This window comes from Rhodococcus sp. NPDC059968 (assembly GCF_042738615.1).
Classification (GTDB): domain Bacteria; phylum Actinomycetota; class Actinomycetes; order Mycobacteriales; family Mycobacteriaceae; genus Rhodococcus_F.
Map to the genome: position 1 here is coordinate 111,859 of NZ_JBHWUE010000010.1, position 44,598 is coordinate 156,456.

The following is a 44,598-nucleotide window of genomic DNA, read 5'->3' on the forward strand; positions in this document are numbered from 1 at the left end:
AGTCGGTGCAACGCAGACCCACGGTGCCGTCCCACGTCGACAACGAGGACGCGAAGGCCGGATCAGCGGAGAGGGATTCGCGCAGACGCTCTCCCCAGGCGGGCGTGCAGAAGTCGACAGCCGGATCGAATCGGACATTGGACGGTTCGGGCGAACGCCACGTCTCGATTCCCTCCTCGCGTATCGACCCGGCCTCGTCGACGAGCCGCAGGTGGCGATCGAACACAGCTCCGTCCTCGGACTGTTCGACGCGTGTGACGACCGACTCGACGTGGACGACATCGTCGCCCGTCACCGCGGACTGCGAATTCCATTGCAGTCCTGCGCGTGTGGCGCCGGGCGTCGTCGGCGGAGCGAGTACTCCTGCCACGACGATTCCCGTCAACGATGCTTCCGGCAGGGGCAGTCCGAGTTCGGAGACTCGCCGGGCGTCGCTCACAGTGCGATCGCCGACGGCGATGCTTGTGGTGAGTGTGCTCATTCGGCAGTCCTTCCCAGGAGTTCGTCGGAGATGATCCGCATCTGGATCTCGCTGGTGCCCTCGAAGATCTTCGTCAACCGCGCATCCCGCCAGTGCCGCTCCACCTGAAAATCGGTGGTGTACCCGGCGCCGCCGTGAATCTGCACCGCCTCACTGGTCACCCGTTCGGCCATCTCCGTCGCCACCAACTTGCACATCGACGCCTCCAACGAACACCGCCGCCCGGTATCGATATCGGTGGCCACCGAATACATCAACTGCCGCGCCGCCTCGATGTCGGCGGCCATCTTCGCCACTTTGAACCGCAGATGCTGAAAGTCCGCCAGCTCGTGCCCGAACTGACGGCGGGTATGCAGGTACGCGATCGAATCCTCCAACGCGCCCCGCGCCAGACCAATCGCCCGGGCCGCGGTATGCGCCCGCCCCACCTCCAGACCGGACACCGCCAGATAGAAACCCTTGCCCTCCTCACCGAGCATCGCCGTCGCCGGTACCCGGAAATTGTCGAACGAGAGCTCCCACGTGCTCCACCCGAAATACCCGATCTTGCGGATCTTCGTTCCGCTGATCCCTTCGGGGAATCCGCCGCGCTGCTTGTCGATCAGGAACGCGCTGATCCCCCGGTGTGGCTTCGCCGGATCCTTGTGCGGATCGGTACGCGCGAACAGCACCAGGTAGTCGGCCTCGTCGGCGTACGTGCACCACATCTTCGTGCCGCTGATCACCCAGTCGTCACCGTCCCGGGTGGCACGGCACGAAATGTTCGCGACGTCGGATCCGGCCTCGGCCTCCGACAACGCGTACGCACCCAGGTACTCGCCGCGGGCGACCTTCGGCAGCAACGCCGCCTCCTGCTCCGGGGTGAACCCGCCGCCCATCCCGTTGCCGCGGGCCAGCAGCCCCGACACGCTCATCCACGCCCGGGACAACTCCTCCGCGACCAGGCAGTACTCGAACACGCCGAGGCCGAGACCGCCGTGCTCCTCGGGGATCATGATCCCGAAGAACCCGACCTCGGCCATCGCCTTCTTCAACGTGTCCGGGATGGTGCCCCGCACCGGGTCGAGTTCGTTCGCGACCGGGAGCACCTGCGTCATCGCGAAGTCGCGTGCCAGGTCGCGGATCGCCACTCGGTCCTCGGTCAGATACCGCGGCGAATCGGTACGCGGCTGCGACGGCCTGTGAGTCATGGACACTCCTCATCCACTCGAACTACGGGGCGCGACACGGGAGAACTCGCGGTTCCGCCCTCGCATCACATTAACGCTTGTTCACCCAGTAGAGCACGGACGGGATCACACCGTCAATGCCGAATCCGCCCAATTCAGGCGGGACGGTATCCCACCAGGTTGAGCGCGTAGACGCCGTACGAGTCCGCGACCGCCTGCACGGACAGCGGCCCGTCCGGCCGATACCACAGGGCGATTCCCGCGCACATGGTCAGCACGGCGGTCACCGCCTGGTGAACATGGGGGACGTCGAAGTCGCCGCCGGCCACGCCCGCCTCCGCGATGGTGACGAACAGGTGCTCCTGCGCATCGCGCGAGCCCACGACCCGTTTGCGATCGACCTCGTCGAGATAGCGCAGTTCGGTGTTGGCCACGAGGCACGCGCGCTGATTGCGTGCGGTGTACAGCGAATGCGCGACCACCGCGGCCGTCCACTGCTCCGCCGGCGCGGAGCCCGCCCTCCGCAGGGCCGTCCGGGTGGCGGTGAACTGCTCGTCACTGGCCGACCGCAGAATCTCGACCAGGAGTTCGTCCTTGTTCTCGAAATGGTTGTACACATTGGCGGCACTGCAGCCCGCACGCTTGGCGATGGTGCGCATGGTCGCCGCATGAAACCCGGCCGTGTAGAACTCCTCCAGCGCCGCGTCCAGAATCCGCTGCCGAACCGGGGCAATCACCGCACCACTTGACCGAGTGTTCACCCCTCGGAGGGTAGGTGCCGCGTGCGGCGCGGGCAACACACCCACCGGAAAATGCAGTTCACCAGCCTCCCCTCGCGTCGACCGAGGTGAACCGTGCACGGTGTTGACCGTCGGCATGACGTCCGTTATGGTCCACATCACGTGAACGGTTGTTAATGACTGGTTCGCACATTCCGCTCATCACACCGTGGAGGTATGCCACCTTGAGCACCCTCGAAGACCGAATCCGCCGCCTCGAAGACCTGGAGGCCATCCGGTACCTCGACGCGCAGTACTGCCGCCATCTCGACGACGGCAACTGGGACGCCCTGATGGATCTGTTCACCGACGACGGCGAATTCGACGGGCTGTCCAACCCGAAGGGCAAGGGCGAGATGCGGGCGTTCTTCGCCGGCCTCGCCCCCGGTGGGCTCACCGCGTTCTGGCACTTCATCACCAACCTGGAGATTCATCTCGACGGCGACCGCGCCACCGTCCGCTCGTTCCTGTGGCAACCCTGCGTATCCGACGGCAATGCCTCCATCGCCGCCGGCCGCTACACGGACGAGGCCGTCAAAGTCGACGGTCGCTGGTTTTATCGCGTCAAGCAAGTGCGCTTCCACTACTTCGGTCCGCTCGCGGAGGGCTGGGACGAGAACCAGTTCGCCCTCGACTCGGCGCGACGTGCGGCGGTGAACGCGTGACCACCGACTCTCCTACCACCGCGGCGAGCGCAGCCGTCTGGTCACCGATTCTCGCGTTGCCGGAGTTCGTCGAACTGCGGCGACGACGCCGGGCCGTCACCACCGGACTCGGCCTGATCGCGATCGCATTGTTCTCGGGCTTCCTCGTCGGATTCGCCTACTTCCCCGAATTCCTCGGTGCCAACACGGCGTTCGGCATTCCGCTGTCGCTGTGGGTGGTGTTCTCCCAGTTCGCCGGCACCTGGGTGCTCGTATTCGCGTACTTCCGGCTCTCCCGCACCTACATCCAACCCGCCGCCGATGCCGCCGTCCTGGCCATCGCGCAACGTGATCAGGAGCATGCCTCATGACCGGCGACGCCGATTTCCTCGCCATCGGCATCTGTGCCGCCGTCATCTCGCTCACGCTGTGGGTGACGTTCGCCGCGTCGCGCCGAAGCCGTAGCGCCACCGGGTTCTTCGCTGCGGGACGCTCGATCACCGGCTGGCAGAACGGTTTCGCGATCGCCGGTGAATTCATCTCCGCCGGCAGTTTCCTGGGCACCACGGGGTTGATCTTCTACAAGGGCGTCGACGGCGCCGTCATCCTGTGCACGTCCGTGGTCTCCTTCCTCCCGGTTCTCTTCCTCCTCGCCGAGAAGATGCGAAACGTCGGAAAGTTCACTCTCGCGGATGTTCTGGTGTTCCGGACCGGCGCACGTCGCGTCCGGGTGGTGGTTGCGCTCTCCACCATCGTCACCGGCACGTTCGTGCTGCTCGCCCAGCTCGTGGCGGCGGGCGTCCTGCTCGAGTCCGTCTCGGGGATCCCGTTCGGTCTGTCCGTCGTGGTGGCCGGTTCGCTCATGGGCATCTACGTCTTCGTCGGCGGAATGCTGGCGACCACGTGGGTTCAGGTGATCAAGTCGTCCATTCTGTCGATCCTGGCGATCGTGGTGTGCCTCGGGATCCTCGCGAAGTTCGGCTTCAGCGTCCCCGGCATGCTCGGGGCGGCAACCTCGAACGCGTCGGCCGGCGATGCGATCCTCTCGCCGGGCCTGATCTTCGGACAGACCGGTGCGATCAACCTGATCTCGTACTCGCTGGCGTTCGCGCTCGGCACGGCCGGTATGGCGCACATCCTGATCCGCTTCTTCACCGTCCCCGAGGCCGCGACGGCGCGAAAGTCGCTCGGCTGGACCGTCGCGCTGTGCAGCATCTTCTACCTGATCGTCATCGTCATGGGCTTCGGCACCGCAGCACTTCTCGGTCCCGACGGGGCGGATCGTGTCGGCGCCGGCGGCAATCTCGCCGCACCCACGCTGGTCACGGAGCTCGGCGGAGGCGTCGGCACCATCGGTGGATCGATCGCGCTGGCCATGGTGGCGGCCGTCGCATTCGCCAGCATCGTCGCCGTCGTCGCGGGCGTCGTGATCTCGGCTGCGGGAACGTTCGCCCACGACGTGTGGCCCACCCTCACCCGCCGGAAGTCCGCCGACGCCGGCACGGAGACGGCGGATGCCCGCGAGGCGAAGGTCGCCCGGTACGCGGCGGTCGCGTTCAGCGTCGTCGCGATCGGACTGACGATGGCAATTGGCGACACCACGAACATCACCTACTTCATGGGAATGGCCTTCATGGTCGCCGGCAGTGCGCACCTGCCCAGCCTGCTGCTCAGTCTCAACTGGCGCCGGTTCAACAGCACGGGCGCCGTGTGGGGCATCTCGGTGGGATTGACCTCCACCGTGGTCAGCCTGATGTTCACGGAGGCGCTCTGGCTGGGTAGTGGTCCGGCGCCGCTCACCATTCAGTTGCCGGTGATCATCACGATGCCGCTCGGGCTGGCCGCCGCCGTGATCGGCTCCCTCGCCGGCGAACGCCTTCGCGGACGGCCGGCGGATCGAGACGAGAAGTTCGCCGAGATGCTGGTGCGTGCCGAGACCGGTATCGGCGCGGAACTCGCCGAGAAGCACTAGGTTTCACGCTCGACCGGTGCCCTCGCCTTCACGGCGGGGGCACCGTCCGTGAGGTGTGTCCGCCGCGACCCTGGACAGTGTTTGTACCTATCGGTACAGTCTGTACTGAAAGGTACAATACCCTCCCCGAAGGAGCGCACACCATGTCCGTTCGCCCACCCGTCCCCCCGTTCACACTCGACACCGCGATCGCGAAGGTTCGCGCCGCCGAGGACGGCTGGAATTCCCGTGATCCGGAGAAGGTCGCGCAGGCTTACACCGAGGACAGTTGGTGGCGCAATCGGTCCACCTTTCTGCAGGGACGCCGCGAGATCGTCGACTTCCTCGCCGGGAAGTGGGACCGCGAGCTGGAATACCGTCTGATCAAGGAGCTGTGGGCGCACGACGGGAATCGGATCGCAGTCCGGTTCGCGTACGAGTTCCACAACACGGACGGGCAGTGGTTCCGCGCGTACGGAAACGAGAACTGGCAGTTCGACGAGAACGGTCTGATGCGGTGGCGCCACGCCAGCATCAACGACCTGCCGATCGACGAATCCGACCGCGAGTTCTTCTGGGACATGTCCGGCGTGCGACCGTCGGATCATTCCGGGCTGAGCGATCTCGGACTCTAGGAGAAGTCATGCCCCGAGCGGTAGCCGAGCGCGGCGACGTCGTCCCCGTGCTGGCCGAGGTGTTCCGATCCCACGGGTTCGACGGCGCGAGCCTGGCCGTCATCACCGAGCACACCGGGCTCGGCAAAGGCAGCCTGTACAACTTCTTCCCCCGCGGCAAGGACGAGATGGCCGAGGCCGTCCTCGACGAGGTCGACACCTGGTTCCAGACCGCCGTGTACCGGCCGCTGCATGGGTCCGAGCCCGCCGCCGCCCGTCTCGAGCGGATGTTCGACGACGTCGAGACGTACTTCCGGTCGGGTCGCCGAATCTGTCTGTTCGGCGCGTTCGCGCTCGGCCTCGAGCGTGACCGCTTCGCCCACCGGGTCCGCGCCTACTTCACCGACTGGGTCGATTCCCTCGCCGGCGCCCTCGCCGACGCCGGCCACGGCAGGCAGTCGCGTCCACTCGCCGAGGAGGTCGTCGCCGGGATCCAGGGCGCACTGGTCCTGGCGCGCGCCCTGGACGACCCCGACAGCTTCACCCGCATCCTCACCCGGCTCCGCCGCGCGGTCGGGGATCCGACGGAATCGCGCGCGTAGGATTCGTCACGGAATGCGTCAACTCGAGAAGTGAGGCAGCCGTGATCTTCATCGTCGTCAACTTCACCGTGAAACCGGACCACGCCGACGGCTGGCTCGACCTGGTGCAGCCGTTCACCGAGGCGACCCGAAACGAACCGGGCAACCTGTGGTTCTACTGGTCGCGCGCGGTGGAGGATCCGAACCTGTACGTCCTCGTCGAAGCGTTCCGCGACGACGACGCCGCCGTCGCCCACGTGCAGAGCGAGCATTTCCAGAACGCCCTGCGCGAGCTGAAGCCCGCCCTCGCGCAGACACCGCGGATCATCAACACCAAGATCGACGGCACCGAGTGGTCGCTGATGGGTGAACTCGAAGTCGACTGACCCCGTCCGGCTTCACCCTGAAGTCGCGTGCACCGCGCGTTAGCCTGGACACGTGGCTTCCGATTTCACCGAACTCGACGCAGTGATCTTCGACTTCTCCGGCACGCTGTTCCGGCTGGAGGAGGACGACAGCTGGATGGCCGGCCTCACCGACCACGAAGGTGAACCGTTCGACCTCCACCAGCAGGCCGAGCTGATGCGGCGCATGACGGCACCGGTCGGTCAGACCGTCGAGATGGACGCCGCCGAGCACCATGCGTGGACCAACCGCGACCTCGACCCTCGGTTCCACCGGCAGGCGTACCTCGACGTTCTGCGCAAGTCCGGGGTCGCGCACGAGGACCAGGCGGTCGGGCTGTACGAGCGGCTGATCGACCCGGGATGCTGGAGCGCATACCCCGACACCGCGGAAGTGCTTGCGTCACTGAAGGACCGTGGAATCAAGGTCGCGGTGCTGAGCAACATACCGTTCGACATCCGGCCCGCGTTCGCAGATCTGGGAGTCGAGCATCTGGTCGACGAGTTCGTGCTGTCGTTCGAGGTGGGTGCGATCAAACCGGACCCGAAGATCTTCGAGCACGCCCTCGCCGCACTCGGTTCCGCACCCGAACGGACTCTGATGGTCGGCGACAGCGAGGAAGCCGACGGTGCGGCACGAAAGGTGGGCTGCGCGTTCGCACTCGTCGAACCCGTTCCCCTCGCGGAGCGCCCCGACGGTCTTCGTAATGCGCTCAGTGCCTTCGGCCTGTGAGTACTTATTAACCACGGGCGGTTAATAAGTACTCACGGGCGCGAAGCGCGGCCGGTGACGAGGGGCAGGTCGAGTGCGGTCACCAGCCCGGGCTTCGCCTCGACCACTGCGGGCACCGAATTCACCAGCCGCATCGCGGTGACGATCATCCCCGACACGTTGTGGTCGCCGTGCTCGCCATGGTGGTTGAACTCGACGGTCATCACGGGCTCGCCCGTGATGTCGATGCGGTAGCACCCGTCGCCGCGAGTGGGTTTCGGCCAGTCCGGTTTCTGTTCGGGGTGGGTGCGGGTGACGTGCTCGAGGACCACGCGCGGCACCCCGTCGACCGTGCCGACGACTTCGAACCGCACCGCCGCCGCAGTTCCCTTCGCGATGTGGCACGACAGAATGTCGAGGTCCTCCTCGGCGGGGATGCGTTCGAACTTCTCCACCAACGGTTCGTCGAGCGTCAGGCCCACTCCCGCGGCGATCTGGCGGACGACGCTCCCCCACGCCAGCGACAGCACGCCCGGCTGGAACAGCATCGGCGTCTCCTCGACTGGTTTGCCGAAACCGAAGATGTCGCTCATCACCACCGGCTGGTAGTAGGTGGAGTAGTCAGCGATCTCGGAGCATCGCACCTCGTCGATCCGCTGTGACAGGCTCGTCATGGCCAGCGGGAGAACGTCGTTCGCGAACCCGGGGTCGATGCCGTTCACGTGAAGACTCGCGCCTCCCTGTTCGCCGGCGGCGCGGATGCGGTCGACGAGCTCGTCCGGGACCACCCCGATCGGGTACTGCAACAGAACGGGTCCCGAGGACACGACGTTGATGCCGGCCTCGAGGAACGAGATCAGGTCCTCGATGGCGTCGAAGATGCGGTCGTCCGTCATCGCGGTGTGCACGATGCAGTCCGGTTTCAGGGCGAGAAGTACCGCCTTGTCGTCGGTCGCCTTCACGCCGAGTTCTCTTCCGAGGCCCGCCAACTCCCCGGCGTCCTTCCCGACCTTCTCCGGGTTAGACACCCACACGCCGACCAGTTCGAGGTCGTCGCGGGCGTCGATCCCTGCGATGGCGTGACGCCCGACCGTACCGGTGGACCATTCGACGACGCGGTAGCTCATGAGTTCTCTCCGAGTTCCAGAAGTAGTACCCCTCCCGCGAATGTAACAGGTTCTAGTTTGCGCTGGTGCGCGATTGCAGAACAGTTCGCGAGGCACAATGCGGGTGTGCCGGATCTGGAACTGCCGACGAACCTCATGCGAGAAATGACCGAGCTCGCCGCGCCGCGCCGAACGTGGCTGGCCGACCTCCCCGCCGTCGTCGAGACGGTGAGTCGGGAGTGCTCGCTGGAGGTCGGTCGCCCGTTCCAGCCCGGCGGCGTGACGTCCTGGACGGCACCCGCACGCACCGCCGCCGGTGAACGCGTAGTGCTGAAGGTCGGCTGGCGACACGACGAGGCGCTGCACGAGGCGGACGGACTCGCGGCGTGGAACGGCGACGGCGCCGTCCGACTGCTCGCCCACCGCGTGCTCGACCACACCACGGCGCTGCTCCTCGAAGCCTGCGAACCCGGCACCCCGCTGTCCGACATCCGGCCACCCGAGGAACAGGACGTCGTGATCGCCGGGTTGCTGCGCAGGCTGTGGATCGAACCAGCCGCCGACAGCCCGTTCCGCCCACTCACCAGCATGTGTGACGTGTGGGCCGACGAGTTCGAGGAGAAACTCACACGCGCACCGCACTTGGATCCGGGCCTCGCGCGAACCGGCATGGAACAGTTCCGCGAACTACCGCGGACGGCAACTCAGTCGCGGCTACTGTGCACGGACCTTCACCCCGACAACGTACTGTCCGCCCGCCACGTCGCCGCCATGCTTCGCCCGTGAGTACTTATTAACCACGGGCGGTTAATACAGTAAGTACTCACGGGCCCCGATCTGCACCAGCCTCGCTTCCACCGCACGCATCTAAGCTGGGGCGATGAGCGAAGCCGGCGCGCAGCGAGTGGGTGTTCTCGACGTCGTGGCCTTCGCCTGTGAGATCGCGATGCTGGCCCTGCTCGCCGTCGCGGGTTGGTCGCTCGCGAACTCGACGGTCGTTCAGGTGGTTCTCGCGACGCTCCTCCCGGTGGCTGCGGCCGTGCTCTGGGGCGTCGCCATGGCACCGAAATCGCGTCGGCGACTACGCAACCCAGCTCGACTGTTCGCCCAGACCGCGCTGTTCGCGGTGACCGGCGTCCTCGTCGCACTCGCCGGTCACCCATGGTGGGGGCTGGTCTTCGCCGTCGTTGCGACAGCAACGTTCGCGGCGCGCTCGCGGACGCCGGAGTAGACGACTACCAGCGATACCCGAGCAGGCCGAGGACGAATTCGAGCCAGTCGGGAAGTCCGGGGTCGCGGAACATCGAGGGCCTCCTCAGCACGGCGAAACGGTGTCGAACTCTCTATCGGCAGCGAAGACCCCGGCGTTAGAGCGCTGCACGTCGTGGGGTTTACAAATCTTCATATTTGCCTAGACCCTGGATCCAAGTGCGTGTACTGTCCAAATAAGAGTGAGCTGGTTCATACCGGCACGGCTACTGGACGAGGAGGTTCGGATCGTGACGACGTCGAGTATCGGCAGGATGGCAGGAGAGGCACCACCGGAAGTGTGGCGTGACCGCAAGCGCTACCTGTGGTTGATGGGATTGATTCCCCCGACCGCACTGTTCCTCGCTGCGGGGCTCGTGTGGGCATTCAACCAACTCGGATGGTCGGCGGCAGCTCCGGTGTGGTGGTGGATCGGCGCCCTGCTGTTGTTCGGACTGCTTCCGCTCCTCGACCGGTTCTTCGGGCCCGACGGCCAGAACCCTCCCGAGGAAGTGATGGAGCAGCTCGAGAACGACAGGTACTACCGGTACTGCACCTACGTGTTCATCCCGTTCCAGCTGGCGAGCCTGGTCTTCGCGTGCTACCTCTGGTCGGCGGACAACCTCTCCTGGCTCGGCATCGACGGCGGCCTCGGACCGGTGTCGAAGATCGGCGTCGCGTTCAGCGTCGCCGTCATGGGCGGCATCGGCATCAACACCGCACACGAGATGGGTCACAAGAAGACCGAACTCGAACGGTGGCTGGCCAAGATCACTCTCGCACAGACCTTCTACGGCCACTTCTACATCGAGCACAACCGGGGCCACCACGTCCGGGTCGCCACACCGGAGGACCCGGCGAGTTCACGGTTCGGAGAAAGCTTCTGGACGTTCCTGCCCCGCAGCGTCTGGGGAAGCCTGAAGTCCTCCTGGGAGCTCGAGAAGGCGCGGATGCAGCGACTCGGCAAGAGCACCTGGAGCATTCACAACGACGTGCTCAATGCCTGGCTCATGTCGGTGGTGCTGTTCGGTGCGCTCATCGCCCTATTCGGTCCGGTCGTCATCCCGTTCCTGATCATTCAGGCCGTCTACGGTTTCTCTCTCCTCGAGACGGTCAACTACCTCGAGCATTACGGCTTGATGCGTCAGAAGACCGCCAGCGGCCGCTACGAGCGCTGCGCTCCCGCACACAGCTGGAACTCCGACCACATCGTGACCAACACCTTCCTGTACCACCTGCAGCGCCACAGTGACCATCACGCGAACCCCACCCGGCGCTATCAGACGCTCCGGAGCATGGACGGCGCCCCCAACCTGCCCAGCGGTTACGCCAGCATGATTACGCTCGCGTATTTCCCGCCGCTCTGGCGCAAGGTGATGGATCACCGCGTGCTCGGCCACTACGACGGCGACATCACCCGTGTGAACATCCAACCCGGCAAGCGCGAGAAGGTGCTGGCCAAGTACAGCGGCGGGGTTCGGTGATGGCCGCCTACCAATGCCCGGTCTGCGACTACGTCTACGACGAGGCGTCCGGCGCCCCGCGTGAGGGATTCCCCGCCGGCACCGCCTGGGCCGATGTGCCCGACGAATGGTGCTGCCCCGACTGCGGGGTCCGCGAAAAGATCGATTTCGACCCGAAGGTGGCGTGACATGAGTACCGATTTCAAGCTTTACCGCTGCGTCCAATGCGGATTCGAATACGACGAGGCCGAGGGCTGGCCGGAGGACGGCATCGAGCCCGGCACCAGGTGGGACGACATTCCCGAGGACTGGTCGTGCCCCGACTGCGGGGCCGCAAAGGCCGACTTCGACATGGCCGAGGTCAGCCGGGTATGAGTCCTTCCACGGAACTGTCGACGGTCGTCATCGTCGGGTCCGGCATCGCCGGGGCGAGCGCTGCGATGACACTCCGCTCGGAAGGGTTCACCGGGCGCATCGTCCTGATCGGCGAAGAACCCGCGGAGCCGTATCGGCGTCCGACGGTGTCGAAGGACCTGCTGTCGGGTGCCACGTCCACGGAGAAGACCGCGCTGAAGCCGGACTCCTTCTGGAAGGAAAGAGATATCGAATTGATTACCGGTACAACGGCAGTCGACCTCGATACCGGGCGGAAGTCGCTGACGCTCTCCTCCGGAGAAACACTGTCGTACAGTGCTCTGCTGCTCGCGACCGGAGGCCGGGCCCGAAAACTCGGGGGTGCCTCCGGTGCGCACGTCTTCACTCTGCGGTCGACGGCCGACGCCGATTCCCTGCGCGAGTCGATTCGACGCACCGGTTCCCTGCTCGTGATCGGCGGGGGACTCATCGGATGTGAGGTCGCGGCCACGGCGCGGTCACTCGGTGCGGAGGTCACCGTCCTCGAACGGGACCCGTCGCTCCTCAGTCGAATTGTGCCCCCGGAAATCTCGACGATGATCGCTTCGCTGCACTCCGAGAACGACGTCGACGTCTGCACGGATGTCGCACTGTCGTCGCTCGACGTGATCGACGACGGCTCCGCCCGCGCCACGGCGGACGACGGTCGCAGCTGGAGTGCCGGCACCGTCCTCGTCTCGGTCGGCACCGTCCCCGAGGTGACGCTCGCGGTCGCGGCGGGACTGCGCGTTCACAACGGCATCACCGTCGATGGGCAGTTTCGCACCTCGACCGACGGCGTCTACGCGGCCGGAGACGCGGCGAACATCCCCGGTGCGCGTGACGACGAGCGATACCGTTCCGAACACTGGAACGGCGCTCAGGCACAAGGGATTGCCGCCGCGCACTCCATCCTCGGGAAGCCCATGCCGTTCACCGACGTTCCATGGGGGTGGTCCACGCAATACGGCCACACCGTGCAGTTCGCCGGCGCGACCCGATTCGACGACGACTACGTGATCCGCGGTTCGATCGCCGATCGCGATTTCACCGCGGTCGCGGTGCGTAAGGACACGCCGGTCGGGGTCATCTCCGTGGGCCGCCCGAAAGACCTCCGCACCGTGCGCACGATGATCGCCCAGGGCCGTCGGGTCGACTGTGCCGCGTTGGCGGACGAATCGGTTGCTCTTACCGCCGACGAACGGGAAGGTCGGGTCGCGGCCGCCCGCTAGCATCGAGGTCATGTCCGAAGACGACCGCACCGAGCGACAGAGTCGATACCGGCTGGCCGCAACGTCGCTGATGCGGGAGACAACACTCGATGCGCTCCGGGAACTGCTGCTCGAACGTCCATGGCCGACAATCACCATGACCGACGTCGCGGGCGCCGCGGGGCTGAGCAGGCAGACGATCTACAAAGAGTTCCGATCGCGGCGCGGCCTGGCGGAGGGGTACGCACTTCGGCTGACCGACAGCCTCGTCACCGTCATCGAATCCGCTCTGTACGAGAACCCCGGCGACGCGACAACTGCTCTGCGACACGGATATGCGACGTTCTTCGAACTCAGCGGAGCCGATCCCCTGGTGATGTCGCTGCACCAGGGGAAGGCACCCGAAGATCTGCTGCGCCTGATCACGACGGACAGCAACATCATCATCCGGCCCGCGGCCGAACGGCTCGCACAGACGTTGCAACGGTCGTGGGTGAACTCGTCCCCGGACGACGCGGGCATCATCGCGCACGCCATCGTCCGGCTCGCCCTGAGCTTCATCGCCAACCCACCCGAAGACACCGCGGCGGCGTCGGCGAACACCGCCCGACTGTTCGCACCGTTCGTTGCGGCTCCGCCACCCGTGAGTACTTATTAACCGCCCGACGTTAATAAGTACTCACGGGGGCGTCAGCCCAAAGGGGTGCCGACGTAGTTCTCGGCGATGAGTGTGCGGCCGGCGACGGAGCGGGTGACCATGTCGAGTTCGGCGACCTGCCGCTTGTGGCCGAATCCGGTGTCGTCGGGGAGTCGGTGCAGCATCGAGGACATCCACCAGGAGAAGTGCTGGGTCCGCCACACGCGCGGGAGGACGCTGTCGGTGTAACCCTCGAGCCCGGCCCGGCTGCGGGTGGCGAAGTACTCGGCCATCGCCTTGGACAGGAAGTACACGTCGGCGATCGCCAGGTTCATGCCCTTGGCGCCGGTGGGGGGCACGGTGTGGGCGGCGTCGCCGGCGAGGAAAAGGTTGCCGTGCTGCATGGGTTCGCACACGAAGCTGCGGAACTGCAGGATCGACTTCTGGAAGATCTTGCCGTCCTTGATTTCCGCGCCTTCGCCGTCGACGCGGGCGTGCAGTTCCGACCAGATGCGGTCGTCGGACCAGTTGTCGACGGAGTCGTCCGGGTCGACCTGCAGGTAGTGCCGCTGGACCTCCGGGGTGCGGGTGCTGATGAGCGCGAAGCCGCGCGGGTGGTTGGCGTAGATCAGTTCCTCGGACGACGGCGGGGCCTCGGCGAGGATGCCGAACCAGGCGAACGGGTACTGACGGAAGTGGTCGGTGCGGACGGTGGTCTCGGGGATGAGACCGCGGGTCGTGGTCCGCGATCCGTCGCAGCCGGCGACGAGCGCGCAGGTGAGCGTCTGCTCGTTGCCGTCGGCGTCGGCGTAGGTGATCTTCGGGTTATCGGACGTGTGGCCCAGAACCTGCACGTCGGAGACGCCGAAGCGGATGTCACCGTCGTCTTCGAGACGCCGGGCGATGAGGTCCTTGAGGACCTCGTGCTGCGGGTAGACGGTGACGGCGCGGCCGCCCGTCAGTTCGTCGAAGTCGATGCGGTGGCCGCGTCCGCCGAACCGCAGTTCGATGCCGTGGTGGGTGAGTCCCTCACGCTTGAGGCGGTCGCCGAGTCCGGTGTCGACCATCAGGTCGACGGTGTTCTGTTCGAGCACACCGGCCCGGATGGTGCCCTCCACCTCCTCGCGGGTGCGGCTTTCGAGCACGACGGAATCGATGCCCTTCAGGTGCAGGAGATGGGACAACATCAGTCCTGCGGGACCCCCGCCGACGATCCCGACCTGTGTGTTCATGAGCAGACTCCTCGCGTAGTTCGTGACACCAGTCACTGTCCTGCGGAGAAGCGGCCCGCAACACCCCCTCTTTCACTGAGTGAAAGATGAGCTACGCGACGCCGCGGGAAATGCCTCGCGCAGCCGCCCGCACCGCCGGGATCAGAGGCGCGGGATCCTTCTCCGCCGGAACCACGACGGACACCGCAGCCACCACCTCACCCGTCGACCGCGACACCGGCGCGGCCACGGCCAGCGTCCCGACGTTGAGGTGCTCACGGCACGTGACCCAACCGGTCCGGCGGATGTCGTCGAGGGTGCTGCGCAGGCGATGTTCGGTGGTGATGGTGGACGGGGTGAAGCGTTCGAGGCCGGCGGCGAGGACGGCGTCGAGCAGGTCCGTGCCACCGAACGCCAGCAGCACGAGGCCGCCGCTCGACGCGTGTAGCGGCAGCCGGCCCCCCGCCCTCCCGACGACCGTCACGGCGCCGCGCGCCGACAGCCGTTCGATGTAGAGCGCTTCCAGATCCTCCCGGACCACGAGTTGCACGTTCTCGCGCGTCGCCTCGTACAGATCCTCGAGGTACGGCAGCGCCACCTGCCGGAGTCCGTGGGCGCGGGGCGCGAGCGCACCCAACTCCCACAGCCGCACCCCGATCTCGTAGTGCCCGTCGTCGACGCGTTCGAGGGCGCCGTTGTCGACCAGTTGACGGCACAGCCGGTGCACCGTCGGCAGCGGCAGTCCGGTGCGGCGACTCAGCTCCGACTGCGACAGCCGCGGGCGCTCCGAGGTGAACGAACCCAGCACCAGGAAGGCGCGTCCCAGCATGCTGCGGTCGTCTTCGGACATGCCGCCAGTATCCCGGTCACCACCAGCGGGTGGCCATGCCGATCTGCCGGTCGAGTTCGGGGACGAGACTCCGGACGTACGTCGCGGAGAGGTGATGCGAATCGTGGTACACGAGGATGTTTCCCTGCACGACGCGGCAGATCGCCACGTCACAGACGGCATCCGTGAGGTCGAGCGGATACACCGAGGGCAGGTCGCGGGCCGCCTCGAGCGTGGGGTTGTCCGGTGCCAGCACGTCGTCGCGGGGCAATCCGCAGCTGTCGGCGTCGCCGCCGTCGGCCAGGCAGTCGACGGCCGAATACGGGACGCCGTCGCGGTGCAGCCACGGGGTGTCGCGAATGCCGAGGAACGGGAGCCCGAAGTCTGCGAGCCGCGCCCACAGGCCCACGTAGTCGTCGGGAGTGACGTCGCCGGCGCCCTCCTCGTTGGGCCGCGAGGACGTCGAGAACACCCAGTCCGGCCGGTGATCACGGAGACGGTCGAGGACGTCGCGGGACCAGTCGCCGCAGTCGGGATACGGCTCGCCGGCGAGCAGCGGAACGTCCGCGACGGTCAGCGGGCACCCCATCTTGAGATACGTCTCGACGCGGATACCGCGCTGTTGCCCGATGCGATCGAGCGCGGGCACCCAGTGCTCGGCGTGGGAACTGCCCACCACGGCGATCGTCCGGTCGGCGGTGAGGTCGCCGTACACGCAGGTGACGACGTCGCGGGTGCTCAGATCGGAGATGCAGCCGTCGAGGGTCGGCTGCGGAAGATCGCCCGGCGCCTCGAGCAGGGTGGGTCGCATGTCCGTGCGCGGCGCGAACGCGCCGTCGGTCAACGACGCCGCACCCGGGTACAGCCACGGGTCCAGCTCGCCGACCCGGGCGGTGGTCTCGGGGTTGCGGACGAGATACACGTGCCAGCCGGATGCGGTCCCCACGACGGCGACGCCGAGGATCGCGACCAGCGCGGTGAGCAACCGGCTCGGACGGGCAGACCCCGTCTGGAACCGCGCTTCGATCAGCCGCTGGGTGAGCCACGCCAGCACCAGCGACACGAGGATCACCGCGAGTCCGCCGAGCGCTCCGACCGCGGGCCGCTCCCGCCACGTGAGGTAGAAGATGAGGATCGGCCAGTGCCACAGGTACAGCGAATACGCCAGGCCACCGAGTTCGACGAACGGCCGCGACGCCATCATCGTCACGATCCCCGGCTGCTCGGAGGGACCGGCGCCCGCGAGGATGAGCGCCACCGCCGCGCCGACCGGGATCAGGGCCGCCGGGCCGGGGAACAGGGCCGCGCCGTCGACGAGGAATCCGCACCCGAGGACCACGGCGAATCCCGCGACGGCGAGGACCACGCGACACCACCGGGGCAGCGCGATGCGATGGAGGACGAGCGCGAGCAGCGCACCCGCGAGCAACTCCCACAGTCGCGCGAACGTGTCGAAGTACGCCCACGACTGCCGGTCCTGCGACAGCGCGGCCGCGTAGGTGAAGGACGCGACGAACCCCGCACCGAGCACACCGCCGAGGAGTGGACGCACGAGACCGGTCCGGCGGCGGCACGTCCACGCGATCCCGGCCACCACCGCGAGGGCGAGCAGATAGAACTGCCCCTGCACGGACATCGACCACAGGTGCTGAAGCGGACTGACCGACGAGTCGGCGGCGGCGTAGTCGGACGCCGTCCGGGCCAGCTGCCAGTTCTGCACGTACAGCAGCGACGCGAGGAGTTGGTCCGCGATCCCCGACCACTGCGTGAACGGCCGCTGGATCACGGTCACGACCGCGGTCGCGGCCGACACCACCACGAGCGCGGGCAGCAGCCGGCGGGCGGTGCGACGCAAGACGGCGGGAATCGACGGACCCGAGTCCGCGCCCACGCGTCGCACGAGCATGCCGGTGAAGAAGAACCCCGAGAGGACCAGGAAGATGTCGACGCCGCCGGACACCCGCCCGAACCACACGTGATAGACCACGACAAGCGCGATCGCGATTCCGCGCAGACCGTCGAGGTCGTACCGGTAGCCGCTCGCAGCCGACGGTGGCGCCGCGGCGTGGCTCGGACGGCTCGCAGCCACCTGGGGGTTGGGTCTCACAATCCGTCCTGGCTCATCGACTCGGTACCCGGTCGATTATCCACACGGGGTTTACCAAGCCTTGACCAACCCGTGGCGACATTGGGCGCACGCCCAGGGACGGCGGACCGCCAGGGTGTGGAGTGGCCGATGTTTGACAGGCAACTATGGCGCGCCACACAATGAGTCCGCGTATAGAACTAGAGTTCGCATTGCGAACGCCCCTTGCGAATCACCGCCGAATGTCGAGGACATCATGACCACTTCCCAACGAAGCGCCGCCCGCGCCTCCACCGCCCTCTGGGTCGCGCCCCTCTGCTGGGTGGCCGTGCTGCTCGACGGTTTCGACCTGGTCGTCCTCGGCGCCGTCATCCCTTCACTCCTCGACTACGAGGACTGGGGGCTGACCACCGGAACGATCACGTTCATCTCGACATTCGGCCTGGTCGGCATGACCATCGGCGCCCTGGTCATCGGCACGCTCACCGACGTCATCGGACGCCGGCGGGCCCTCCTCTTCGCCGTTGCGGCGTTCTCCGTCCTCACGCTCCTCTGCGCGGTGGCGCCCAACCCGTTCGTCTTCGGACTGTTCCGCTTCCTCGCGGGAGTCGGACTCGGCGGCGCGCTGCCGACCGCACTGGCCCTGGTCAACGAGTTCACGAAGAAACAGGGCGGCGGCTCCGCGTCGACGCTGCTGATGACCGGTTACCACGTGGGTGCCGTCGCGACGGCGGCGCTGGCGATCGTCCTGATCGAACCGTTCGGCTGGCGTTCGATGTTCGTCGTCGGCGCCCTGCCCGCAGTGATCCTGATTCCGCTGATGCTGCGGTACCTTCCCGAATCTCCCTCGTATCTGCTGGCGCACGGCAAGCGCGCCGAGGCCGAGGCCATCGCGAAGCAGTACGGCCTCGAACTGGAAGCGGCACCCGCCGCCGATGCTCCCGTTGCGGTCTCGGCCAACCCGGTGCGCGCCCTGTTCTCGCGTCCGTTCCTGCGCAACAGCATCGCCATCTGGGTCACCTCGTTCATGGGACTGCTGCTCGTCTACGGCCTCAACACGTGGCTGCCGACGATCATGCGCGAGGCGGGTTACAACCTGGGCGCGTCGCTGACATTCCTGCTGATCCTCAATGCCGGTGCGGTGGTCGGACTGCTGATCGCGGGCGGCGTCGCCAACAAGATCGGCCCGCGCACGGCAGCCATCATCTGGTTCGCGGGCGCCGCCGTGTTTCTCGCGCTGCTCAGCGTCAAGGTGTCGTTCGGCATCTACGCCCTGGTGTTCCTCGCCGGCTGCTTCGTGTTCAGCGCACAGGTTCTCGTCTACGCGTTCACGAGCGCCAACCACCCGCCGCAGATCCGTGCCACGGCTCTCGGCTGGTCGGCCGGCGTCGGCCGGGTGGGCGCGATCTGCGGTCCGATCCTCGGCGGTGTCCTGCTCGGCGCGGGCTACGCGGTTCCGTGGGGCTTCTACGCATTCGCCCTGGTAGGACTGTTCGGAGCGATCGCCATCTCGTCGACCCGGACGGTGCGCTGAACTCCTGACGGCCGTTCGATGAGTTTCGGGCGTGGGCGCGGTCTATATCGGCGAGGATGAATCGACGAGGACCTGCGAGAGGAACGTGCCATGAAACCGATCACCCCCTGCCTCTGGTTCGACACCGAAGGTGAAGAGGCCGCGAAGTTCTACACGTCCCTGTTTCCGAATTCGCGGATCACGGAGGTCACCCACTACGGTCCGAACACTCCCGGCCCGGAGGGACAGGTGCTGACGGTGTCCTTCGAGATCAACGGACAACCGTTCATCGCGCTCAACGGCGGCCCGCAGTTCACGTTCGACGAGGCCATCTCTTTCGAGATCCTCTGTAAGGATCAGGCGGAAGTGGACCGGTACTGGGACGCCCTCACCGGCGACGGCGGCGAGGAAAGCCAATGCGGTTGGGTCAAGGACCGTTTCGGCGTCTCCTGGCAGGTGGTCCCCGAGCGGCTGTACGAACTCATGCGCGACCCGGACACCGACAAGGCGCAGCGTGCCATGCAGGCCATGCTGAAGATGCGCAAACTCGACGTCGCCGAACTCGAGAAGGCGTTCGAGCAGGCGTGACGCCTGCCGACGAGGAGGTGAACGGCATGGCCGAGGACGGCAAGACCCACATCAACGGTGTGCACACGGTGGCGGTCCCCGTGACGGATCAGGATCGGGCGCTCGAATTCTATGTGGGCACACTCGGTTTCGAACGCCGTATGGATGCGGAGTTCAGCCCCGGACAGCGGTGGGTAGAGGTGGCGCCACCGGGATCGGCGACGTCGATCGCGCTCGTGCCTGCACGCGACGGCGTCCCCGCGGGCGTCGAGACGGGCATCCGCCTCACCACCTCGGACGCCGACGCCGACCATGCGACCCTGTCGGCGAACGGCGTCGACGTGGACGCGGAGGTCATGCGGATGGGCGACTACGTGCCGCCCATGTTCTACTTCCGGGATCCGGACGGCAACAAGCTCGTCATCATCGAAGTGGGGTGAGCTGCACCCCCGACGACAGGGTCAGCACCTGGTCGGCGCGTTCCGCGTCGTGGGATTCGTGCGTGGCCACGACGACGATCGCTCCCCGCGCGGCCTCTTCGCCGACGACGTCGCCGATCACGGCGCGGGCTTCCGCGTCGAGACCGGTGGTGGGCTCGTCGAGGAGCAGCAGGTCGCCGCGTTGCACGAGCGCCTGCGCGAGCAGGGCGCGTTGACGCTGTCCGCCCGACAGTGTGCCGATCCGCCGCCCGCCGAGGTCCGCGATACCGAGCCTGTCCAGCGCCTCGTCGACGGCGCCGCGGTCGCCGGGAGTGAGCCGTCGCCACAATCCGCGTCGATGCCAGGCCCCCATTGCCGCCACCTCGCGCACGGTCAGCGGTAGCTGATCACTCACCGCATTGCGTTGCGGCACATACGCCATGCCCAACCCCCTCGTTCCGTCGATTCGTCCCGTCGTCGGGCGCGCGATGCCCGCCAGGCACTGCAGGAGCGTCGACTTCCCCGACCCGTTGTGCCCCACGACGGCCGTGACGGTGCCCGGCGCGAGCCGCGCGCTCACGCCGTTCAACGCGGGGGTCGCGCCATATCGGACCACGATTTCGCTTACGACAATCATTATCGTTAGAGTAGCAGAGTGCAGTGGCTACTCGACCCCCTGATGGTTTCCTTCGTCCGGCGCGCGCTCTTCGCGGGAATGCTGGTGTCCGTCCTCTGCGCACTGGTGGGCACGTGGGTCGTGTTGCGCGGCATGGCCTTCATGAGCGAGGCCATCTCACACGGCATGCTGCCCGGAGTGGCCGTCGCCTATCTCGCCGGCGCGAATCTCCTCGTCGGCGCGGCTGCGAGTGCGGTCGTCATGATCCTCGGCGTCGCCTGGGTCTCGAAGAACTCGCGACTGTCCGAGGACACCGGGATCGGCCTGCTGTTCGTCGGCATGCTCACGCTGGGTGTCGTGATCGTCTCGCGCGCAAAGTCGTTCGCGGTCGATCTCACAGCCTTCCTGTTCGGCGACGTCCTGTCGGCGACGCGGGGAGATCTGATCTGGCTCGCGGCGGCGGCCACGGTCGCCGGGATCGTCTCCGTGATCGCGTACCGCCCCTTCGTCGCCCTCGTCTTCGACGAACGCAAGGCCCACACCCTGGGTCTGCAGCCGCGGTGGGCGCACCTCGCGCTCCTGACACTGGTGGTCCTCGCGGTGGTCGCCTCGTTCCGCATCGTCGGCACCCTGCTCGTGTTCGGCCTCCTCGTCGCCCCGTCCGCCACCGCAGCACTGTTCGGCAGGTCGATCGGCGCGACGATGGTCATTGCCGTGCTCCTCGGCTGGTCCGCCACGTTCGCCGGGTTGATCGTGTCGTGGAATGCCGACACCGCCGCGGGCGCGACGATCGCCGGAATCGCCGTGCTCCAGTTCTTCGTCGCGGCCCTCGCCCGGTCGGCAGCGCGACGACACCGGCCTGCCGCTTTTCCCACTCCGATACCCGTTCGATAGATGGAGACCATGAATGCCGAACACGACCCTCGCCCGCGCAGCAATTGCCGCGGTCGCCGCACTGACCCTCGGCGCCTGCGCAACCCCACAGGAGGAGGCCGCGTCCCCCGACGGCCGGAGCCAACCGGGTAGCGACCTCGCCGCCGAAGCCGGATCCACCGAGGTCGAGGGGCCCGAACCCCGGCTCGTCGTGTCGGACGCCGACTCCGGCCGCGTGGACGTGCTCGACCTCGCGACCGCCGAGACTCTCCATTCGTTCGAGTTCGACAATCCGACGCGGGTGACGACGGTGAAGGACCGCTACGCGTTCGCGGTGGACGGCGCCGGCGGCGCCGTGCATGTCCTGGACGCCGGTTCCTGGACCATCGACCACGGTGACCACACCCACTCGTACACCAAGCCACCGTTCGAACTCGGCGCCCTCGCGGGCGGCAAGCCGACGCACGTGATCGAGGGCGACGACAAGGTGGCGACGTTCTTCAACGGCGACGGCGTCGCCCGCGTGATCGACTTCGCCGCCCTCCGCAAGGACAGCATCGACGTCGGGACCGTCGTGGACGCCGACGCACCGCACCACGGTGTCGCCCTGCCGATCGCCGACGGTTTCGTGGTGTCGCACTCGGCCGCCGACGGAACCGATTCCCGCCCCGGCACGTTCGAGGTCCACACCGCGGACGGGGAGGTCCAGCAGAGCTTCGACACTGCCTGCCCGAACATGCACGGCACGGCGGTGTCCGACACGAACGTGCTGGCCGCGTGCGACGACGGACTGTTCGTCGCGACCACCGCCGCCGGGGCCTGGACGTCGGAGAAGGTTCCGTACCCGGCAGGCATCGACGCCGCCACCCGACCCACCTCGTTCCGCGGACACGACGGCCTCCCGATCCACGTCGCCGCCGCCGGACCCGCCGCCACCAATGACGGGGTGCTGGTCTTCGATGCGCGCACCCGCGGGTGGACGCACGTCCGGACCCCGGATCGGGTGCTGAGCGTCGCACCGGCGGGCGACGGTCGGTCCGTGTTCACGGTCCTCGCGGACGGCACCTTCCGCGTGTACGACACGACGACCGGCGCGGAGACCGCCTCGTCCCACGTGCTGGCCGCCCCCTACGACTGGAGCACCGAGTCCGCGGCCCCGCCTGCCGTCGTCGTCGGCGGCAGCCGCGCATACGTCTCGGATCCCGCGTCGAAGACGGTGACCGAGATCGACTTCCGGGACGACGCGCGGGTGGCACGAACTCTCGACGTCGGAGTCGCCGCGTCCACGCTCGGCGTGGTCGGGCTGTGAGCAGGATGCGGCGCCTGCTGCCGCTGGCCCTGCTGACCGCACTCGCGGCGTTGTCCGTGACCGCGTGCACCCCGGGCGCGTCCGACGGGCCGCTCGTGGTCGTGACCACGAACATTCTGGGGGATGTGGTGCAGAACGTCGTCGGCGACCAGGCCGACGTGATGGTGCTGATGCCGAGAGGCGCCGATCCTCATTCGTTCGAGATCTCCGCCTCGGACGCCGCGCGGGTGGAACGCGCCGACCTCCTCGTGTCGAACGGTCTCGGGCTCGAGGAGGGAATCGGCAAGACCGTCGACACGGCGCGCTCCGAGGGAGTCCCGATCCTGCAGGTCGGCGAATCGGTGCGGCCGATCGAATACCGTTCCGGAAAGTCGACGGGCACCGCGGATCCGCACGTGTGGACCGATCCGGACCGGATGCGCGAGGCCGTCGCCCTGATCCGCGACGCGGTGATCGAACACGTGGCGGAGATCGACACGGACACCGTCCGCGGCAACTCCGAGGACTATGCCCGGCAGCTCGAGGAACTCACTACTCGGATGACGGACAGATTCGCGACCGTCCCCGCAGATCGGCGAAAGCTGGTGACCAATCATCACGTCTTCGGTTATCTGGCCGAACGTTTCGGCTTCGACACGATCGGGGCGGTAATTCCGAGCGGTACCACCCTGGCGTCGCCCAGCGCGTCGGACCTCTCGGACCTCGCCGCGACGATCACCGCGGCGCGGATTCCTGCGATCTTCGTCGACTCCTCCCAGCCCGATCGGCTCGCGCAGGTATTGGCCTCGGAGGCCGGTGTTCCCGTCGACGTCGTCTCGCTGTTCACGGAATCGCTGGGCGAGAAGGACTCGGGCGCGGGCACGTACGTCGAGATGATGGATTCGAATTCCCTGGCGATCGCGAAGGGGCTCGCGTAGCGATGCATTCTCACATGCACACTTCCGACTTTGACAACCGTTTGCAATACGAGTTAATTCTCATGGGTGACCCTTATGCGTAGACCTCTCCCCACCGCCGTTGCCGCCGTGGCACTCTCGGCGACACTTCTGACAGCCTGCTCCACCGACTCCGGCTCAGCCGAAGCGACCACCACCGACTCGGCCACACCGCGGCTGGCACTGAGTTACGACGGCGGCGTGCTGGTGCTCGACGGGCAGAGCCTCGAGGTGGTCGGTTCGGCCGAGGTGGACGGCTTCACCCGGCTCAACCCCGCAGGCGACGACCGGCACGTGCTGGTCAGCACCGGTAACAGCTTCACCGCCCTCGACACCGCCGAACCCGCCCTCATCGACGTCGCGTTCGAGGCGAAGACACCCGGGCACGTGGTCCGCCACGACGGCAGGACGGTGCTGTTCGACGACGGCACCGGACTGGTGCGCGTGTTCGATCCGGCCGGACTGTCCGAAGGCACACCAGACACCACCGAGTTCACGACGCCGGAAGCGCATCACGGAGTGGCCGTGGAGCTCTCGGATGGCAGCCTGCTCACCACCGTCGGCAACGAGGACGAGCGCACCGGCATCGTCGTACTCGACCGCGATCGCAAGGAGGTCGCGCGCAACGAGGACTGCCCCGGTGTGCACGGTGAGGCCGTCGCCGCTGACGAGACGGTGGTCGTGGGGTGCCAGAACGGCCTGCTGATCTACCGGGACGGCGTCATCACCAAGGTCACCAGCCCCGACCCTTACGGGCGCATCGGCAACCAGGCCGGCGACGAGGATTCACCGATAATCCTGGGCGACTACAAGACCGACCCCGACGCCGAACTCGAACGCCCCGAACGGGTCTCGCTCACCGACACCGCCACCGGACAACTCACCCTCGTCGACCTCGGCACCAGCTACACGTTCCGCTCGCTCGGGCGAGCCCCGCACGGTGAGGCCCTCGTCCTCGGCACCGACGGCGCCGTGCACGTGATCGACCCGAACAGCAAGTCGGTGAGCCGCACCGTCGACATCATCGATCCGTGGACGGAGCCGGACAAGTGGCAGTCGCCGCGGCCCGCGCTGTACGTGCAGGACCACACCGCCTACGTGACCGACCCCGCGAACAAGAAGATCCACACGATCGACCTCGACACCTGGACCGTATCCGGGCAGGCCGACCTGCCGGAGACCCCCAACGAGATCACCGGCGTCGCGGGCTGATTCGCGTACCGTAGCGTCAGCCTTCGGCTTCCAGCGGTCCCAGTTCCGCGTCGAGCGCCTCCTGCACCACGGCCATCGCCGACAACCCGGCGGGGGCGCCGCAGTAGGCGCTCGCGTGGATCACCGCCTCGACGACCTCGGTGCGGGTCAGACCGTTTCGCAGTGCACCCCGCACGTGGCCCTTCAGCTCACCGTGTGCACGCAGCGCGATGAGCATGCCGAGGGTGAGGAGGCTGCGGCTGCGCCGGTCCAGCCCCGGCCGATTCCACACGGCGTCCCAGACGTGCTCGGTGACGAACTCCTGCAACTGCTCACTGTCGGTCCCTGCGGTTCGGGTGAGTGCCCGCTCGACGAAGTCGGGGCCCATCACCTCACGCCGCACCGCCAGACCCGCCTCGACGGCCGGACTCCGCTTCCCGGGTTCTTCACTGGTCATGGGTTCACTCCTGTTCACAGCGTCTACGTGTTCAGGAGTCACTCTACGAGTCGACGCGATCGGCGCGGGTGAGTGAGACGACGTCACGGACGGAGTAGGCGTGCGGGATATGCCCCAGCCCACCCTCGTACCGCAGCCTCCGCGGGAGCAGTCCGTCGGCCGGGTTGACCGACACGTGGGTCCGCGAGCGGGCAACCTTCGATCGCCATCGTCCCGGCCGCGACACGCGCTCGGTCCCGTCACCGACCCTCACCACGAGTGGAGTGGCACCGAACCGGATCCGGGCGTAGCCGAGGGCAACCGCCAGGGCGTCGTTCACCCCGGCCACCATCACAAGCCCTCGCTTCCCCGTGCTCAACCCGTGCCCGGGGAGGTCCACGACGACGACGTCGACACCGTTCTCCGCCAACTCCGCGGCGAAGGGGGTGAGATAGCGCGCGTGGAGCCCGGGTGGCGCGGGCAGGACCACGGTGGCCGCGCCGCCCGACCCCACGGTGGCCGCGCCGCCCGACCGCGCCGCGTGAACCTCGGCGTGCACGGCACCGGTTGCCGCGGGAATCTGGACGTGCTCGAGCCCGCGGCCGTCGACGCCGACGAATTCGGACGCCGGCTCCAGCGCCGCCTCGCAGGCGATGCGGCGTTCCAGGGCATCTTCCCTGCGCAACAGGGATTTCCCCTGCAGCAGGATCATGACGGCCGCCGACTCCCGGGCCGTCAGCGTCGGCACCCAGCCGGTCGCCTCGGTCAGGCGCGTCGAATCGACGACGGTCTCCCCCGCGGTCACCCACTGGCCGGAGAACGCGGTGAGCCCGAGCCGGAACGCGACGTTCGCCGCCACGACCGCCGGTCGTTCGGGCACGTCGAACATCCGCTGCCCCTGCATCGCCGCGAGTTCGCGGACACCCACCCAGTCCCGCGGTCCGAGGTTGAACGGGCCCACCAGATCCTGCTTCACGGCGCGATGGAACGCGTCGGCCATGTCCCGCTGGTGCAGGAATTGGTACGCGGCGTCGTCGGCCCGCGGAAAGGCCCCGACCGGACCGGTGAGCTGGTCGATGCCGTCGTTGGAGAAGTCCGGTCCGATGATGTAGGTGGGACGCAGCATCGAGATCGCCATCTCCCCCGGATGGCGGCGCAGCCACCACTCGGCGTAATGCTCGACCTCGGCCTTGTCGTGGAAATAGTATCGGTCGGGATCGCCTGCGGGATAAACGTCCTCGTTCACCGGCTTCGGCCGCAACTCCGGACCGTACGCGTTGATGCTCGATGCGATCACGACGCGCAGCACGCCGGCGCGGTAGGCGGAGTCGATGACGTTGCGGGAACCCCTCAGGTTGATGTCGTGGGTCGCCGTCTTGTCCCGGATCTCCTCCACCACGAACGCCAGGTGGACCGCGGCCTCGCAGCCACGGAACACGTCCTCGATGCCCGGGTCGCGGATGTCCATCCGGACGGACTCGAGTTTCGGATGCTCGAACGGCAGTTCCCGCCTGCCGAGCCCGATCACCGTGTCGATGTCCGGATCTGCCAGCAACACAGGAAGGATCGCGGCGCCGAAGTCGCTCGTCGCACCGGTGACGGCCACCTTCATCACGCCGCGGCCTCCGTGACGGTCTCGGAGATCACTTCCACCGCCCGCCGCAACTGTGCGTCCGTGTGGGTGGCCATGACACACAACCGGAGCATCGCCCCCGAACGGGGAACGGCGGGATAGAGTGCCGCGCTGGTGAACACGCCCTTGTCGAACAGGGTACGCCAGAGGTTCATCGCCTCGAGGTCGTCGCCGATGTGGACGGCCACGATGGGCGTCACCGTCTCACCACCGCCGGGCAGCGGCGACAGCGCACCCACGTCGAGTCCGTTGTCCGCCAGTCCGGATCGCAGGACCGCGGCGTTGTCCAGCGCGCGTCGTGCGCGTTGTTCCCCCTCCTCGCTGCGGATCAGGCGCACCGCGGCGAGCGACGCCCCCACCGCGGCGGGAACACCGGACGTCGTGAACAGGAAGGCACGGGCATTCACTCGAAGCGAGTCGAGGAGATCACGGGACCCCGCGATGAATCCTCCTGTGGAGCCGGGACTCTTGGACAGCGATGCCATGCGGATGTCGGTGTTGCCGTCGATGCCGAGCAGTTCGGCGGCGCCGGTCCTCTGCGCGCCGAAGATGCCGAGACTGTGCGCCTCGTCCACCATCAGAGCCGCACCGTACCGGTCGCATAGTTCGGAGACCGCGCCGAGTGGGGCGAGATCGCCCTCCATCGAATACAACCCGTCCACGATCACCAGCACCGCGCCGTCCCCGTCCGCAGTGTCCCCGAGAATGTTCTCCAGGTCGGCGACGTCGTTGTGACGGAACTTGCGGATCGTGGCACCGGACAGAGCACATCCATCTCGAATCGACGCGTGCGCGGCGGAGTCCACGGCGACGACGTCACCCACACCCACGACGGCACTGATGGTGCCGAGATTCGTTTGATAACCGGTGGTGAAGACCATGGCGTCCTCGGTGCCGTGCCATTCGGCGATTTCCGACTCGAGGTCGAGGTGCAGGTCCATGGTGCCGTTCAGGAGCCGGCTTCCGGTGATCGCCCCACCGAACGTGTCGAGGGCGTCCTGCGCTCCCTGACGGATGGCGGGGTGATCGGCCAGCCCGAGATAGTTGTTGGAACCGAGCATGATCCGGTCGGCGCCTTCCACCTGGACGACGGGTGCGGTGGCGGACTCCATCACCCGGAAGTACGGACTCACGTCGGACTCACGAACTGCCCGGAGCAGATCTACCCGGTCGTCGCCACCCAGCCTCTGGATCAATCTGTTCACAGCCATCGATACCAATCTCCTCGCGGTGTGCATGATCGGGATTTCTCCGTTGATTCGGAGCGGTCGCCGATGCGGTTTGGTGGCACCGACCAAACCGCATTACTCCTCGCTCCGAATGTGCCTATGGATTTCCCTGGAGATCCGGAATTTCCGCGAACACATTCGAGGAGTGTCATGACCGCATTGATGGCCCGTGAACACGCAGCGCTGAAGTCGTACCTGCCCGACCTCGCCACCTACCTGGACGAGACACCACTGCTGACGCTGGAAGGCAGAGACAGCGGGGCGATCGGACGCTTCCGGGACGCGGGCGGTACCGCACTGACCATCCCGAAGGAGTCCGGCGGGCTGGGCGCCTCCGCGCTGGACTCCGTGCGGGTCCAGCGAGCGATCGGGAGCAGGTCACCCTCGCTCGGTGCCGCCACCACCATGCACCATCTGTCGCTCGCCACCCTCAACGAGTTCGCGCAGGACGCGACGGACGAGGACCGCGCTCTGATCACGAGCCTGGTGGAACAACGCGCCGTCATCGCCTCCGGCTTCTCCGAGGGCGTCACCGGCGGCAACGTATTCATCCCCACGATGAGCGCCACCAGGAACGGGTCGAGCTACATCGTCAACGGCAGCAAGAAGCCGTGCAGCCTGTCGAGTTCGATGGACCTGCTCACCGCCAGCGTGGAGGTCGAGACCGGTGAGCGGGCGATCGCGCTGATCCCCGCCAACACCCCCGGCATTACGGTGCGACCGTTCTGGGAGAGCTGGATTCTCGCGGGAGCCGAGAGCGACGAGGTGCACCTCGAGGACGTCGCGGTGCCCGCCGACCTCGTCCTCCTCAACGGCGCCGACGACCCCGACGGGCGACACGAGATGACCGGGTACCTGTGGTTCGGCATGCTCGTCACCGCGAACTACCTGGGCGCGGCCAGCGCGTTGCTCGAGCGGCTCCTGGCGGCAGGCAAGGACGACTACGAGGGTTACGTGCGGGCCGCCGCCGACGTGGAGAACGCGATGGCCGCAATCGAGAACATCGCCCGCGCCGTCGACGAAGGCGAACGCGGACAGGACATCTCGGTGCGGCTGCTGTTCTCGCGCATCGCGATTCGGGACGCACTCGTCCGCGCGTCCGCGGCGGCCGTCGAATCGCTCGGCGGGATCGCGTTCATCAAGTCCTCCGACATCGGCTACCTCGCCGCCGCCGTTCACGCATTCGCCTTCCACCCGCCGTCCCGGCGATCGGTCTCCGAGTCGCTCGCCAAGTTCCACGCCGGAGACGAGTTCGCGTTCGTCTGACCCCGCCGCGGTCCGGGCTGTCGGTGGCCGGGGATATAGCTGTCGGTGGCCGGGGATATAGCTGTCGGTGGCCGGGGATATAAAGGTCCCGGACAACCGACCGCCCGACCAGGAGCTGTGATGCCCACCGAACACGACGTGCGCGCGATGATGCTGGCGTTGCCGGAGGCGCACGAAGTGGTGATCGCCAACTGGGGCGACCAGCCGACGTTCCGCGTGCGCAAGAAGATGTTCGGTCTCGTCGGTTACGGCGCCCCCACCGTCTGCCTCAAAGCGACGAAGGAAACGCAGGCGGCCCTGCTGCAAGAGGATCCCGACATCTTCCTGGTCGCACCGTTCTTCGGACGGTGGGGCTGGATCGACGTCGTCCTCGACCGCGTCGACGCCGAAGAACTGGCCGAACTCGTCGAGGAGGCCTGGCGCCTCACCGCCCCGAAGCGCGTCGTGGCTGCGTACGACGCGGGGCGCGCTACCCCTCGTCCGACTTGAACCGCCCGAGCTGGTGGCGCAGCGCCGTGTCGAGGTCCGGACGCCGGAACCGGTGGCCGCGTTCGAGGAGCGTGCCCGGGGCGACGCGCTGATCGGCGAGGGCGAGTTCGCGTGCGCCCTGCTCCCCGAGCAGGAGTTTCGGCCCGAAATCGGGCACCGGGAGGAAGGCCGGGCGGTGCAGCACCGACGCGAGGACTGCGGTGTACTCCTCGTTGCGAACCGGATTCGGCGCCACCGCGTTGACCGGACCGCTCAACCCCGAGTCGACGACAGCGCGGTGGTAGACGTCGATCAGATCGTCGATGTCGATCCACGACAGCCACTGCGTTCCGGTGCCGAGACGACCTCCGAGTCCGACCTCGAACAGCGGCCGTTGCAGGCGCAGCACGCCGCCGCTCGGGGACTGGACGATCCCGGTGCGGACGTGGACCACCCGCAGTCCGGCGTCGGCGGCCGGCTTCGCCGCATCCTCCCAGTCCGCCACGACGTCGGCGAGGAAGCCGTCGCCCCGCGGGTCCTGCTCGTGCAGCACCTCGTCGCCCCGGTCGGGGCCGTAGTACCCGATCGCCGACGCACTGACGAAGATCTTCGGTCCCTGCCCGGACGTGGCCGCCACTTCCGCCAGCCGACGGGTGGGCTCGATACGACTGTCCCTGATCGCCCGGCGATGACCGTCGGTGAACCGTCCCGCGATGGACGCGCCGGCGAGGTGGATCACGGCGTCGACTCCGTCGAGCAGGTCCGCGGCAGGAGCGTCCGGGTTCCAGCGCCGCTCGTCGGGTGTGCTGGGAGCACGCCGCACGAGACGGATCACGCGGTGCCCGCCGGTGCTCAGGAACGCGGTGAGGGCGGAGCCGACGAGACCGGAGCTCCCCGTCACGGCGATGGTGAGGGGACCCGGCAGGAGGGTGGACGCCCAGTGGTGCCGGTCCATATCGTCGGCGAGCTGGCGGTGGCGGTAGACGAACGTCGACCGCAGGAAGTGGCCGGGCACGATCGTGTCGACCCGGTCGGTGACCCGGGTCCGGTCCTCGGACACCACGTCGAACGTGTGCGTGTGCCGCCACGGCACCAGCAGGCGCAGCGGCAGCGCGGCCGAATAGTCGACGAACTTGCGTGGAGGGTCGTACTCCTTCGCGTCGTGCTGCGCGACCCACGTCAGGCCGCCGGGCATGCGCAATTCTGCACGCCCCGATTCCAGAGACTCGGATTCCTTCGCCAGGCTCAGCGGCTGCCAGGGCGGTGAGAGCCGGGCGAACGCGCCGGCCCGCGTGTGCCAGGCGAACAACTCGTCCCGCGAGGCCTCGACCACGCTCGAATGCACGATGCCCATGACCCGACCTTAGCCGCGATAGCGGGCGAGGCGGTGACAACGACGAGTAGCGTGTGGGAATGACGCAGTTACGTGTACTGGTCACCGGTGCCACCGGATACATCGGCGGACGCCTCGCTCCCCGGCTCTCGCAAGCCGGCTACCGCGTGCGGGTGCTGGTGCGTTCACCCGAGAAACTGACCGACGTCCCGTGGGCGTCCGACGTCGAGATCGCCCGCGGCGACCTGAGCGATCCCGAATCCCTTTCTGCCGCTTTCGCGGACGTGGACGTCGTCTACTACCTCGTGCATTCGATGGGTGGTTCGGACGAGTTCGAGGAGGCCGAACGCGTCAGCGCGGAGAACGTGGCCGAGGCGGCACGCACCTCCGGTGTCGGCCGGATCGTCTACCTCGGCGGACTGCATCCCGACGCGGTGGACCTCTCTCCGCACCTTCGGTCCCGCACACAGGTGGGGCAGATTCTCGTCGACTCCGGTGTTCCCACAATGGTTCTGCAGGCGGGGGTGGTCATCGGGTCCGGATCGGCGTCGTTCGAGATGATCCGCCACCTCACCAACCGGCTCCCCGTGATGACCACCCCGCGGTGGGTGAACAACAAGATCCAGCCGATCGCGGTCCGCGACGTGCTGCACTACCTCGTCGCCGCGGCCGAGGCACCCTTGCCGCGCAGTCGCACGTTCGACATCGGCGGCCCCGACGTCATCCGCTACGGCGAGATGATGCAGACGTACGCCGAGGTCGCCGGTCTGCGTCAGCGTCGTATCCTCGTCCTCCCGGTGCTGACCCCGAAGCTCGCCGGTCTGTGGATCGGTCTGGTGACCCCGATCCCCCGCTCGCTCGGCCGGGCGCTGATCGAATCGCTCCACAACGACGCCGTCGCCTCCGAGCACGACATCGACGACGTCATCCCACCGCCGAAGGCAGGTCTGACCACGTACCGGGACGCCGTGCGATTAGCGTTGCGGCGCATCGACAACGGCGAGGTGGAGACCACGTGGGCCAGTGCGTCCCCGGTCGGCGCCCCGTCCGATCCGTTGCCGTCCGATCCCGACTGGGCCGGTGAGGTCGTCTACACCGACGAACGTACCAAGGACTGCGACGCGGACGCCGGAACGCTGTGGAGCGTCGTCGAGAGCATCGGCGGTGAGAACGGCTGGTACTCGTTCCCACTCGCGTGGTCGGTGCGCGGCTGGCTCGACCGCGTGGTCGGCGGTGTCGGGCTCACCCGTGGACGCCGGAACCCGAAGCAGCTCAACACCGGTGACCCCTTGGATTTCTGGCGGGTCGAACGCATCGACCGGGGGTCGCTGCTCCGACTGCGCGCCGAGATGCGGGCACCGGGCGGGGCGTGGCTCGAATGGCGCGTCCGCAGTGTGGATTCCGACCGGTCCCGACTCGATCAGCGGGCCATCTTCTTCCCGAAAGGCCTCGCCGGAAGGCTGTACTGGTATTCCATCCTGCCGTTCCACGGAATCATCTTCAAAGGCATGATGGAGAACATCACCGGCTCCGCAGCCCGTCAGACCGTACAGAGCGGCTGAATTCCTTCTCGGCCACCGGTGGTCGGGGACGTCAGCAACAGGCACGAATTGTAGCCACGCGATTCCACCACCTGCCGGATCCGCTTCCACCCCGCGTCGTCGACCGCAGGGTTGCGGGAGAGGACGAAACCCGAAGCCCGTGCCGGGTCACCGACGAGCGCCCACGAGTAGTCGTCGGCGATGTAGGTGACCACATAGTTGGTGGGACCGTCCGGTGAACTCTGGAACGGCACGTCCGGGAAACTCACGTGGAGTTGCGCATTGGTGACCGGGTCGTTGACACGCGCATTGCCGTTGATTCCGTTCGTCCCTCCCGCCCAGGTGGTGCACGAGTTGGCGACGCTGACGTTCGACGGGTCGACGAGCCCGTACGTCGCCCTGGTGTCCCGCGCACAATCCAGGTTGAACGGCTGTGGCACAGCGGCCAACTGGTACCACGTGCCGAGGTACCTCGGGACGTCGAGGGACTGGACGGGTGCGAGCGCACCGGGCTGAGCCTGTGCCGGGCTCGCCGCGAGCACCGCGGCCGCAGTGGCGGTCAGCAGTCCTGCGGCGAATCCACGTGCCTTCGAGAGTGTCATCTCGAGTCCTTTCACGATCATGCGGTCTCTCTGGGCATTCGACGCCTCTTCCGGATCGGATGGGTCGATCCGGGAAAACCTCGACCCATCCGTTCGGGAGACCGCTCCGAATGTCTGTCGATGGTGCTCATCCGCACCCACACCGGAGAGAGGCAATAACCCATGAACATCACCACACGAGTTCTGGCAGTCGCAGCGAGCACGTCCCTCGTCCTGCTGGGCGCAGCGTGTTCGTCGGACGACAGCGACTCGTCGAGCAGCAGCGGCTCGGCCTCGGAGGCGATGACGTCCGAGTCGATGTCGTCCGGTTCGATGACCTCGTCCGCGATGGCCGATCCCGCCGCGAACCTGGTCGGTCCGGGGTGCGCCGAGTACGCGAAGACGGTGCCGGACGGTGCCGGTTCGGTCAGCGGCATGGCGCAGGATCCGGTCGCGACGGCCGCGTCCAACAACCCGCTGCTCACCACCCTCACCGCCGCCGTGTCCGGTCAGCTCAACCCGCAGGTCAACCTGGTGGACACGCTGAACAGCGGACAGTTCACGGTGTTCGCGCCGGTGGATGCCGCGTTCGCGAAGGTCGACCCGGCCACGATCGAGACCCTCAAGACCGACCCGGCGCTGCTCACCAAGGTCCTGACCTACCACGTGGTTCCCGGCCAGATCGCGCCGAGTGACATCGACGGCCAGCACACGACCGTCGAGGGCGGCACGGTCACCGTCACCGGTTCGGGCGACGACCTGAAGGTCAACGACGCCGGCGTCATCTGTGGTGGCGTCCAGACCGCCAACGCCACGGTGTACCTGGTCGACTCCGTCCTGATGCCCCAGTAGGCACCCTCGTCTCACAGTTCTCCGCACTCGGCGGCATCGGTTCCACACCGATGCCGCCGGGCTTCTCGCGTGCCCCACGTGAGTGCCACGGTGTGCTCGGGCACGCTTCGCCACTCACGTGAGCGGTTGCGGGTGCGCCCATCCGACGCAAACTCAGCTCCGAATAACGGTTATGGAGAAAGGCTCACCCACCGCCCCGGCGTACGTACTCGTACTGCCCGGCGGCAAACCACGCAGTCAGGCGCCCTCGCGGTGCTGGCACCTGTCGAATCTGCGCATGACCTGGATGGCCTGGTCTCTGAGGTCGACGCTCGGGCGGCACGGAATCGTCGTGGAGCGGCTGCAGTACCGGGTCCGCGGATGGAACGCCCCCGACGCCAGCCCGGTGCACGACGCCCGGGTGGCCGTCGAACAGGCCCGGCTGCGGTTCGGGGACGTCCCCGTCGCCGTCGTCGGGCATTCGATGGGCGGCCGCGTCGCCGCCCACCTCGCCGCCCACGACAACGTCCGGGCGATCGCCGCGCTCGCACCCTGGTGGCCCGCGTCCGACAGCGAACTGGTGCCCGCCGACCGCAGCCTGATGGTCGCGCACGGAACCGCCGACCGCTGGACGGATCCCACCTCTTCCCGGGTCCAGACCGAGCAGGCGCTGGCTCGTGGGGTGAACGCCTCGTGGACTCCTCTGTCGGGAGCCGGCCACTTCATGCTCACCCGGCCTCGGTGGTGGCATCGCATCACCGCCGATTTCGTTCTCGACGCCTTCAATGCGGAAGGTGTCGTCGCCGCACCGACTGACCGGAAAGCAGGTCGCCATGCATGATTCGGAGAAGCTCGAACGCAGGAACGTCGCGGTGATCGGCAGCGGCGTCGCAGGGTTGACCGCCGCCTACGTTCTGTCCCGCCACGACCGCGTCACCCTCTACGAGGCCGACGCCCGTCTCGGCGGCCACGCCCACACCCACCACCTGACGCTCGACTCGGGCGCAGAAGTGGACGTCGACACGGGCTTCATCGTGCACAATGACCGCACCTACCCCACCCTGCTGCGCCTGTTCGCCGAACTCGACGTGGCCACCCAGGATTCGGACATGTCGATGTCGATCCGTTCCGACGTGAACGGGCTCGAATACGCAGGCGCGAAGGGGGTCCGCGGGCTGTTCCCCACCGCGCGCAACCTGGCCCGGCCTCGGTACTGGCGGATGCTCGGCGAGGTCCTCCGGTTCCACCGCTGCGCCCGCACGGTGCTCGACACCCCCGTCGAAGACGAGAGCGCGCACGAGTCGCTGGGCGAGTTCCTCAGCCGCAACGGTTTCAGCCCGTACTTCGTCGAGAATTTCATGACGCCGCTCGTCGCCGCGGTGTGGTCGTGCGATCCCACGACGGCCGCGCACTACCCGGCCCGCTACCTGTTCACCTTCCTCGAGCACCACGGGATGCTCACCGTCTTCGGGTCACCCACGTGGCGCACCGTGACCGGCGGCTCGGCCCGCTACGTCGAGAAGGTGGCGGCACACCTCGACGAGATACTTCTCGAAACTCCCGTGCAGCAGATGGAACGCACTCCGGACGGGGGCGCGTGCGTCGTCGACGGCCGCGGCGACGTCCGGTACTTCGACGCCGTGGTGGTGGCCGTCCACCCCCGTCAGGCGCTCGCCTTGCTCGGCGACGCCTCGGACCTCGAGACAGAGATACTCGGCGCCATGCCATACTCGGTCAATCACGCTCAGCTGCACACCGACGAGTCGCTGCTCCCCCGCGCGGAGAAGGCCCGGGCCTCCTGGAACTACCTGACTCCAAGCACAGATGCGACGGGCGTAATCGTCACCTACGACATGACCCGGCTGATGCGCCTGGACACGGTGCGCGACCGGCGGTTCCTCGTCACGCTCGGCGGGAAGCACCTCGTCGACCCGCCGAAGGTCGTCGCCGAGATGACGTACGAGCACCCCGTCTACACCCCCGACTCCGTGGCCGCGCAGTCGCGGTTGCGCGAACTCGGTTCCGGCACGTTCGCTTTCGCGGGCGCGTACCACGGCTGGGGGTTCCACGAGGACGGGGCGATGTCGGGTCTGCGCGCCGCCGAACGGATCGGCGGATCGTGGGATACGCATGCCGGACGACACCGCGAACGGGAGACGGTGTCGTGACCGCGCCGGCGATCTACTCGACGACGATCCGGCACGCACGTATCGAACCTGTCCGCAACAGTTTCGAGTATTCGAGCTACAGCTGGTACGTCGACGTCGACGACCTTCCCCGCCTTCCCGGCTGGCTCGGTCCGTTCGCCCGATTCCGCGCCGAGGACCACTTCGAACCGGACCCCGGCGCCGGCGCGGACACGCTGCGCGCCAGGGTGGATGCGTTCCTCGCCACCCACGGAGTCGACCTTCGCGGCGGGCCGGTGACGGCGCTCCTCAACGCGCGCGTGCTCGGCTACGTGTTCAACCCGCTCAGCGTGTACTGGTGCCACGACGTCGACGGCAGCCTCCGCTGTGTGATCGCCGAGGTCCACAACACCTATGGTCAGCGGCACAGCTACCTGATCCGGCCCGACAGCAGCGACCACGCCGAGGTGGACAAGCAGTTCTACGTCTCACCGTTCAACGACGTGAGCGGCCGTTACGAGATGCGGCTCCCCGAGCCCGGCGGCACGCTCTCACTGAACGTGGTGCTCCACCGGGACGGGCACGCCCCGTTCACCGCGACGGTGCGAGGGACGCGGCAGCCCGCCACCCGCCGCACGGTTTTGAGGACTCAACTACGCACTCCCCTGGCACCTCTCGTGGTGTCGGCTCGCATTCGCATCCAGGGAATCACTTTGTGGGCCCGTGGACTCCCCGTCACGACTCGGCCCGACGGCCGGCAGAAGGAGACAGTTCTGTGAGAAGGAACAAGGACACCGATATGGACGCATCGCCTGCCGTGAGTACCGCCGACCTCGTGTTCACCGGCGAGGATCCGCGGATCGACAACCGGATCTGGCCGGGTCTGGCCGACGTGCCGACCGGTCTGCGTGCCTCGGTGTCGGCGAAGGTCGCGGACAGCCTGTTCCGCCGCGCGGCCGCCGACCTCGACGTCCGCATCGAGTACCCGGACGGCGCCCTGGTGGGGGCTCGCCGGGAACAGGAGATCTTGCCGCGCATGATCATCCGCAATCCCGACGCGTTCGCCCGGCGGGTCGGGACGAGCGGTCTTATCGGTTTCGGTGAGTCGTACATGGCCGGCGATTGGACGTCGCCGGATCTCGCCGCGGTGCTGAGCGTGTTCGCCTCACGGATGGCGACCCTCATTCCCCGCCCGCTGCAGCGGTTGCGCGCACTCTATGTCGCCAAGCACCCCGCCCAGGAACGCAACACCGAGCAGAACACCCGCTCCAACATCTCCCGGCACTACGACCTGTCCAACGAGATGTTCGAGACGTTCCTGGACGAGACGCTGACGTACTCGAGCGCACTGTTCTCGTCGACCCCGACCCGGGTGGGGCAGGTGCGGGACGTGACGGTCCTGCGGGCACCCGTCCCACAGGTCACCCCGAAATGGGAGGATTTCGCGGACGCGCAGCGCCGCAAGATCGATCGGCTGCTCGACGAGGCCGGCGTCGGTGCCGGCACCAGGCTGCTCGAGATCGGGACGGGCTGGGGAGAACTGTGCATCCGGGCGGCGGAACGCGGCGCCGTCGTCCGCTCGGTGACGCTGTCCAGCGAACAGCAGAGCCTCGCCCGCCGGCGCGTCGCCGAGGCCGGCCACTCCGACGCCGTGCAGATCGACCTGCTCGACTACCGCAACGTCGACGGCGAGTACGACGCCATCGTGTCGGTGGAGATGATCGAGGCCGTCGGGCATCAGTACTGGGCCACCTACTTCCGGGTGCTCGACAAACTCCTCGCTCCGGGTGGAAAAGTAGCGCTGCAGGCGATCACCATGCCGCACGATCGGATGCTGCAGACCCGCAACACCTACACCTGGGTGCACAAGTACATCTTCCCGGGCGGATTCCTCCCGTCGACCGAGGCGATCGAATCCGTCACTGCCGAACACACCGCACTGCGGCTGCGGGAACGCCTGAGCATGGGACAGCACTATGCGGAGACGCTGCGGTTGTGGAAGGAGCGGTTCGCCGCGCACAGCTCGCAGGCGGAGGAACTCGGATTCGACGAGACGTTCCGTCGCATGTGGCATTTCTACCTCTGCTACTCGGAAGCCGGGTTCCGCTCCGGCTACATCGACGTCCAGCAGCTCGTCCTCGACAAGACGGGAGCCTGACCGTGACCGTTGCCGCCGAACTCGACAAGGCGTTGCGTCCGCTCGTCCGCGGCGAACTGCCCGTGCATCTGACCGCGTGGGACGGCAGCACAGCCGGCCCGCCGATGGCGCCGAAGGTGGTGCTGCGCAGCCCCGACGCGCTGCGCCGATTGCTGTGGAACCCCGGGGAACTCGGAGCCGCACAGGCCTACGTGACGGGTGAGATCGACGTCGAGGGCGACCTGGGCGAGGCCCTGGCACACGTGTGGGCTTTGGCCCGCGAACGAGGGCTCGGCGGAGTCCGGCCGAGTCCGTCGTCCGTCGCGAAGGTGCTGCGCGTCGCCGCGAAGCTGGGAGTCGTGGGCGGGCCGCTCCCCGCGCCCACCACGCAGGCGAACATCCGCGGCCGGCTGCACAGCGTGCTGCGGGACCGCGCCGCGATCAGCCACCACTACGATCTCTCCAACGATTTCTACGCCCTGATCCTGGACCCGCAGATGGCCTACTCGTGCGCCTATTTCACCCGGAATGCGCCGGGAACGCCGCAGGATTCGGACTACGGACTCGAGGACGCCCAGCGGGACAAGCTCGACCTGGTGTGCCGCAAGATCGGTCTCGAACCCGGCATGCGGCTACTCGACGTCGGTTGCGGCTGGGGATCGCTGAGCCTCCACGCCGCAGCCGAATACGGCGCACAGGTCGTCGGTGTCACCATCTCCCGTGAGCAGAAGGTGTTCATCGACAAGCGGATCGCCGAGCGTGGGTTGCAGGACCGCGTCGAGATCCGTCTGCAGGATTACCGCGAGGTTCCCGACGGCCCGTTCGACGCCGTCGCCTCCCTCGAAATGGGTGAGCACGTGGGCGAGAAGAATTACGCCCGGTACGCGCAGGCCCTGTACGACAACGCGAAGCCCGGTGCGCGGGTGCTGATCCAGCAGATGTCGCGCACCGGACGCCATCCCGGCGGCGGCCCGTTCATCGAGTCGTTCATAGCTCCCGACATGACCATGCGTCCCGTCGGAGAGAGCGTCGCGTACCTCGAACGAGCCGGGCTCGAGGTGCGCGACGTGCACGGTCTTCGCGAGCATTACGTCTGGACCGTCGACGCCTGGCTGCAGAAGTTCGAGTCCCGCTGGGACGACGTCGTCGAGATGGTCGGGCTCGAGATGGCCCGGGTGTGGCGGCTGTACCTCGTCGGCGGCGGGATGAGCTTCGAGCAGGGCCGCATGGGCGTCGATCAGATCCTGGCCGTGAAGCCGACCGCGGCGGGTCGGTCGATGATGCCCGCGGTGCGGGTCGACTCCGCGGGATCCGGCGTGCTCCGATGAACGGATTCGACTGGTCCGACTTCGGCGCCGTCACCGCGGCGAGCGTTCTGGTGCTCGCCGTACTCCAGGCCGCGACGTTCCTCGTCGGCCGGCGGATCGGACGCTACAACGTCGTCGACGTGTCCTGGGGCCTCGGTTTCGTCCTGTTGGCGCTCGTGGCCGCCGTCATCGGCGACGGCGACCCACTGCGCCGCTGGCTGCTGGCGGTGCTCGTCGCGGTGTGGGGTCTGCGACTGACCTGGCACATGTACGCCAAGTCCGCGGGCAAGGGCGAGGACCCGCGCTACGTGGAGATGCTCGACCGGGCAGGCGGTGACTCGCCCGGTGTCGTCGTCAGGAAGATTTTTCTCACGCAGGGACTCGCGCAGTGGTTCGTCTCGCTGCCGCTGCTGGTGTCGGCCGTGCTCGGGTCCGCATCCGGTATCGGCGCGGTCGTCGGGGTGCTCGGTGTCCTCCTGTGGTTAGTCGGTGTCGTGTTCGAATCGGTCGGCGATCACCAGTTGAAGGCGTTCAAGGCGGACCCGTCCAACAAGGGCGAGATCATGGACGTCGGACTGTGGGCGTGGACGCGGCACCCGAACTACTTCGGCGATTCCTGCGTGTGGTGGGGCCTGTGGCTCATCGCGGCGAGCGTGTGGCCCGGCGCCGTCACCGTGCTGTCTCCCGTGGTCATGACGTATTTCCTGGTGTTCGCGACGGGGGCGAAACTGCTCGAGAAGTCGATGTCGCAGCGTCCCGGCTACCCCGAATACCAGCAGCGAACCAGCTACTTCCTCCCCTTGCCGCCGAAGCGGTGAGTGTCATGCCGGCATCGCTCGCACCCCCTCGGATCCAGACGTGGCCACACCGGCCGCAACCTGCTATTAGGCTCCCAGCTGTTGCCAAACGATCCAAATACGCTCGATCAGTTTTTGCCCCTGTCTATGACCGGGAATTGGTGACTGCGGAGTTCGTGGGCTGCCAGTCGTCGGGTGCGCAAGGGCGTCGACGGAGAGTCGGTTGCCGTCTCGGCGCGCGGGTTCGGGTCACCAACTCTGCGACCGCGGACCAGGGCTCCTATCTCGGCAGGACTGTATCGGGTTGTGCGGGAGCGACTCCGGAGATGGCGGAGGTATTGGGGTGCCGGGTGCCGGGTTCGGCAGGGCAAGAGGTGTCGTTGACAGATCAGGACAAATGTTGCGGGATAATGCTATTGGTGCGAGATCTCGGCGTCACCGGGATCGTGGTCCGTGTCCCAGGGGAGCAGCGGGCGGGGCGCAGGCGGATGCTCGACGACGCGGCCCGTGGGCCGGCACGCGGTGGTGCGATGTGGCGGGATCGATTGCCCCGGTTCGCCGGTGGCGCGGATCGAGCAGTACTTGTCGGAGGTCGGCGTTATAGTCGAGGCCCTGCGAGAGGTGGGGTAGCAGACCGTGGGGAATGGAGGTAATCGATGAGCTTGTCGGGCGGCGGCGGCTCTTCTCGGGAGAGGGATGAGCCCGAGTTCCTTCGGGTTGCGCCAGTCGCCCGATCGGCCGGCATGAGCGGGCCGGGATCGACTGCGCCGCGGCAGTTCGCGTTCACCACCCGCGTCCACGTGGCGGTCGACGACGCGACCGGCGAACCGGTCGGACTCGACGACGTCGACACCCGGGTGAGGTGGCTGCTCGACCTGATCGAGGCCGCCGGCGGCGAGTTGACGGCGCGGCTGTGGCAGCCGGTTACGTTCGATGTGCTCGCAGCCGGACGGGACTGTGCGGGCCGCAGGCTGCCCGCACAGGGACATGTCGCCGCGGCCCGCCTGGGCTGGAATCCGGTCTACGCGGACGGGGTCTACGTGCCCTCGCGCGTGACCAGGGTGGTGACGGCGCAGGTCATGGCGTCTCTGCGGACCCTGGCCTATCGGGATGCGGCGATCGCGGCGCTGTCTGAGCGGTTCGACCCGGCCACCGGTCGGATAACCCCGCCCACCGCCGCCGCGGACTGGGTGCCAATGGGTTTCGCCCGGGGAGTACGGCGCCAGCTCGTCGCGCACTCTCGCCGCACCGACGGGGCGCAGTCGGCGCGGTTGCGGATCACCGACATCCAGCGACCACCACAGGTCGCGGCGATGGCCCGGCTGTCGGCCGCCGATCGGCAGCTCGCGCAGATCACCGCGACAGAGCGTGAGTTGGTGTTGACGGTGAAGCTACCGACATGCCCGGCCCCGGCGGGGCGGGCGCAGTGGCGGTGGGTCCGGCTGACCGCCGCCATCCCCGGGCACCTGCTCGACCGGGCGATTACCGACTGGCATCTGCCGACCCTCGTCCTCGACCGCCGGGGTCTACTCTGGCGGTGCGCGGCGACCGAACTCGTCCCCGCCGGTGACCTGGGATCGGCCACCGTCGCGGTCGGGGTGGATTGGTCCCCGTCCACCCTCGGTGCCGCCGCCATCACCATCGAGAACTCGGACGGGCTGTCCTCGGATTATCGGGGCTTCACCTACGACGACCGCGGCCTCGGGATCAAACTGGCGCGACTACAGGCCGAGGGGCAGTTGCTGCACCGCAAGGCGGCCCGGTTGACGCGGCTGGCCGCCACCGCCCCACCCGAGGCCCGCGCCCAACTAGAGGCGAAGATCGCCGTCCTGAATGACCACCGGACTGCGGTGGGCGTCAAACGGGGCAAGATCAACCGGGAACTGGCGTTCCACTTCGCCCGCCAGGTCACCGACTACGCCGCCGCGGCGGGCGCGCAGGTGATCGGGGTGGAGGACCTCACCACCCTCGAGACCCGCGGACACGGACGGGTCAACAACAACCGGGCCGCGCAGTCCGCCCGCCGCAAAGCAGTTACCGCCCTCGCGCACACCGCCGCGGGTGTGGGAATCGCGGTGGTCTCAGTGCCGGCCCGCGGATCGTCCGCGCAATGTCCGGGCTGCGACGAACCGCTCGCCCGTCCCGGCGGCTATCACACCGCGTGGTGTTCCCGCTGCCTGGTCGGCGGCAACCGCGACCACGTCGCCGGGGTGAACCTGGCCAAACGGGCGCTGCTCGGCAAAGGCAAGGTGACCCGGCGGCGGGGGCGGCTGCCCACGATCCGGGTCGCCGAGCACGCGCCGGTCTGCAAGTCCCGGGACAAGAACGGTCCCACGCCGAGCAGGCCGCGGCATCGCCGGGTCCGCCGCAGCCTGCCCACCGCAACACCGCGGATGGGGGTGACTCCGAAACAGCATGTTCCTGCATCCCAAGCGTCGGTGTGGGACACGGTCAAACCCGCACCACCGAACGGTGATGCGGGTAGCCGTGACACACGTCGATCTCCAACAATCGTCACACCATTGGCAGATAGTATGAGATCTACGCAGACGCTGTGGATCGATGAACGGAATGGGCCGATGACTGGCGTCGACAGGGACACGGGGAACGTGACGCTGACGGCGTTGCTGGCGCGTATCGCACACGGCGAGCGGGATGCCTTCAGCGACTTCTACGAACGCACCAGCGCGCGGGTGTACGGCATGGTGCTGCGGGTCCTGCGCGATCCCGGATACAGCGAGGAAACCACCCAAGAGGTGTACCTGCAGGTCTGGAACAACGCGGAGAAATTCGATCCGAAGCAGGGGTCGCCGCTGTCGTGGCTGATCACCCTCGCGCATCGCCGCGCCGTCGACCGGGTGCGGTCGGAGCAGTCCGGCACCGAACGGGAGGCAGCCTACGGCGCGTCGAGTTGGTACGGACCGTTCGACGCGGTGTCGGAAGAAGTCACCCGACGCGGCGACACCAGCGACGTCGTCGACTGCCTCGGCACGCTCACCGAAGTCCAGCAGAGAACCGTGGTCCTCGCGTATTACGGGGGGCTGACGTACCGAGAGGTGTCGGAACGGCTGTCCGTAGCGCTTCCCACGGTGAAATCACGAATTCGAGACGGATTGATCAGGCTCAAGCAATGTCTGGGGGTGCAGTCCGATGGATGAGTCCCAGCACGAAATCCTCGACCTCGCTCAGGTGTACGCCCTCGACGCGGTCGATGATCAGCAGCGTCGCGAGATCGACACCGAGGTCCAGAGCGCACCGCCCCATGTTCGCCTCGAATTCGACAACGCCGTCCGCGGCGTGCACGAAACGATGGCCGCCCAGTCCGCGTCCACCGCGGTCGATCCGCCCGACTACCTGCTCGGGCGCATCCTCGATGCACTGCCCGGCACTGCCGCCGCGCCCGCACCGATAGCACTGGACGAGGTTCGTGCGCGCAAGCGCAGGCGTCTCGTGGCGGCGCTGAGTGCGGCGGCCGCGGTGATCGTCCTCGCCGTGGGTGGCATCACCGTTGCCCAGCAGTTGCAGAGCGAGGACGGCCAACCCGTGCCCGCACAAATCCTCGCGGCCGACGACGTCCGCACGGCGGTGGCACCGATCGCCGGTGGCGGTTCGGCCACCGTCGTGTACTCCAAGGACGTCGACGCCGGAGTGCTGGTGATGAACGACGTCCCACCGCCCGAGTCCGGTTCCGTCTATCAGATGTGGCTGCTCGGACCGTCCCACGAGCCGGTGTCCGCGGGAATCATGGAAGCCGATGACGTCTCACCGTCGACAACCGCGGTCGTGAACGACATCGACCAGTCCACGGCGCTCGGATTCAGTGTGGAGCCGCCCGGCGGTTCCACCCAGCCGACCGGCGACATCTTCGCGACGGTGAACCTCACCTGACACGTGAGTGGCGGGGGGGGGGGCCCCCCCCCGGGCCCCACCCCCAATGGAAAAAAACAACAGGGGGGGGGGGGGTTTTTTTA

General features: G+C 67.5%; 46 protein-coding genes and 1 pseudogene (1 of these 47 only partly in view). 34 read left to right on the top strand and 13 right to left on the bottom strand.

Annotation, left to right across the window (positions count from 1 at the left end):
• The 3 genes from ACFWAY_RS12345 to ACFWAY_RS12355 form a co-directional block, all read right to left on the bottom strand.
• On the bottom strand, window positions 1-481 hold the 5' portion of the coding sequence (locus ACFWAY_RS12345) for a hypothetical protein (protein WP_378510798.1). Its footprint begins 323 nt before the window's first position; the window shows 481 of its 804 coding nt (coding positions 1-481); the start codon lies at window positions 479-481; the stop codon falls past the left edge of the window.
• A complete protein-coding gene (locus ACFWAY_RS12350; protein ID WP_378454351.1) occupies window positions 478-1,671 on the bottom strand; it encodes an acyl-CoA dehydrogenase family protein in 1,194 nt (397 codons plus the stop codon). Before ACFWAY_RS12350 ends, ACFWAY_RS12345 begins: the two co-directional genes overlap by 4 nt.
• A 134-nt stretch (window positions 1,672-1,805) precedes the next feature.
• Window positions 1,806-2,387: a TetR/AcrR family transcriptional regulator gene (locus ACFWAY_RS12355; protein ID WP_378454394.1), complete on the bottom strand. Its 582-nt coding sequence runs from the start codon at window positions 2,385-2,387 to the stop codon at window positions 1,806-1,808.
• 227 nt (window positions 2,388-2,614) lie between these two features.
• Between ACFWAY_RS12355 and ACFWAY_RS12360 the strand changes: the two genes are divergently transcribed.
• The 7 genes from ACFWAY_RS12360 to ACFWAY_RS12390 all read left to right on the top strand — a co-directional run bounded on the left by ACFWAY_RS12360 (window position 2,615) and on the right by ACFWAY_RS12390 (window position 7,356).
• A complete protein-coding gene (locus ACFWAY_RS12360) occupies window positions 2,615-3,094 on the top strand; it encodes a nuclear transport factor 2 family protein (RefSeq protein ID WP_378454352.1) in 480 nt (159 codons plus the stop codon).
• Complete coding sequence (locus tag ACFWAY_RS12365; RefSeq protein ID WP_378454353.1) at window positions 3,091-3,444, top strand: DUF485 domain-containing protein; 354 nt, start codon at window positions 3,091-3,093, stop codon at window positions 3,442-3,444. Before ACFWAY_RS12360 ends, ACFWAY_RS12365 begins: the two co-directional genes overlap by 4 nt.
• Window positions 3,441-5,045, top strand: coding sequence for a cation acetate symporter (locus ACFWAY_RS12370; protein WP_378454354.1), 1,605 nt, complete (start codon window positions 3,441-3,443; stop codon window positions 5,043-5,045). Before ACFWAY_RS12365 ends, ACFWAY_RS12370 begins: the two co-directional genes overlap by 4 nt.
• Window positions 5,046-5,188: 143 nt before the next feature.
• Complete coding sequence (locus ACFWAY_RS12375) at window positions 5,189-5,659, top strand: DUF1348 family protein (RefSeq protein ID WP_378510799.1); 471 nt, start codon at window positions 5,189-5,191, stop codon at window positions 5,657-5,659.
• Between the two features lie 8 nt (window positions 5,660-5,667).
• Window positions 5,668-6,240 carry a TetR family transcriptional regulator gene (locus ACFWAY_RS12380; RefSeq protein ID WP_378510800.1) on the top strand — a complete coding sequence of 191 codons (573 nt, stop codon included), beginning with the start codon at window positions 5,668-5,670 and terminating at the stop codon, window positions 6,238-6,240.
• Window positions 6,241-6,281: 41 nt separating this feature from the next.
• The gene (locus ACFWAY_RS12385; protein WP_378454356.1) at window positions 6,282-6,605 is read left to right on the top strand and encodes a putative quinol monooxygenase; all 324 of its coding nucleotides are present in this window, start codon (window positions 6,282-6,284) and stop codon (window positions 6,603-6,605) included.
• Window positions 6,606-6,657: 52 nt separating this feature from the next.
• Window positions 6,658-7,356, top strand: a complete 699-nt coding sequence (locus ACFWAY_RS12390) for an HAD family hydrolase (RefSeq protein ID WP_378510801.1) — start codon at window positions 6,658-6,660, stop codon at window positions 7,354-7,356.
• Between the two features lie 32 nt (window positions 7,357-7,388).
• Here the strand turns inward: ACFWAY_RS12390 and ACFWAY_RS12395 are convergent, their stop codons facing one another.
• The gene (locus tag ACFWAY_RS12395) at window positions 7,389-8,462 is read right to left on the bottom strand and encodes a diacylglycerol kinase (protein ID WP_378510802.1); all 1,074 of its coding nucleotides are present in this window, start codon (window positions 8,460-8,462) and stop codon (window positions 7,389-7,391) included.
• A 105-nt stretch (window positions 8,463-8,567) separates the two neighbouring features.
• On the opposite strand from ACFWAY_RS12395, the gene ACFWAY_RS12400 reads away from it, so the two are divergent.
• From ACFWAY_RS12400 to ACFWAY_RS12430, 7 genes are all read left to right on the top strand, one after another.
• Window positions 8,568-9,227: an aminoglycoside phosphotransferase family protein gene (locus ACFWAY_RS12400; protein ID WP_378510803.1), complete on the top strand. Its 660-nt coding sequence runs from the start codon at window positions 8,568-8,570 to the stop codon at window positions 9,225-9,227.
• A 94-nt stretch (window positions 9,228-9,321) separates the two neighbouring features.
• Window positions 9,322-9,672 (top strand): YrdB family protein, encoded by a 351-nt coding sequence (locus tag ACFWAY_RS12405; protein WP_378510804.1) that lies wholly within the window; start codon window positions 9,322-9,324, stop codon window positions 9,670-9,672.
• Window positions 9,673-9,940: 268 nt separating this feature from the next.
• On the top strand, window positions 9,941-11,173 hold the full coding sequence (locus ACFWAY_RS12410) for an alkane 1-monooxygenase (RefSeq protein ID WP_378510805.1): 1,233 nt from the start codon (window positions 9,941-9,943) through the stop codon (window positions 11,171-11,173).
• A complete protein-coding gene (locus tag ACFWAY_RS12415; RefSeq protein ID WP_378454362.1) occupies window positions 11,173-11,340 on the top strand; it encodes a rubredoxin in 168 nt (55 codons plus the stop codon). The genes ACFWAY_RS12410 and ACFWAY_RS12415 overlap by 1 nt, the downstream gene beginning before the upstream one ends.
• 1 nt (window position 11,341) lies before the next feature.
• Window positions 11,342-11,527, top strand: a complete 186-nt coding sequence (locus ACFWAY_RS12420; protein ID WP_378510806.1) for a rubredoxin — start codon at window positions 11,342-11,344, stop codon at window positions 11,525-11,527.
• A complete protein-coding gene (locus tag ACFWAY_RS12425; RefSeq protein ID WP_378510807.1) occupies window positions 11,524-12,777 on the top strand; it encodes an NAD(P)/FAD-dependent oxidoreductase in 1,254 nt (417 codons plus the stop codon). The genes ACFWAY_RS12420 and ACFWAY_RS12425 overlap by 4 nt, the downstream gene beginning before the upstream one ends.
• A gap of 10 nt (window positions 12,778-12,787) precedes the next feature.
• Complete coding sequence (locus tag ACFWAY_RS12430) at window positions 12,788-13,414, top strand: TetR family transcriptional regulator (RefSeq protein ID WP_378510808.1); 627 nt, start codon at window positions 12,788-12,790, stop codon at window positions 13,412-13,414.
• Window positions 13,415-13,446: 32 nt separating this feature from the next.
• On the opposite strand, the gene ACFWAY_RS12435 is transcribed toward ACFWAY_RS12430, so the two are convergent.
• The 3 genes from ACFWAY_RS12435 to ACFWAY_RS12445 all read right to left on the bottom strand — a co-directional run bounded on the left by ACFWAY_RS12435 (window position 13,447) and on the right by ACFWAY_RS12445 (window position 17,540).
• Entirely contained in the window at window positions 13,447-14,625 is a 1,179-nt protein-coding gene (locus tag ACFWAY_RS12435) for a 4-hydroxybenzoate 3-monooxygenase (protein WP_378510809.1), read from the bottom strand.
• Between the two features lie 91 nt (window positions 14,626-14,716).
• Complete coding sequence (locus ACFWAY_RS12440) at window positions 14,717-15,454, bottom strand: IclR family transcriptional regulator (RefSeq protein ID WP_378454367.1); 738 nt, start codon at window positions 15,452-15,454, stop codon at window positions 14,717-14,719.
• Window positions 15,455-15,470: 16 nt separating this feature from the next.
• On the bottom strand, window positions 15,471-17,540 hold the full coding sequence (locus ACFWAY_RS12445; protein ID WP_378454368.1) for an acyltransferase family protein: 2,070 nt from the start codon (window positions 17,538-17,540) through the stop codon (window positions 15,471-15,473).
• Between the two features lie 235 nt (window positions 17,541-17,775).
• Between ACFWAY_RS12445 and ACFWAY_RS12450 the strand changes: the two genes are divergently transcribed.
• From ACFWAY_RS12450 to ACFWAY_RS12460, 3 genes are all read left to right on the top strand, one after another.
• Window positions 17,776-19,053 carry an MFS transporter gene (locus ACFWAY_RS12450; RefSeq protein WP_378454369.1) on the top strand — a complete coding sequence of 426 codons (1,278 nt, stop codon included), beginning with the start codon at window positions 17,776-17,778 and terminating at the stop codon, window positions 19,051-19,053.
• Between the two features lie 90 nt (window positions 19,054-19,143).
• A complete protein-coding gene (locus tag ACFWAY_RS12455; protein WP_378454370.1) occupies window positions 19,144-19,620 on the top strand; it encodes a VOC family protein in 477 nt (158 codons plus the stop codon).
• 26 nt (window positions 19,621-19,646) lie between these two features.
• The gene (locus ACFWAY_RS12460) at window positions 19,647-20,039 is read left to right on the top strand and encodes a VOC family protein (RefSeq protein ID WP_378510823.1); all 393 of its coding nucleotides are present in this window, start codon (window positions 19,647-19,649) and stop codon (window positions 20,037-20,039) included.
• Here the strand turns inward: ACFWAY_RS12460 and aztA are convergent.
• Entirely contained in the window at window positions 20,023-20,655 is a 633-nt protein-coding gene (aztA, locus tag ACFWAY_RS12465; RefSeq protein ID WP_378454371.1) for a zinc ABC transporter ATP-binding protein AztA, read from the bottom strand. The genes ACFWAY_RS12460 and aztA overlap by 17 nt on opposite strands.
• Before the next feature lie 18 nt (window positions 20,656-20,673).
• Here aztA and aztB point away from each other — a divergent pair, with 18 nt between their 5' ends.
• The 4 genes from aztB (at window position 20,674) to aztD (ending at window position 24,963) form a co-directional block, all read left to right on the top strand.
• The gene (aztB, locus tag ACFWAY_RS12470) at window positions 20,674-21,528 is read left to right on the top strand and encodes a zinc ABC transporter permease AztB (RefSeq protein WP_378454372.1); all 855 of its coding nucleotides are present in this window, start codon (window positions 20,674-20,676) and stop codon (window positions 21,526-21,528) included.
• Between the two features lie 13 nt (window positions 21,529-21,541).
• The gene (locus ACFWAY_RS12475) at window positions 21,542-22,816 is read left to right on the top strand and encodes an ABC transporter (RefSeq protein ID WP_378454373.1); all 1,275 of its coding nucleotides are present in this window, start codon (window positions 21,542-21,544) and stop codon (window positions 22,814-22,816) included.
• A 5-nt stretch (window positions 22,817-22,821) separates the two neighbouring features.
• On the top strand, window positions 22,822-23,733 hold the full coding sequence (gene aztC, locus ACFWAY_RS12480) for a zinc ABC transporter substrate-binding protein AztC (protein WP_378454396.1): 912 nt from the start codon (window positions 22,822-22,824) through the stop codon (window positions 23,731-23,733).
• A gap of 75 nt (window positions 23,734-23,808) precedes the next feature.
• Window positions 23,809-24,963, top strand: coding sequence for a zinc metallochaperone AztD (aztD, locus tag ACFWAY_RS12485; RefSeq protein WP_378454374.1), 1,155 nt, complete (start codon window positions 23,809-23,811; stop codon window positions 24,961-24,963).
• A gap of 16 nt (window positions 24,964-24,979) precedes the next feature.
• Here aztD and ACFWAY_RS12490 read toward each other — a convergent pair whose 3' ends face one another.
• From ACFWAY_RS12490 to ACFWAY_RS12500, 3 genes are read right to left on the bottom strand one after another with little or no spacing between them, the layout of a single operon-like run.
• Complete coding sequence (locus tag ACFWAY_RS12490) at window positions 24,980-25,399, bottom strand: carboxymuconolactone decarboxylase family protein (protein ID WP_378454375.1); 420 nt, start codon at window positions 25,397-25,399, stop codon at window positions 24,980-24,982.
• 43 nt (window positions 25,400-25,442) lie between these two features.
• Window positions 25,443-26,990, bottom strand: a complete 1,548-nt coding sequence (locus tag ACFWAY_RS12495) for an NAD-dependent epimerase/dehydratase family protein (RefSeq protein WP_378510824.1) — start codon at window positions 26,988-26,990, stop codon at window positions 25,443-25,445.
• Window positions 26,990-28,222 carry an aminotransferase class I/II-fold pyridoxal phosphate-dependent enzyme gene (locus ACFWAY_RS12500; protein ID WP_378454376.1) on the bottom strand — a complete coding sequence of 411 codons (1,233 nt, stop codon included), beginning with the start codon at window positions 28,220-28,222 and terminating at the stop codon, window positions 26,990-26,992. The genes ACFWAY_RS12495 and ACFWAY_RS12500 overlap by 1 nt, the downstream gene beginning before the upstream one ends.
• A 168-nt stretch (window positions 28,223-28,390) precedes the next feature.
• Here ACFWAY_RS12500 and ACFWAY_RS12505 point away from each other — a divergent pair, with 168 nt between their 5' ends.
• Both ACFWAY_RS12505 and ACFWAY_RS12510 read left to right on the top strand, forming a co-directional pair.
• Window positions 28,391-29,506: an acyl-CoA dehydrogenase family protein gene (locus tag ACFWAY_RS12505; protein ID WP_378454377.1), complete on the top strand. Its 1,116-nt coding sequence runs from the start codon at window positions 28,391-28,393 to the stop codon at window positions 29,504-29,506.
• Between the two features lie 120 nt (window positions 29,507-29,626).
• Window positions 29,627-29,995, top strand: a complete 369-nt coding sequence (locus tag ACFWAY_RS12510) for an MmcQ/YjbR family DNA-binding protein (RefSeq protein ID WP_378510810.1) — start codon at window positions 29,627-29,629, stop codon at window positions 29,993-29,995.
• Here ACFWAY_RS12510 and ACFWAY_RS12515 read toward each other — a convergent pair.
• Complete coding sequence (locus ACFWAY_RS12515; RefSeq protein ID WP_378510811.1) at window positions 29,976-31,328, bottom strand: TIGR01777 family oxidoreductase; 1,353 nt, start codon at window positions 31,326-31,328, stop codon at window positions 29,976-29,978. The two genes, ACFWAY_RS12510 and ACFWAY_RS12515, sit on opposite strands and share 20 nt — an antisense overlap.
• A gap of 59 nt (window positions 31,329-31,387) precedes the next feature.
• On the opposite strand from ACFWAY_RS12515, the gene ACFWAY_RS12520 reads away from it, so the two are divergent.
• Window positions 31,388-32,869 carry an SDR family oxidoreductase gene (locus ACFWAY_RS12520; RefSeq protein WP_378510812.1) on the top strand — a complete coding sequence of 494 codons (1,482 nt, stop codon included), beginning with the start codon at window positions 31,388-31,390 and terminating at the stop codon, window positions 32,867-32,869.
• Here ACFWAY_RS12520 and ACFWAY_RS12525 read toward each other — a convergent pair.
• Window positions 32,848-33,450, bottom strand: coding sequence for a lipocalin family protein (locus tag ACFWAY_RS12525; protein ID WP_378454381.1), 603 nt, complete (start codon window positions 33,448-33,450; stop codon window positions 32,848-32,850). The genes ACFWAY_RS12520 and ACFWAY_RS12525 overlap by 22 nt on opposite strands.
• Window positions 33,451-33,612: 162 nt before the next feature.
• Here ACFWAY_RS12525 and ACFWAY_RS12530 point away from each other — a divergent pair, with 162 nt between their 5' ends.
• The 10 genes and pseudogenes from ACFWAY_RS12530 (at window position 33,613) to ACFWAY_RS12575 (ending at window position 44,515) form a co-directional block, all read left to right on the top strand.
• Entirely contained in the window at window positions 33,613-34,281 is a 669-nt protein-coding gene (locus ACFWAY_RS12530) for a fasciclin domain-containing protein (RefSeq protein WP_378510813.1), read from the top strand.
• A 172-nt stretch (window positions 34,282-34,453) separates the two neighbouring features.
• Window positions 34,454-35,101, top strand: a complete 648-nt coding sequence (locus ACFWAY_RS12535) for an alpha/beta fold hydrolase (protein ID WP_378510814.1) — start codon at window positions 34,454-34,456, stop codon at window positions 35,099-35,101.
• Window positions 35,094-36,428, top strand: a complete 1,335-nt coding sequence (locus ACFWAY_RS12540) for an NAD(P)/FAD-dependent oxidoreductase (protein ID WP_378510815.1) — start codon at window positions 35,094-35,096, stop codon at window positions 36,426-36,428. The genes ACFWAY_RS12535 and ACFWAY_RS12540 overlap by 8 nt, the downstream gene beginning before the upstream one ends.
• A complete protein-coding gene (locus ACFWAY_RS12545; protein ID WP_378510816.1) occupies window positions 36,425-37,165 on the top strand; it encodes a DUF1365 domain-containing protein in 741 nt (246 codons plus the stop codon). The genes ACFWAY_RS12540 and ACFWAY_RS12545 overlap by 4 nt, the downstream gene beginning before the upstream one ends.
• Window positions 37,162-38,544: a class I SAM-dependent methyltransferase gene (locus ACFWAY_RS12550; RefSeq protein ID WP_378510817.1), complete on the top strand. Its 1,383-nt coding sequence runs from the start codon at window positions 37,162-37,164 to the stop codon at window positions 38,542-38,544. The genes ACFWAY_RS12545 and ACFWAY_RS12550 overlap by 4 nt, the downstream gene beginning before the upstream one ends.
• Entirely contained in the window at window positions 38,541-39,851 is a 1,311-nt protein-coding gene (locus ACFWAY_RS12555; protein WP_378510825.1) for a class I SAM-dependent methyltransferase, read from the top strand. Before ACFWAY_RS12550 ends, ACFWAY_RS12555 begins: the two co-directional genes overlap by 4 nt.
• Window positions 39,848-40,648, top strand: coding sequence for a DUF1295 domain-containing protein (locus ACFWAY_RS12560; RefSeq protein WP_378510818.1), 801 nt, complete (start codon window positions 39,848-39,850; stop codon window positions 40,646-40,648). The genes ACFWAY_RS12555 and ACFWAY_RS12560 overlap by 4 nt, the downstream gene beginning before the upstream one ends.
• A 722-nt stretch (window positions 40,649-41,370) precedes the next feature.
• Window positions 41,371-43,173 (top strand): annotated as a pseudogene (locus tag ACFWAY_RS12565) (zinc ribbon domain-containing protein); the annotation flags it as partial.
• Between the two features lie 33 nt (window positions 43,174-43,206).
• A complete protein-coding gene (locus ACFWAY_RS12570; protein ID WP_378510826.1) occupies window positions 43,207-43,785 on the top strand; it encodes a sigma-70 family RNA polymerase sigma factor in 579 nt (192 codons plus the stop codon).
• A complete protein-coding gene (locus ACFWAY_RS12575) occupies window positions 43,778-44,515 on the top strand; it encodes an anti-sigma factor domain-containing protein (RefSeq protein WP_378454388.1) in 738 nt (245 codons plus the stop codon). The genes ACFWAY_RS12570 and ACFWAY_RS12575 overlap by 8 nt, the downstream gene beginning before the upstream one ends.
• Window positions 44,516-44,598 lie beyond the last annotated feature (83 nt).

Bases quoted from the DNA above. Each gene is read 5' to 3' on its own strand.
- ACFWAY_RS12350 (WP_378454351.1), bottom strand. From the start codon at position 1,671: ATGACTCACAGGCCGTCGCAGCCGCGTACCGATTCGCCGCGGTATCTG.
- ACFWAY_RS12370 (WP_378454354.1), top strand. From the start codon at position 3,441: ATGACCGGCGACGCCGATTTCCTCGCCATCGGCATCTGTGCCGCCGTC.
- ACFWAY_RS12375 (WP_378510799.1), top strand. From the start codon at position 5,189: ATGTCCGTTCGCCCACCCGTCCCCCCGTTCACACTCGACACCGCGATC.
- ACFWAY_RS12380 (WP_378510800.1), top strand. From the start codon at position 5,668: ATGCCCCGAGCGGTAGCCGAGCGCGGCGACGTCGTCCCCGTGCTGGCC.
- ACFWAY_RS12395 (WP_378510802.1), bottom strand. From the start codon at position 8,462: ATGAGCTACCGCGTCGTCGAATGGTCCACCGGTACGGTCGGGCGTCAC.
- ACFWAY_RS12405 (WP_378510804.1), top strand. From the start codon at position 9,322: ATGAGCGAAGCCGGCGCGCAGCGAGTGGGTGTTCTCGACGTCGTGGCC.
- ACFWAY_RS12415 (WP_378454362.1), top strand. From the start codon at position 11,173: ATGGCCGCCTACCAATGCCCGGTCTGCGACTACGTCTACGACGAGGCG.
- ACFWAY_RS12420 (WP_378510806.1), top strand. From the start codon at position 11,342: ATGAGTACCGATTTCAAGCTTTACCGCTGCGTCCAATGCGGATTCGAA.
- ACFWAY_RS12425 (WP_378510807.1), top strand. From the start codon at position 11,524: ATGAGTCCTTCCACGGAACTGTCGACGGTCGTCATCGTCGGGTCCGGC.
- ACFWAY_RS12430 (WP_378510808.1), top strand. From the start codon at position 12,788: ATGTCCGAAGACGACCGCACCGAGCGACAGAGTCGATACCGGCTGGCC.
- ACFWAY_RS12435 (WP_378510809.1), bottom strand. From the start codon at position 14,625: ATGAACACACAGGTCGGGATCGTCGGCGGGGGTCCCGCAGGACTGATG.
- ACFWAY_RS12440 (WP_378454367.1), bottom strand. From the start codon at position 15,454: ATGTCCGAAGACGACCGCAGCATGCTGGGACGCGCCTTCCTGGTGCTG.
- ACFWAY_RS12450 (WP_378454369.1), top strand. From the start codon at position 17,776: ATGACCACTTCCCAACGAAGCGCCGCCCGCGCCTCCACCGCCCTCTGG.
- ACFWAY_RS12455 (WP_378454370.1), top strand. From the start codon at position 19,144: ATGAAACCGATCACCCCCTGCCTCTGGTTCGACACCGAAGGTGAAGAG.
- ACFWAY_RS12460 (WP_378510823.1), top strand. From the start codon at position 19,647: ATGGCCGAGGACGGCAAGACCCACATCAACGGTGTGCACACGGTGGCG.
- aztA (WP_378454371.1), bottom strand. From the start codon at position 20,655: ATGATTGTCGTAAGCGAAATCGTGGTCCGATATGGCGCGACCCCCGCG.
- ACFWAY_RS12475 (WP_378454373.1), top strand. From the start codon at position 21,542: ATGCCGAACACGACCCTCGCCCGCGCAGCAATTGCCGCGGTCGCCGCA.
- aztC (WP_378454396.1), top strand. From the start codon at position 22,822: ATGCGGCGCCTGCTGCCGCTGGCCCTGCTGACCGCACTCGCGGCGTTG.
- aztD (WP_378454374.1), top strand. From the start codon at position 23,809: ATGCGTAGACCTCTCCCCACCGCCGTTGCCGCCGTGGCACTCTCGGCG.
- ACFWAY_RS12490 (WP_378454375.1), bottom strand. From the start codon at position 25,399: ATGACCAGTGAAGAACCCGGGAAGCGGAGTCCGGCCGTCGAGGCGGGT.
- ACFWAY_RS12495 (WP_378510824.1), bottom strand. From the start codon at position 26,990: ATGAAGGTGGCCGTCACCGGTGCGACGAGCGACTTCGGCGCCGCGATC.
- ACFWAY_RS12500 (WP_378454376.1), bottom strand. From the start codon at position 28,222: ATGGCTGTGAACAGATTGATCCAGAGGCTGGGTGGCGACGACCGGGTA.
- ACFWAY_RS12505 (WP_378454377.1), top strand. From the start codon at position 28,391: ATGACCGCATTGATGGCCCGTGAACACGCAGCGCTGAAGTCGTACCTG.
- ACFWAY_RS12510 (WP_378510810.1), top strand. From the start codon at position 29,627: ATGCCCACCGAACACGACGTGCGCGCGATGATGCTGGCGTTGCCGGAG.
- ACFWAY_RS12515 (WP_378510811.1), bottom strand. From the start codon at position 31,328: ATGGGCATCGTGCATTCGAGCGTGGTCGAGGCCTCGCGGGACGAGTTG.
- ACFWAY_RS12520 (WP_378510812.1), top strand. From the start codon at position 31,388: ATGACGCAGTTACGTGTACTGGTCACCGGTGCCACCGGATACATCGGC.
- ACFWAY_RS12525 (WP_378454381.1), bottom strand. From the start codon at position 33,450: ATGACACTCTCGAAGGCACGTGGATTCGCCGCAGGACTGCTGACCGCC.
- ACFWAY_RS12530 (WP_378510813.1), top strand. From the start codon at position 33,613: ATGAACATCACCACACGAGTTCTGGCAGTCGCAGCGAGCACGTCCCTC.
- ACFWAY_RS12535 (WP_378510814.1), top strand. From the start codon at position 34,454: ATGGAGAAAGGCTCACCCACCGCCCCGGCGTACGTACTCGTACTGCCC.
- ACFWAY_RS12540 (WP_378510815.1), top strand. From the start codon at position 35,094: ATGCATGATTCGGAGAAGCTCGAACGCAGGAACGTCGCGGTGATCGGC.
- ACFWAY_RS12560 (WP_378510818.1), top strand. From the start codon at position 39,848: ATGAACGGATTCGACTGGTCCGACTTCGGCGCCGTCACCGCGGCGAGC.
- ACFWAY_RS12570 (WP_378510826.1), top strand. From the start codon at position 43,207: ATGACTGGCGTCGACAGGGACACGGGGAACGTGACGCTGACGGCGTTG.
- ACFWAY_RS12575 (WP_378454388.1), top strand. From the start codon at position 43,778: ATGGATGAGTCCCAGCACGAAATCCTCGACCTCGCTCAGGTGTACGCC.